The organism is Rhodococcus sp. ARC_M5, from assembly GCF_022810405.1.
Classification (GTDB): domain Bacteria; phylum Actinomycetota; class Actinomycetes; order Mycobacteriales; family Mycobacteriaceae; genus Rhodococcoides; species Rhodococcoides navarretei.
On sequence record NZ_JALGQE010000011.1, the window covers coordinates 1 to 57,671 of the forward strand.

41 protein-coding genes, 1 tRNA gene, 2 rRNA genes and 1 pseudogene (1 of these 45 running past the window's edge) are annotated in these 57,671 nt (G+C 64.7%); 35 read left to right on the forward strand and 10 right to left on the reverse strand.

The features are described 5' to 3' along the window. The 20 genes from MTX34_RS17245 to MTX34_RS17340 all read left to right on the forward strand — a co-directional run. A 23S ribosomal RNA gene (locus MTX34_RS17245) occupies nucleotides 1-101 on the forward strand; the annotation flags it as partial. 133 nt (nucleotides 102-234) lie between these two features. Beyond that, nucleotides 235-351 (forward strand): 5S ribosomal RNA (gene rrf, locus MTX34_RS17250). A 72-nt stretch (nucleotides 352-423) separates the two neighbouring features. Then, a complete protein-coding gene (locus MTX34_RS17255) occupies nucleotides 424-1,305 on the forward strand; it encodes a hypothetical protein (RefSeq protein ID WP_243610214.1) in 882 nt (293 codons plus the stop codon). Beyond that, nucleotides 1,302-2,291 (forward strand): HAD-IIA family hydrolase, encoded by a 990-nt coding sequence (locus MTX34_RS17260; RefSeq protein ID WP_243610215.1) that lies wholly within the window; start codon nucleotides 1,302-1,304, stop codon nucleotides 2,289-2,291. The genes MTX34_RS17255 and MTX34_RS17260 overlap by 4 nt, the downstream gene beginning before the upstream one ends. Nucleotides 2,292-2,368: 77 nt before the next feature. Continuing rightward, on the forward strand, nucleotides 2,369-2,611 hold the full coding sequence (locus MTX34_RS17265) for a hypothetical protein (protein ID WP_243610216.1): 243 nt from the start codon (nucleotides 2,369-2,371) through the stop codon (nucleotides 2,609-2,611). 1 nt (nucleotide 2,612) lies between these two features. Further along, nucleotides 2,613-3,434 (forward strand): TlyA family RNA methyltransferase, encoded by an 822-nt coding sequence (locus MTX34_RS17270; RefSeq protein ID WP_243610217.1) that lies wholly within the window; start codon nucleotides 2,613-2,615, stop codon nucleotides 3,432-3,434. Further along, nucleotides 3,431-4,396 (forward strand): NAD kinase, encoded by a 966-nt coding sequence (locus MTX34_RS17275; protein ID WP_243596089.1) that lies wholly within the window; start codon nucleotides 3,431-3,433, stop codon nucleotides 4,394-4,396. Before MTX34_RS17270 ends, MTX34_RS17275 begins: the two co-directional genes overlap by 4 nt. A gap of 2 nt (nucleotides 4,397-4,398) precedes the next feature. Then, nucleotides 4,399-6,168 carry a DNA repair protein RecN gene (gene recN, locus MTX34_RS17280; protein WP_243610218.1) on the forward strand — a complete coding sequence of 590 codons (1,770 nt, stop codon included), beginning with the start codon at nucleotides 4,399-4,401 and terminating at the stop codon, nucleotides 6,166-6,168. Nucleotides 6,169-6,252: 84 nt separating this feature from the next. Then, nucleotides 6,253-7,437 (forward strand): putative cytokinetic ring protein SteA, encoded by a 1,185-nt coding sequence (steA, locus tag MTX34_RS17285; RefSeq protein WP_121872378.1) that lies wholly within the window; start codon nucleotides 6,253-6,255, stop codon nucleotides 7,435-7,437. Continuing rightward, nucleotides 7,434-8,381: a copper transporter gene (locus tag MTX34_RS17290; protein WP_243610219.1), complete on the forward strand. Its 948-nt coding sequence runs from the start codon at nucleotides 7,434-7,436 to the stop codon at nucleotides 8,379-8,381. Before steA ends, MTX34_RS17290 begins: the two co-directional genes overlap by 4 nt. A 150-nt stretch (nucleotides 8,382-8,531) precedes the next feature. Beyond that, entirely contained in the window at nucleotides 8,532-10,265 is a 1,734-nt protein-coding gene (locus MTX34_RS17295) for a CTP synthase (RefSeq protein WP_243610220.1), read from the forward strand. Then, on the forward strand, nucleotides 10,262-10,894 hold the full coding sequence (locus tag MTX34_RS17300; protein WP_243610221.1) for an NUDIX hydrolase: 633 nt from the start codon (nucleotides 10,262-10,264) through the stop codon (nucleotides 10,892-10,894). The genes MTX34_RS17295 and MTX34_RS17300 overlap by 4 nt, the downstream gene beginning before the upstream one ends. A 5-nt stretch (nucleotides 10,895-10,899) precedes the next feature. After that, nucleotides 10,900-11,814: a site-specific tyrosine recombinase XerD gene (xerD, locus tag MTX34_RS17305; protein ID WP_243610222.1), complete on the forward strand. Its 915-nt coding sequence runs from the start codon at nucleotides 10,900-10,902 to the stop codon at nucleotides 11,812-11,814. Nucleotides 11,815-11,960: 146 nt separating this feature from the next. After that, on the forward strand, nucleotides 11,961-12,887 hold the full coding sequence (locus MTX34_RS17310; protein ID WP_279393439.1) for a ParA family protein: 927 nt from the start codon (nucleotides 11,961-11,963) through the stop codon (nucleotides 12,885-12,887). Beyond that, a complete protein-coding gene (locus MTX34_RS17315) occupies nucleotides 12,884-13,720 on the forward strand; it encodes a ScpA family protein (RefSeq protein ID WP_243610223.1) in 837 nt (278 codons plus the stop codon). The genes MTX34_RS17310 and MTX34_RS17315 overlap by 4 nt, the downstream gene beginning before the upstream one ends. Beyond that, entirely contained in the window at nucleotides 13,717-14,400 is a 684-nt protein-coding gene (scpB, locus tag MTX34_RS17320; protein ID WP_243596097.1) for an SMC-Scp complex subunit ScpB, read from the forward strand. Before MTX34_RS17315 ends, scpB begins: the two co-directional genes overlap by 4 nt. Nucleotides 14,401-14,412: 12 nt before the next feature. Beyond that, entirely contained in the window at nucleotides 14,413-15,609 is a 1,197-nt protein-coding gene (locus MTX34_RS17325) for a pseudouridine synthase (protein ID WP_243610224.1), read from the forward strand. Further along, complete coding sequence (gene cmk / locus MTX34_RS17330; protein ID WP_243596099.1) at nucleotides 15,609-16,292, forward strand: (d)CMP kinase; 684 nt, start codon at nucleotides 15,609-15,611, stop codon at nucleotides 16,290-16,292. The genes MTX34_RS17325 and cmk overlap by 1 nt, the downstream gene beginning before the upstream one ends. After that, the gene (der, locus tag MTX34_RS17335; RefSeq protein ID WP_243596100.1) at nucleotides 16,289-17,737 is read left to right on the forward strand and encodes a ribosome biogenesis GTPase Der; all 1,449 of its coding nucleotides are present in this window, start codon (nucleotides 16,289-16,291) and stop codon (nucleotides 17,735-17,737) included. The genes cmk and der overlap by 4 nt, the downstream gene beginning before the upstream one ends. An 85-nt stretch (nucleotides 17,738-17,822) precedes the next feature. Next, a tRNA-Pro gene (locus MTX34_RS17340) sits at nucleotides 17,823-17,896 on the forward strand. Between the two features lie 712 nt (nucleotides 17,897-18,608). Here the strand turns inward: MTX34_RS17340 and MTX34_RS17345 are convergent. Next, nucleotides 18,609-19,199: a TetR family transcriptional regulator gene (locus MTX34_RS17345; protein ID WP_243596101.1), complete on the reverse strand. Its 591-nt coding sequence runs from the start codon at nucleotides 19,197-19,199 to the stop codon at nucleotides 18,609-18,611. 91 nt (nucleotides 19,200-19,290) lie between these two features. Here MTX34_RS17345 and MTX34_RS17350 point away from each other — a divergent pair, with 91 nt between their 5' ends. The 7 genes and pseudogenes from MTX34_RS17350 to MTX34_RS17380 form a co-directional block, all read left to right on the forward strand. Beyond that, on the forward strand, nucleotides 19,291-20,118 hold the full coding sequence (locus tag MTX34_RS17350; protein WP_243610225.1) for a mycofactocin-coupled SDR family oxidoreductase: 828 nt from the start codon (nucleotides 19,291-19,293) through the stop codon (nucleotides 20,116-20,118). Beyond that, a complete protein-coding gene (locus MTX34_RS17355) occupies nucleotides 20,118-20,972 on the forward strand; it encodes a mycofactocin-coupled SDR family oxidoreductase (protein WP_243610226.1) in 855 nt (284 codons plus the stop codon). Before MTX34_RS17350 ends, MTX34_RS17355 begins: the two co-directional genes overlap by 1 nt. 199 nt (nucleotides 20,973-21,171) lie before the next feature. Beyond that, on the forward strand, nucleotides 21,172-21,993 hold the full coding sequence (locus MTX34_RS17360) for a mycofactocin-coupled SDR family oxidoreductase (RefSeq protein ID WP_243596104.1): 822 nt from the start codon (nucleotides 21,172-21,174) through the stop codon (nucleotides 21,991-21,993). A gap of 11 nt (nucleotides 21,994-22,004) precedes the next feature. Next, on the forward strand, nucleotides 22,005-22,838 hold the full coding sequence (locus tag MTX34_RS17365; RefSeq protein WP_243610227.1) for a mycofactocin-coupled SDR family oxidoreductase: 834 nt from the start codon (nucleotides 22,005-22,007) through the stop codon (nucleotides 22,836-22,838). After that, entirely contained in the window at nucleotides 22,835-23,770 is a 936-nt protein-coding gene (locus MTX34_RS17370; RefSeq protein WP_243610228.1) for a MoxR family ATPase, read from the forward strand. Before MTX34_RS17365 ends, MTX34_RS17370 begins: the two co-directional genes overlap by 4 nt. A gap of 69 nt (nucleotides 23,771-23,839) precedes the next feature. Beyond that, nucleotides 23,840-24,769 carry a VWA domain-containing protein gene (locus MTX34_RS17375; RefSeq protein ID WP_243610229.1) on the forward strand — a complete coding sequence of 310 codons (930 nt, stop codon included), beginning with the start codon at nucleotides 23,840-23,842 and terminating at the stop codon, nucleotides 24,767-24,769. 419 nt (nucleotides 24,770-25,188) lie between these two features. Beyond that, nucleotides 25,189-25,488 (forward strand): annotated as a pseudogene (locus tag MTX34_RS17380) (hydroxypyruvate isomerase); the annotation flags it as partial. Nucleotides 25,489-25,765: 277 nt separating this feature from the next. Here MTX34_RS17380 and catC read toward each other — a convergent pair. Genes catC through MTX34_RS17400 form a run of 4 tightly spaced genes read right to left on the reverse strand, consistent with a single transcriptional unit; the run spans nucleotide 25,766 to nucleotide 28,995 of the window. Continuing rightward, entirely contained in the window at nucleotides 25,766-26,050 is a 285-nt protein-coding gene (gene catC, locus MTX34_RS17385; protein ID WP_243610230.1) for a muconolactone Delta-isomerase, read from the reverse strand. A 5-nt stretch (nucleotides 26,051-26,055) separates the two neighbouring features. Beyond that, complete coding sequence (gene catA, locus MTX34_RS17390) at nucleotides 26,056-26,922, reverse strand: catechol 1,2-dioxygenase (RefSeq protein WP_243610231.1); 867 nt, start codon at nucleotides 26,920-26,922, stop codon at nucleotides 26,056-26,058. 43 nt (nucleotides 26,923-26,965) lie between these two features. Next, nucleotides 26,966-28,069, reverse strand: a complete 1,104-nt coding sequence (locus MTX34_RS17395) for a mandelate racemase/muconate lactonizing enzyme family protein (RefSeq protein ID WP_243610232.1) — start codon at nucleotides 28,067-28,069, stop codon at nucleotides 26,966-26,968. After that, the gene (locus MTX34_RS17400; protein ID WP_243610233.1) at nucleotides 28,066-28,995 is read right to left on the reverse strand and encodes a LysR family transcriptional regulator; all 930 of its coding nucleotides are present in this window, start codon (nucleotides 28,993-28,995) and stop codon (nucleotides 28,066-28,068) included. The genes MTX34_RS17395 and MTX34_RS17400 overlap by 4 nt, the downstream gene beginning before the upstream one ends. Before the next feature lie 207 nt (nucleotides 28,996-29,202). On the opposite strand from MTX34_RS17400, the gene benA reads away from it, so the two are divergent. The 6 genes from benA (at nucleotide 29,203) to MTX34_RS17430 (ending at nucleotide 39,384) form a co-directional block, all read left to right on the forward strand. Continuing rightward, nucleotides 29,203-30,588, forward strand: a complete 1,386-nt coding sequence (benA, locus tag MTX34_RS17405; RefSeq protein WP_243610234.1) for a benzoate 1,2-dioxygenase large subunit — start codon at nucleotides 29,203-29,205, stop codon at nucleotides 30,586-30,588. A 1-nt stretch (nucleotide 30,589) separates the two neighbouring features. Beyond that, complete coding sequence (gene benB / locus MTX34_RS17410) at nucleotides 30,590-31,129, forward strand: benzoate 1,2-dioxygenase small subunit (protein WP_094716955.1); 540 nt, start codon at nucleotides 30,590-30,592, stop codon at nucleotides 31,127-31,129. A gap of 31 nt (nucleotides 31,130-31,160) precedes the next feature. Next, a complete protein-coding gene (gene benC / locus MTX34_RS17415; RefSeq protein WP_243610235.1) occupies nucleotides 31,161-33,875 on the forward strand; it encodes a benzoate 1,2-dioxygenase electron transfer component BenC in 2,715 nt (904 codons plus the stop codon). 60 nt (nucleotides 33,876-33,935) lie between these two features. Further along, nucleotides 33,936-36,638, forward strand: coding sequence for a LuxR family transcriptional regulator (locus MTX34_RS17420; RefSeq protein ID WP_243596114.1), 2,703 nt, complete (start codon nucleotides 33,936-33,938; stop codon nucleotides 36,636-36,638). A 152-nt stretch (nucleotides 36,639-36,790) separates the two neighbouring features. Continuing rightward, nucleotides 36,791-38,140 (forward strand): aromatic acid/H+ symport family MFS transporter, encoded by a 1,350-nt coding sequence (locus tag MTX34_RS17425; protein ID WP_222089659.1) that lies wholly within the window; start codon nucleotides 36,791-36,793, stop codon nucleotides 38,138-38,140. After that, nucleotides 38,137-39,384, forward strand: a complete 1,248-nt coding sequence (locus tag MTX34_RS17430) for a benzoate/H(+) symporter BenE family transporter (RefSeq protein WP_243596115.1) — start codon at nucleotides 38,137-38,139, stop codon at nucleotides 39,382-39,384. The genes MTX34_RS17425 and MTX34_RS17430 overlap by 4 nt, the downstream gene beginning before the upstream one ends. Nucleotides 39,385-39,687: 303 nt before the next feature. On the opposite strand, the gene MTX34_RS17435 is transcribed toward MTX34_RS17430, so the two are convergent. After that, nucleotides 39,688-39,936: a hypothetical protein gene (locus MTX34_RS17435; protein WP_243596116.1), complete on the reverse strand. Its 249-nt coding sequence runs from the start codon at nucleotides 39,934-39,936 to the stop codon at nucleotides 39,688-39,690. A gap of 162 nt (nucleotides 39,937-40,098) precedes the next feature. On the opposite strand from MTX34_RS17435, the gene MTX34_RS17440 reads away from it, so the two are divergent. Next, complete coding sequence (locus MTX34_RS17440) at nucleotides 40,099-40,881, forward strand: class II aldolase/adducin family protein (protein WP_243596117.1); 783 nt, start codon at nucleotides 40,099-40,101, stop codon at nucleotides 40,879-40,881. Nucleotides 40,882-41,305: 424 nt separating this feature from the next. Next, nucleotides 41,306-42,325: an ABC transporter substrate-binding protein gene (locus MTX34_RS17445; RefSeq protein WP_243596118.1), complete on the forward strand. Its 1,020-nt coding sequence runs from the start codon at nucleotides 41,306-41,308 to the stop codon at nucleotides 42,323-42,325. A 63-nt stretch (nucleotides 42,326-42,388) separates the two neighbouring features. Here the strand turns inward: MTX34_RS17445 and MTX34_RS17450 are convergent, their stop codons facing one another. The 4 genes in view from MTX34_RS17450 to MTX34_RS17465 are tightly spaced (at most 25 nt apart) and all read right to left on the reverse strand, a layout consistent with a single transcriptional unit that may run on beyond the window. Further along, nucleotides 42,389-48,775, reverse strand: a complete 6,387-nt coding sequence (locus tag MTX34_RS17450; RefSeq protein ID WP_243610236.1) for a non-ribosomal peptide synthetase — start codon at nucleotides 48,773-48,775, stop codon at nucleotides 42,389-42,391. Continuing rightward, on the reverse strand, nucleotides 48,772-55,590 hold the full coding sequence (locus MTX34_RS17455; protein ID WP_243610237.1) for a non-ribosomal peptide synthetase: 6,819 nt from the start codon (nucleotides 55,588-55,590) through the stop codon (nucleotides 48,772-48,774). Before MTX34_RS17455 ends, MTX34_RS17450 begins: the two co-directional genes overlap by 4 nt. Before the next feature lie 25 nt (nucleotides 55,591-55,615). Then, nucleotides 55,616-57,376 carry an ABC transporter ATP-binding protein gene (locus MTX34_RS17460; protein ID WP_243596121.1) on the reverse strand — a complete coding sequence of 587 codons (1,761 nt, stop codon included), beginning with the start codon at nucleotides 57,374-57,376 and terminating at the stop codon, nucleotides 55,616-55,618. Next, on the reverse strand, nucleotides 57,373-57,671 hold the 3' portion of the coding sequence (locus MTX34_RS17465; protein ID WP_243596122.1) for an ABC transporter ATP-binding protein. The gene runs 1,402 nt beyond the window's last position; only the last 299 of its 1,701 coding nucleotides appear in the window; its start codon lies beyond the right edge, outside the window; the stop codon is at nucleotides 57,373-57,375. The genes MTX34_RS17460 and MTX34_RS17465 overlap by 4 nt, the downstream gene beginning before the upstream one ends.

Consider the following 57,671-nt stretch of genomic DNA (forward strand, 5'->3'; position numbering starts at 1 on the left):
GGGGGTAAGGCCCCCGGCAGACCACCGGGTTGATAGGCCAGAACTGGAAGTCGGGTAACCGATGCAGGTGACTGGTACTAATAGGCCGAGGACTTACCACAAAGAAGCTACGCGTCCACTGTGCAATGTCTGAAACAACACACGAGTTGATTCAGCAAGCACAATCGAATACACGAATCCGCCACCCACACGTGTGTGGGTGGCAGGTTCGCTCGTGACACTGTTTCGCAGAGTTACGGCGGCCATAGCGGAGGGGAAACGCCCGGTCCCATTCCGAACCCGGAAGCTAAGCCCTCCAGCGCCGATGGTACTGCACTCGACAGGGTGTGGGAGAGTAGGACACCGCCGAACACCCGTTGTAAAAAGGGGACCCACTTGGTGGGTCCCCTTTTTGCGTTTGTACCGAAATCCGAAAGGACGCCCGTGTCGGAAGACAACAACGATCGTCGCCCCTCCCGAGGGGACGGCGGCAACCGCCCGAGCGAGTCCCGAGACCGCAACCCCCGCGCTCAGGACCGCCGCGGAGACTCGCGTCGCTCGGACGGTCCTCCCCGCAGGCGTGGCGGTGAAGGTGGGTTCTCGGGCGATCGCCGCGGAAACAGCGCGTCGTCGGACCGTCGACCGCCGCGTCCCGATGAGCCGGATCTACCCGACGAGGTCGAAGCCGGACAGCTCGAACCCGCAGTACGTCGAGACCTGCTGAGCTTGGACAAGAACAACGCAACCGCCGTCGCACGTCACCTCGTGATGACCAGCAGGCTGCTCGACGACGATCCGCAGTTGGCGCTGCTGCACGCGCGCGCTGCTCGTCAGCGAGCCGGCCGCATCGCCGTAGTGCGCGAAACCGCAGGGATCGCTGCTTACCACGCCGGCGAGTGGGCCGAAGCATTGTCGGAGCTCCGCGCCGCTCGGCGGATGGCCGGCGGACCGGGTCTGATCGCTGTGATGGCCGACTGCGAGCGCGGACTCGGCCGACCCGAGCGCGCTATCGAACTCGGTCGCAGCGACGAAGCGCGTGAGTTGACCGGCGAGGAAGCGTCGGAGCTTCGGATCGTTGTGGCAGGTGCCCGAATGGATCTGAACCAGTACGACCAGGCCGTCGTCACTCTGCAGACCCCGGACCTCGACGCATCTCGCTCGGGAACCGCGGCTGCTCGCCTGTTCTACGTCTATGCAGATGCTCTCGTTGCGGCGGGTCGCGTCGACGAAGGTGTGAAGTGGTTCCTCAACGCTGCCGCAGCCGATGTCGATGGTGAGACCGACGCGGAAGAGCGAGTCGAGGAGCTGTCCGGAGGCAATCGGTGACGATGCTGCGTGATCTCCACGACGTTCTACTGCTCGACCTCGACGGCACCGTCTATGCCGGCAAGGACCCTATTCCCGGTGCAGTGGAAGCACTGTCGGGTGGTTCGGAGAAGCAGTACTTCGTCACCAACAATGCCAGCCGAGCCCCCGAGGACGTTGCCGAACATCTGCGTGTTCTCGGCTTCGACACCACGGCAGAGTTCGTCGTCACCAGTTCCGAGGCCGGTGCCCGTGTGTTGGCGGGCAAGCTGGACCCAGGTTCTCGCGTGCTGGTCGTCGGCACCGACGCGTTGGCGGACGAGATCACCAAGGTCGGTCTAGAACCGGTCAGGTCTGCCGACGACGACCCGGTCGCAGTGGTGCAGGGTCACTCGGTCGACACGGGCTGGAAGATGCTGGCCGAGGCCGTCCTCGCCATCCGTGCGGGTGCGCTGTGGGTGGCCACGAACATCGATGCCACCCTGCCGACCGAGAGAGGACTCGTTCTGGGGAACGGGTCGATGGTCGCAGCGGTTCGCAACGCCACCGAGATCGAGCCGATAGTGGCAGGCAAGCCCGCTGCCCCGATCATGCACGACGCCATCGAGCGCAGCGGAGCACGCTCAGCACTGGTCGTCGGAGACCGGCTCGACACCGACATCGCCGGCGCGAACGAAATTGGCCTGCCGTCGCTGCTGGTGTTGACCGGCGTCAGTACCGCTGCCGAGTTGTTGCGTGCTCCTCGGCATCTGCGGCCCACTCACATCGGCACCGATCTCGGAGTCCTGAACGAGGACGAGACGGCGTCGTGCGTCGGTAGCAAGACCGGCTGGACGGTCGGCATCGAGAACGAGGTGCTGTCGGTGCGGTACGGCGGCGACGGTGCGCCGAATTCGTTCGAGGGTGCGCTCGCGACACTGAACGTCGCCTGGTCCGGCTCGACCTTCTCGGACGTTCACTTCGAGGGGGATCGACTCGACGATCTGCGTTCGCTGCTCGGGTGCTGACACAGCATTCGACCGCGGCGTTCGGAGAGCGGCGGCGATCGGGCGTTCGTCGGACCCATCCGATAGCGTGAGAGGCGATGAGCGCGTCTATCCCACTACCAGGACAGCACCGGCCGAGCAGTGCCGGCGATGAATCGTCGGCAGATCCGGACACCGTTCGCACCGAAGTTTCCTCGCTGCTGAATCAGCTCACGATCGAGTCGACGGACCACGAGGGATCAGAGACTGTGGACGCCGACGCCCTCGCGCGCGACGCAAGTCTGCTGGACCGGGCGCACGAGGTACTCGTGCGTGCCCTGACCACCGTCGACAAGACCTGACGTGGCTCGTCGCGCACGTGTAGACGCCGAATTGGTTCGGCGTGGACTCGCCAGATCCCGTGAGCACGCTTCGGAGTTGATCGAAGCAGGCCGAGTGAAGATCGCCGGGACCGTGGCCTCCAAGCCCGCGACTGCGGTGGAACCGGGTACGCCTCTGCTGGTCGTGGAAGAGGACAACGAGGTCTCGTGGGCCTCACGCGGCGCACACAAGCTGCTCGGTGCACTCGACGCATTCGAGCCTCTCGGTTTGACGGTCGAGAACGCTCGTTGTCTGGACGCCGGTGCGTCCACCGGTGGGTTCACCGACGTTCTACTCAGTCGAGGCGTTCGTGAAGTCGTTGCTGTCGACGTGGGGTACGGGCAGCTGGTGTGGCGCCTGCAATCCGACGCCCGAGTGCACGTCGTCGACCGCACCAACGTCCGGTCGATCGACGCCGACACGATCGGTGGACCGGTCGACGTGATCGTTGCCGACCTGTCGTTCATCTCGTTGAAGCTCGTTCTTCCCGCATTCGTCGCATGTTCGAAGCCGGGCACCGACATGGTGTTGATGGTCAAGCCGCAGTTCGAGGTCGGCAAGGATCGAGTGGGTTCCGGCGGTGTGGTCCGAGATCCCGCGCTGCGAGCCGAAGCCGTCGAGGACGTGGCCAAGGCGGCCGTCGGTTTGAACCTCACGGTGCAGGCAGTGGCAGCAAGCCCACTGCCGGGGCCGTCGGGCAATGTCGAGTACTTTCTGTGGCTGAGGGCAGGTGCAGGCGAGGAATCGCCACGCGCCGACATCACGGAACTCGTCCGGCTCGCGATCGAGGAAGGACCACAGTGACTCCGTCCCATGCGGCACCGGAACTGGAGTCGACCCGAGAAATACTTCTCGTCGCCCATCCCGGTCGACCGGACATCGCCGAGACGGCCCGCCGCGTAGGCAAGGTGTTCGACGAAGCAGGTATCTGCCTTCGCGTGTTGGTGGACGAGGTCGAGCCATCGAAGATCGAGGCTTCCGATACGGAGGAACACGACCACGTGTTCGTTGCGGACATGAAGCTCAACGTCGTCGAGTTCGGCCCCGACGCGGCCGCAGGCTGCGAGATGGTCCTCGTCCTGGGCGGTGATGGCACCTTCCTGCGCGCAGCCGAGCTCGCTCGAGCAGCCTCCATTCCGGTGCTCGGCATCAACCTCGGACACGTCGGGTTCCTGGCCGAGGCGGAGGCCGACCATCTCGAAGATGCGCTGGCTCGCGTCATCGCCGGTGACTACCGCATCGAGCAACGCATGACGCTGGACATCGCGGTTCGCGTCGGAGATCAGGTGGTCGATCGCGGCTGGGCGTTGAACGAGGCGAGCATCGAGAACGGGTCCCGGCTCGGAGTGCTCGAGGTGGTTCTCGAAGTCGACGGTCGACCGGTGTCCGCCTTCGGGTGTGACGGCGTGCTGATCTCCACGCCGACGGGTTCGACGGCCTACGCGTTCTCGGCCGGTGGACCTGTGGTGTGGCCGGAACTCGAAGCGATACTGGTCATTCCGAGCAACGCACATGCTTTGTTCGCGCGCCCGCTCGTGACCAGTCCCGAGTCGATCGTTGCGGTCGAGATCGATGCCGGCGGACACGCGGGATTCGTGTTCTGCGACGGCAGGCGCACTTTGAGCCTGCCTGCCGGCGCTCGCGTCGAGGTGGTGCGGGGAGCGTCACCGATCAAATGGGTTCGACTCGATTCGGCACCGTTCGCCGATCGCATGGTCAAGAAATTCGAACTGCCCGTGACCGGGTGGCGGGGGAGAGCGAGGTAGGGATGCTCGAAGAGATTCGGATCGACAGCCTCGGAGTCATTTCCGGTGCCAGCGCACAGTTTCACGAGGGACTGACTGTCCTCACCGGCGAGACCGGTGCCGGTAAGACCATGGTGGTCACCAGTCTGCACCTGCTGTCGGGTGCCCGCGCCGACGCAGGCCGGGTTCGGCTCGGAGCGCAGCGCGCGGTGGTCGAGGGACGATTCAGTACCGACACCGCGTCGGAGCAGGTGATCGAGGACGTCGACAAGGTGCTCGAGTCCTCGGGAGGTCAACGCGACGAGGACAATTCGATCATCGCCGTACGTACCGTCAACTCCGACGGTCGTTCTCGTGCGCACCTCGGTGGGCGCAGTGTGCCCGCGTCGGTGCTGTCCAACTTCACCGACTCGTTGCTGACGGTGCACGGTCAGAACGATCAGCTGCGTCTGCTGCGTCCCGACCAGCAGCTCGGCGCACTGGACAGGTTTGCCGGCGACACAGTGGCGTCGCTGGTCTCGAAGTACCGCACCGCGCGCAAGACGTGGCTCGACGCGCGCAACGAGCTGATCGATCGCACCGAACGAAGCCGTGAGCTGGCACAGGAAGCGGACCGGCTGCAGTTCGGACTACAGGAGATCGACTCCTTGGCACCGGAGCCGGGCGAAGATCGCTCGGTGGCCGAGGACGTGCGCCGGCTGGGGGACCTCGATTCGTTGCGGGAGACCGCGGAAGGTGCTTCGGCGGCACTTGTCGGGAGCACCGAGGAGGCGTCGGACACGGCCTCGGCGTTGTATCTGCTGGGCGAGGCGCGCTCTCGCCTCGAACACGCCGAGGACGCCGCTCTGACCGAGCTGCTGCCGCGACTGAACGACGCGATGGCCATCGTCGGCGACATCGGGGCAGACCTCACCTCGTACCTGACGGATCTGCCGTCCGATCCGGGCGCGCTCGACTCGATCCTGAATCGACAGGCCGAGCTGAAGTCGCTGACGCGGAAGTACGCCGCCGATGTCGACGGTGTGATCGCCTGGGCGGAGGATGCCCGTGAGCGCCTCTCGCACATCGACACCTCGGCCGATGCTCTCGCCGAGCTGAGCTCCAAGGTCGACGCGGCTGCGGTCGACGTTGCGGCAGCTGCCGCCAAGCTCAGTGCGGCACGGGCGAAGGCGTCGGTGAAGCTCTCGAAGGCGGTCAGCGTCGAGCTGGCGGGCTTGGCGATGGGAAAAGCCAAGCTGCAGATCGATGTTCGCGCACTGCCTGCCGGGCCGTCGGACACGGCTCCGATCGTCGTCGACGGTGCCGAACTGCATGCGGGCAGCAATGGCGTCGACGAGGTCGAGTTTCGCCTGTCCGCGCACGACGGTGCCCAGGCTCTGCCGATCAGCAAGAGTGCGTCGGGCGGTGAGCTGTCGCGGGTGATGTTGGCGCTCGAAGTGGTGTTGGCGGGCTCGGACAAGGGCGCGACGATGGTCTTCGACGAGGTCGACGCCGGAGTGGGTGGCCGTGCGGCCGTCGAAGTCGGGCGTCGACTCGGCCGATTGGCTCGCACGCACCAGGTCATCGTGGTCACCCACTTGCCGCAGGTCGCAGCGTTTGCCGACACGCACCTGGTGGTCGACAAGACCGATGCGAAGAAGGGTGCGGCGAACAGTGGGGTTCGGACGCTGTCGTCGACGGAACGCGTCGTCGAGCTGGCGAGAATGCTCGCGGGTCTGGACGATACGGAGACCGGTCGCGCGCATGCCGAGGAGCTGTTGGCCACCGCAAACGCCGATCGAGCCGCGCTGTAACTTTTGGTGCTGATGTGATCAGTGTGGTAGTTGTTTCGGCGCGCCTCCATCGCCGGGCGTGTCGATCGGGTCATCATGGTCCTCATGAAGATGCCGGCACTGCTGTCACGTAGTCAGGATTCGCTGCCCGGAATCACTGGGATCGCGCGAGTCGATCGCAACACGGCCAAGCTCCTCAAACGGGTCGGCCCCGGTGACATCGTCGTGCTCGACGAGCTCGACCTGGACCGGCTGACCGCCGATGCGCTCGTCGAGGCAGGGGTGCTCGCGGTCGTCAACGCGTCGCCCTCGATCTCCGGGCGCTACCCGAACCTGGGTCCCGAGGCCATCGTCGCCAACGGGATCACCTTGATCGACTCGGCCGGCACCGAGATCTTCAAGAAGATCAAGGACGGCACCAAGATTCGCCTCAACGACGGTGGTGTCTACACCGGCGATCGGCGCCTCGCCAAGGGTGACGAGCAGAGCGAAGCCGAGATCTCGGACAAGATGATCGAGGCCAAAACGGGTCTGGTCGACCATCTGGAAGCGTTCTCGGGCAACACGATCGAGTTCATTCGAACCGAGAGTCCGCTGCTCATCGACGGCGTCGGCGTGCCGGACATCGACATCGACCTCAAGGGTCGCCATGTGGTGATCGTGGCCGACGGTCCCGGTCACGCCGAGGATCTGAAGAACCTCAAGCCGTTCATCAAGGAGTACTCGCCCGTCATCATCGGCGTCGGCGCAGGTGCCGATACCGCGATGAAGGCGGGTCATCGCCCTGATCTCATCGTCGGCGATCCCGAGGACGTCACGGCGCAGACGCTCAAATGCGGTGCCGAGGTGGTGCTTCCGGCGGATTCCGACGGACACGCGCAGGGCCTCGAACGCATTCAGGATCTGGGTATCGGTGCCATGACGTTCCCGGCCACCGGTGCCGCTGCCGATCTCGCACTGTTGTTGGCCGATCATCACGGGGCCTCGCTCATCGTGTCGGTCGGTAGTCCGGCCAGCCTGGACGAGTTCTTCGATCGCGGTCGACGCAACACGAACCCGGCCGCATTCATGACGCGTCTGAAGGTCGGTGCCAAGCTGGTCGACGCCAAAGCTGTGGCGACGCTGTACCGCAGCCGCGTGTCCGGCGGCGCGATCGCCCTGCTGATTCTGGCGGCGCTCGTTGCCGTGATCGTGGCGTTGGCCGTGTCCAACATCGGCGGTGAAGCGTTGGATTGGGCAATCGATCTGTGGAACCGGTTCGCTCTGTGGTTCCAGGGGTTGCTTTCGTGATTTCGCTTCGCCAACATGCCATTTCGCTGGCAGCGGTCTTCGTGGCACTGGCCATCGGCATAGTGCTCGGTTCGGGTCTGCTCTCGAGCGGACTGGTCTCTGGCCTCCGAGACGACAAGACCGGTCTCGAAACTCAGGTGGACGATCTGCAGGCGACCAACAATCAGCTCGGTGAGCAACTCAACTCGGCCGACGGCTTCGACGCCGCGGTGTCGGGCCGGGTGTTGCGAGATGCGTTGGTCGATCGCAGTGTTGTGGTCATCACCACCCCCGATGCCGACCCCGGGGATGTCGACGGAGTCACGCGGTCGATCGGAGCGTCGGGTGCCACCGTCACCGGCCGGGTGTCACTGACCGATTCGTTCGTCTCCGCTGCGAACGGTGACGATCTTCGTACGCGCCTGACCAACGTCATTCCGGCCGGCGTGCAGTTGCGCACCGGCGCGGTGGACCAGGGCAGCCTCGCCGGAGACCTACTCGGTTCGGTGCTGCTGCTCGATGCGGAGACCGCTCAGCCACAGTCGACTCCCGAGGAGCTCTCACTGGCGCTGGAGACGCTGCGTAGCGGTGGGTTCATCGCCTACGACAACGGTGCCGTCGCGCCCGCTCAATTGGCTGTGGTCGTCACCGGTTCCGGCACCTCGGACGTGGAGGACGGCAATCGCGGTGCCATCGTCGCGCGGTTCGCTGGTGCTCTCGACTCACGTGGCGCAGGCGCGGTACTGGCGGGCCGATCCGGCGCGGCGGAGGGCAACGGCTCCATCGCTGTCGTGCGGGCCGATTCGGCGCTGTCGTCCGCGCTCAGCACCGTCGACAACGTCGACCGTGAAGCAGGACGGATCACCACTGTTCTCGCCTTGGCGGAGCAGCTGGACGGGGCGTCGGGCCGCTACGGCACCGGGCCGAACGCGAACGCCGTGACCGTCGGAGCGCCGGCGAGCTGATCGCCGGCGGAACGAGCGTGTCGTTGGCGGTGAGGTAGGTACTGGTGTTACCGTGAAGTCCCGTGGGTAGCAGGCCCAATTTCCACGCTTCACCTCTCTTATCAGCCCCCTGATAGGAGCAAGCCCTGCAGACTCGTCACGGGAGCCTCATTGTCACGCCTTCAGTCGCGTTCCGACACCAAGCACATTTTCGTCAGTGGGGGCGTTGCGTCCTCACTCGGAAAAGGCCTGACGGCATCCAGCCTCGGCCAGCTACTGACCGCACGCGGACTGCGCGTGACCATGCAGAAGCTCGATCCCTACCTCAATGTCGATCCCGGCACGATGAACCCCTTCCAGCACGGTGAGGTCTTCGTTACCGAGGACGGCTCCGAGACCGACCTGGACGTCGGACATTACGAGCGGTTCCTCGACCGCGATCTGTCCGGGTTCGCCAATGTCACCACCGGCCAGGTCTACTCGACGGTCATCGCCAAGGAACGCCGCGGTGAGTACCTGGGCGACACCGTTCAGGTCATCCCGCACATCACCGACGAGATCAAGCGCCGCATTCTCGCGATGAACGGCCCGGACCTCCAGGGGCACCAGCCGGACGTCGTGATCACCGAAATCGGCGGCACCGTCGGAGATATCGAGTCGCAGCCGTTCCTCGAAGCAGCGCGTCAGGTGCGCCACGACGTCGGCCGCAACAACGTGTTCTTCCTGCACGTGTCGCTCGTTCCGTTCCTGGCTCCGTCCGGTGAACTCAAGACCAAGCCCACCCAGCACTCCGTCGCAGCACTGCGCAGCATCGGTATTCAGCCCGACGCGTTGATCCTGCGTTGCGATCGCGACGTGCCGCCCGGACTGAAGAACAAGATCGCGCTCATGTGCGACGTCGACGTCGACGGCTGCATCTCCACGCCCGACGCGCCGTCGATCTACGACATCCCCAAGGTGCTGCACAAGGAAGGCCTGGACGCGTACGTCGTCCGTCAGCTCGGTCTCCCGTTCCGCGATGTGGACTGGACCATCTGGGGTGGACTGCTCGAGCGTGTCCACCAGCCACGCGAAACCGTGCGCGTCGGCTTGGTCGGCAAGTACGTGGACCTGCCCGACGCCTACCTCTCGGTCACCGAGGCGCTGCGTGCCGGTGGATTCGCCCATCGCGCGAAGGTCGAGATCAAGTGGGTTCCATCCGACGAGTGCTCGACGCCTGCGGGGGCGCAGGCCGCATTGGGCGACGTCGACGCCGTGCTCATTCCCGGTGGTTTCGGTATCCGCGGCATCGAGGGCAAGCTCGGGGCCATCGAGTTCGCACGCACACGCAAGATTCCGTTGCTGGGTTTGTGCCTCGGACTGCAGTGTGTGGTCATCGAGGCGGCTCGTTCGGTCGGTCTGACCGATGCCAATTCCGCCGAGTTCGATCCGGACACCAAGGATCCGGTGATCTCCACCATGGCCGATCAGGAAGACGCCGTCGCCGGTGACGCCGATCTCGGTGGCACGATGCGCCTCGGTGCCTACCCGGCAACCCTGCAGAAGGGCTCGGTCGTCGCGGCGTCGTACGGCACCGAGAGCGTCTCGGAGCGGCATCGTCATCGTTACGAGGTCAACAACGACTACCGGGACCGAATTGCCAAGAGCGGCTTGGTGTTCAGCGGTACCTCTCCGGACGGCCACCTGGTCGAGTTCGTCGAGTTGCCTGCCTCGGTGCACCCGTTCTTCGTCGCCACTCAGGCGCATCCGGAGCTCAAGAGCCGGCCGACCCGTCCGCATCCGCTGTTCGCGTCGCTGATCAACGCCGCGCTCGAGTACAAGGCCGCGGAACGTCTGCCCGTCGACGTGCATGGAGATGCCGTGCAGACGGAGGAATCGGACGCCGCCGCCGAGACCGTCGGATGACCGAGTCCCGGCACGAGTTCACCACCCTCGACTCGTCGGTGCCGTACTCCGGTGCCATCCTCGCGCTCCGGCTCGATCAGGTCGCGATGCCGAACGGTCGTCAGGCCGAGCGTGAGGTGATCGAGCATCACGGTGCGGTCGGGATTCTGGCCGTCGACGATCAGGACCGAGTGGCGATGATCGAGCAGTACCGGCACCCCATCGGTCGACGCCTGTGGGAGTTGCCTGCCGGTCTGTTGGACGCGCCGGGGGAGCAGCCGGTGCTGGCAGCCCAGCGTGAGCTCGCCGAGGAAACCGGGCTCGCCGCCCAGACGTGGTCGGTTCTGGTCGATGTGCTCGCCTCGCCCGGGTTCACCGACGAGGCCGTGCGGATCTTCCTCGCTCAGGATCTGACCGAGGTCGATCGGCCCGAGGCCCACGACGAGGAAGCAGACATAAAGCTTTCCTACGTGCCACTGGACGAGGCCGTCCGTCGCGCGCTGTCGGGCGAGATCGTCAACGCATCCGCCGTGGCCGGCGTGCTCGCTTTCGCTGCGGCGCGCGCCACCGGTACCGAACTGCGCCCGGCCGATGCGCCGTGGGCGGATCTACCCACTGCGTTCGAGAATCGGAAGAGTTCACGAAAGTAGCCACCGTGATCGGGCAGCAGATCGGCACGTACCTCGACCATCTGGTGGTCGAGCGCGGTTCGGCACCGAACACGGTGTCGTCCTACCGTCGCGATCTGGTGCGGTACGAGCGCTTTCTGAGTGGTTACGGCATCACCGATCTGGCGAAGGTCGCCGAGAACGACATCACCGAGTTCGTGCTCTATCTCCGGCGCGGCGACGACGAATATCCTGCTCTCGCAGCGAGTTCGGCTGCTCGGACGTTGATCGCGGTGCGGGGTCTGCACCGATTCGCGCTGGCCGAGGGCATGGTCGACCGCAACGTCGCGAGTGAGGTCAAGCCGCCCCAACCGGCGAAGCGACTACCGAAGTCGCTCCCCGTCGACCAGGTCGTGGCGTTGCTCGAATCGGCGTCGGTCGCGGGCTCCGACGCGCCACGAGGGCTGCGAGATCGAGCCTTGCTGGAACTGCTGTATTCCACCGGAGCTCGCATTTCCGAGGCCGTCGGGCTGGACGTCGACGACATCGACACCGAGGCCCGCTCGGTGCTACTGCGCGGCAAAGGCGGTAAGCATCGCATCGTCCCGGTCGGACGACCCGCGATCGAGGCCGTCGACGCCTACCTGGTGCGTGGGCGGCCGGGGCTGGTCTCGCGCTCGAACCCTGCGCTGTTCCTCAACGTCCGGGGCGGCAGGTTGTCTCGGCAGAGCGCGTGGCAGGTGTTGCAGGATTCCGCACAAAGGGCGGGAATCACCGCAGGGGTCTCACCGCACGTCCTTCGACATTCCTTCGCGACTCATCTGCTCGACGGTGGTGCCGACGTCCGCGTCGTGCAGGAGTTGTTGGGGCATGCATCGGTGACGACGACGCAGATCTACACCCTCGTGACCGTCAACACGCTGCGCGAAGTGTGGGCCGGCGCGCACCCGCGGGCGAGATAGCACGAGGCCGGCGGTCGTGTGTCAGCGTGTCCGATGACATTGCCGGCGCACCAAGCGGTAGCGTTTGCCAGATCTACTCGAAGACGAACGGGACAGGGGAGCGCTGGAACGTGTCGACACCGCAGCCGCCAGCGGCGGAGTCAGCTTTGGATCATCCACATCTCGACGGCGCCCTGTTCCAGACGCGTCAACCGGAATCCAGTCGGGAGACACGCGACATCATTCCTGCTCCGAACGAGCTCGGGCCCACGGGTCGTATGACCCGGCCGGTCCCGGATCCGCAGCCGTTGTCCAGTCACGGCCCGGCCAAGATCATTGCAATGTGCAACCAGAAGGGTGGCGTCGGCAAGACGACATCGACCATCAATCTCGGTGCCTCGCTGGCCGGCTACGGCCGCCGCGTACTGCTCGTGGACCTCGACCCGCAGGGCGCACTGTCCGCGGGATTGGGCGTCGCACATCACGAGCTCGATCTGACGGTCTACAACCTCCTCGTCGAAGCGAAGGTCTCGGCCGACGACGTGTTGATGCGCACCCGCGTCGAGAATCTCGATCTGCTGCCCAGCAACATCGATCTCTCCGCGGCCGAGATTCAGTTGGTCACCGAGGTCGGCCGGGAGCAGACGCTCGGGCGGGTGCTGCATCCGATTCTCGATCGTTACGACTACGTCCTCATCGATTGCCAGCCGTCCCTCGGTCTGTTGACGGTCAACGCGCTCACGTGTGCCGACGAGGTGCTGATCCCGATGGAGTGCGAATACTTCAGCCTCCGCGGGCTGGCGTTGCTCAACGACACCGTCGAGAAGGTGCGCGATCGTCTCAACCCACGTCTGAAGCTGGCCGGCATCGTGGTGACGATGTTCGACGCCCGCACGCTGCACTCGCGTGAGGTGATGACGCGAGTGGTCGAGGTGTTCGGCGACGTCGTCTACGACACGGTGATCACTCGTACCGTCCGATTCCCGGAAACCAGTGTCGCCGGAGAACCGATCACTACCTGGGCTCCCAAATCCGGCGGCGCACAGGCGTACCGCGCCCTTGCGCGCGAGGTGATCTACCGGTCGGGTCCGTGACCGTCGACGCTGCCGACGACGCCCCGATCGAGGTTCCCGCCGACGCGGATCCGTCGAAATTCAGGGTGCGGTTGCTCAACTTCGAGGGCCCGTTCGATCTGCTGCTGTCGCTGATCAGTCAGCACCGCATGGACGTCACCGAAGTGGCGTTGCACACCGTCACCGACGATTTCATCTCGTTCACCAAATCGCTCGGTGCCGATGTCGGTCTCGATCAGACGACTGAGTTCCTCGTCGTCGCCGCCACACTGCTCGATCTCAAGGCGGCACGGTTGCTGCCCTCGGGTGATGTGGAGGACGCCGAGGATCTGGCTCTGCTCGAAGTACGGGATCTACTGTTCGCGCGGTTGCTGCAGTACCGCGCGTACAAGCAGGTTGCTCTGCTGTTCGGTGAGCTGGAAGCTGCTGCGTTGCGGCGTTATCCGCGATCGGTGTCGGTGGAGGACAGGTACGCAGACCTGATTCCCGAGGTGCTGCTCGGCGTCGACCCGGCCACGTTCGCTGACATCGCCGCAGCGGCCTTCAGACCCAAGCCGATTCCCCAGGTGGGACTCGATCACATCCATCAGCACGCGGTCTCGATTCCCGAGCAGGCGGCGTGGTTGCTGGAGAATCTGCAGGGCCGAGGCCTGAACGAGTGGGCGTCGTTCTCGGAGTTGGTGCAGGACTGCGAGGTGCAGGTGGAAATAATCGCTCGATTCCTGGCGTTGCTGGAGCTGTTCCGGCAACAGGTGATCGCATTCGAGCAGCCCGAGCCGCTCGGCGATCTTCGAGTGAGTTGGACCGGTAAGGACGAAGGACCCATCGTGGTCACGGAAGAGGACTACGCATGAGTGCCGATCCCGAACTCGAGCTCGAGGACGTCGAGGATTCCGAGGAGCTCGACGACACCACTCTCGCGTCGGCGCTGGAAGCTGTGTTGCTGATCGTCGACACTCCCGCCTCGGACGAGCAGCTCGCCTCGGCCGTGGGTGCATCGGTGGCCCGCGTGCGCGCGGCCTTGACGGCGATGGCCGCTGCACTGACCGAACGAACCAGCGGAATCGACCTTCGGTACGCCGGTGACGGATGGCGTTTCTACACCCGAACCGCCTATGCGCCGTACGTCGAACGGCTGCTTCTGGACGGCGCTCGGTCCAAGCTCACACGCGCGGCATTGGAAACCCTGGCCGTGATCGCATATCGTCAACCGTTGACCCGCGCGCGAGTCAGCGCCGTGCGAGGAGTCAATGTCGATGGAGTGATGCGTACGTTGCTCGCCCGTGGACTGATCTCCGAAGCAGGAACCGACCCGGAGACGACCGGCACGATGTACTGCACCACCGAGTTGTTCCTCGAACGGCTCGGGCTCGCATCGCTCGGTGATCTACCCGAGCTGGCACCGCTGTTACCGGGTGTGGACCTGATCGACGAGATCAGTGACAGCATGGACACCGACCCGAGAACGACCCGCTCCACCAAGAACCGCGGATCGAAACCCGATCCGGCAGCCGAGCTCGACTCGGACGACTGATAGGTAAGACAAGTGAACAAGCCCGCTCGCCGTGATGGCACACCGGACCGTAACAAGAGACAAGACCCACGCAAGAAGCCGACCGCAGGTAGGTCGGACACTCCGCGTGACGCGCGCCGCGGAGATCGCACCCGCGACGCTGCACCCCGTGACGGGGCTCCCCGTACCGGAGCACCTCGCGCTGGAGCCCCGCGCACCGGGGGACCTCGCGCAGGCGCACCCCGTACCGGAGCTCCTCGCACAGGAGCCCGACCTGCCCCTCGCCGTGGCGTCGAGCAGGACGACTCGTTCGACCACAAGCCTGCCGAGACCGGCGTCAACGACCGCAGCAACGACGCTGTTCCTCGTAAGAAGCCCTCGCGTCCCAAGCCGCCGAAGCCGCAGAAGAAGCAGGTTCCGTCGACCACGATCAGCAACGCCAAGCCGGCGAAGCATCAGCACACCGATTCCTCACCGCGCAAGCACGTGCCTGCCGGCGAAGGCGTCCGGTTGCAGAAGGTGCTCGCACAGGCCGGCGTCGCGTCGCGTCGCGCAGCCGAGGAACTTATTGCCGACGGCCGCGTCGAGGTCGACGGACGCATCGTCACCGAACAGGGCATCCGCATCGATCCGAACATTGCTGTGGTCCGGGTCGACGGCACCCGCGTGGTCGTGAAGGAAGAACTGGTTCATCTCGCGATGAACAAGCCGCGTGGATGGCAGTGCACCATGTCCGACGATCTGGGACGCCCGTGCGTCGGCGACATCGTGTCCGAGCGGGTTCAGGCGGGGCAGCGACTGTTCCATGTCGGCCGCCTCGACGCCGACACCGAAGGGCTGTTGCTGTTCACCAACGACGGTGATCTTGCCCACCGCCTGATGCATCCGTCGTTCGAGGTGTCGAAGACCTACCTCGCGACGTTGTCGGGCACCATTCCCCGCACGCTCGGCAAGCAGCTGCGTGAGGGCGTCACCCTCGACGACGGCCCGGTGAAGGTCGACGGTTTCCAGCTGCTCGACATCTCCGACGGCAAGTCGCTCGTCAAGGTGACCCTGCACGAGGGCCGCAAGCACATCGTGCGTCGGTTGTTCGACAAGGTCGGCTTCCCGGTCGGACGACTCGTACGTACCGATGTCGGCAACATCGTGCTCGGCGATCAGCGTCCAGGGACACTGCGTGTTCTCGGTCGCGGCGAGATCGGCAAGCTCTACGAATCCGTAGGCCTGTGATGAGTGCGCTCGTCGTGGCGATGGACGGGCCTTCGGGCACCGGGAAGTCGTCGGTATCGCGCCGGCTCGCGTCGGCATTGGAAGCAAGCTACCTCGATACCGGTGCGATGTACCGCGTCGCGACGGTGTGGGTGCTGCGTTCGGGCGTCGAGCCCACCGATGCGGAAGCAGTCGCGAAAGCTGTTGCTGCGCTTCCCCTCGAGATCGGCAAGGACCCGCTGTCCGAAACCGTTCTGCTCGACGGTGAGGACGTCAGCGGCGAAATCCGCGGCGATGCGGTCACCAAGGCGGTCTCGGCCGTCTCTGCTGTGCCTGCGGTGCGCGAGTTGTTGGTGCAGCTGCAGCGCGACCTTGCGAGCTCCTCGACGCGAATCGTGGTGGAGGGCCGCGACATCGGCACCGTCGTTCTTCCCGACGCCGACGTGAAGGTCTTCCTGACTGCCTCACCGGAGGCGCGGGCAGAGCGTCGCAACAAGCAGAACATCGAACAGGGTCGCGGCGACGACTACGAATCCGTGCTCGCGGATGTGCAACGCCGCGATCATGCAGATTCGACGAGAGCAGTGTCACCGCTTCGTCCCGCCGAGGATTCGGTGATCGTCGATACCAGCGAGCTGGATCTCGACGGCGTGATCGAGCGTTTGCTGCTCGTGGTGAACGACAGAAGTGGAGCAGTCCAGTGAGTGAAGAATTCTTCTCCGGCGCAGCGGAAACCGCGGGCGACGGAACATGGAGCGACGAGGGCGAGTGGGAATACGTCGACCTCAACGAGGGCGAAGACGGCGAAGACGCCGTAGCCGTACCGACTCTCGCCGTGGTGGGCCGACCGAACGTCGGCAAGTCGACGCTCGTCAACCGCATCATCGGACGGCGTGAAGCAGTGGTCGAGGACGTTCCCGGCGTCACGCGCGACCGCGTGTCGTACGAGGCGAACTGGAGTGGTCGACGCTTCCTGGTTCAGGACACCGGCGGTTGGGAACCCGACGCCAAGGGTCTGCAGGCATCCGTTGCGCGCCAAGCCGAGTTGGCCATGCACACCGCCGACGCGATCCTGTTGGTCGTCGACGCACGTGTCGGTTCGACGACGACGGACGAGGCAGTGGCGCGAGTGCTGCGCCGGTCGAAGACGCCGGTTCTGTTGGTGGCCAACAAGGTCGACGACGGCCGGACCGAGTCCGAGGTCGCCGCACTGTGGTCGCTGGGGCTGGGGGAGCCGCTGTCGGTGTCGGCCACGCACGGCCGCGGTACCGGTGATCTGCTGGACCGTGTGCTCGAGGCGTTGCCCGAGACCCCGCGTGAGGGAATCCCCGGTGGGGGACCCAGGCGCGTCGCTCTGGTCGGTAAGCCGAACGTGGGCAAGTCCTCGTTGATCAACAAGCTCTCGGGTGACGAGCGCTCGGTGGTGCACGATGTTGCCGGCACCACTGTCGACCCCGTCGACTCGTTGGTGGAATTGGGCGGCAAGACATGGCGATTCGTCGACACCGCCGGACTGCGCAAGCGCGTCAGCCATGCCAGTGGTGCCGAGTTCTACGCGTCACTGCGGACGAAGTCTGCTATCGAGGCCGCCGAGGTCGCGATTCTGCTTCTCGATGCCTCCGAGGTGATCTCGGAGCAGGACATGCGTGTGCTCAGTATGGTCGCCGATGCCGGCCGCGCATTGGTGCTGGCGTTCAACAAGTGGGATCTGGTGGACGACGATCGTCGTCAGCAGCTCGAGAAGGAGATCGACCGCGATCTCGCTCGGGTGCCGTGGGCGCAGCGCGTGAACATCTCGGCGCAGACGGGTCGTGCGGTGCAGAAGCTGGTGCCCGCTTTGGAGACGGCTCTGGAGTCCTGGGACAAGCGTGTACCGACCGGCAGGTTGAACACGTGGCTCAAGGAAGTCGTGGCGGCCACTCCGCCGCCGATGCGTGGTGGACGTCTGCCGCGCATCATGTTCGCGACGCAGGCCAGCACACGGCCGCCGACGTTCGTGCTGTTCACCACCGGCTTCCTCGAGGCCGGCTACCGCCGATTCATCGAGCGGCGTCTGCGTGAAGAGTTCAACTTCGACGGCAGCCCCGTACGCGTCTCGGTGCGTATTCGCGAGAAGCGGGAACGGCCGGGCAAGGGCAACAACCGCTGAAGTAGTCCGACCCCGCCCCTGAGCAGGCGATTTCCTCTCAGGGGTAGGGCTGGGGTAATCTCAGCAAGCGCCTTTCGGGGCGCGGCGGGCTGTGGCGCAGCTTGGTAGCGCACTTGACTGGGGGTCAAGTGGTCGCAGGTTCAAATCCTGTCAGCCCGACATAGATCGATGTACGTCAAAAGCGGTTCCGGAGCGGTCCGGGACCGCTTTTGTCGTTCGAAGAATTGGCTCGCTGCCGCTCAGTGTCACTACTCGTTCCTTGGTTGCTTTTCGGTGTCCACAGACGTCCGCCTCGACCGCCCTGACTGAGCCGAGGGTTCGGGCGCTTCGACCGCGTGAATCTCGAATCCCGGATCAACACCTTGTGGGAACCGCTCGAGCCCTGACGGCGGTCGGCCACGTGCGTTCGCGCCGAGCGTCCTGGGTCCTTATGCCGGGTGATTCAGTTGACCTAGCAAGGGCCGGTGTCCACCTTGTAAATTGCAATTTCCGCACCGTCTGGCGTGAAACGCCAGTTCAGCATGGTTTCTCTCGTCATCCCTGACGGTCACCTGCGCTAGGCAGCAGATATGGACTACCCGACCAGCCCGAGCAACCTCGGCAACCGCTTCCAAGGGCACTACGGGGTTCGTATCGTCGGCTGTGGAGCCCTACACGCGGCGTACGTCGCCAACGCCTATGCCGGCGTGATTGAATTTGCGATCGAACATCCCCCGGTGACAACCGAATTCGCACTGGATGTCGTTGTCGCGTCCCTGCCGCTGTGGATGCTGGAGGCCCCACTCGATCGTCGACGTAGTTCGCGCGCGTCGCCCCCCCGGGTGTCGGAAGTCGTCCGCCCGATTCCGAGATGTTTCATCGCGGTAGCGCGTCAGCGCGTCGGAAGGCCGGGCAGTAGCATCGAGAATGTCGATTCGAGTGCCTGTGGAAGGTCGCGCCCTGGTCCGCCGATCCAGTATTCGTGCGCCGTCAACATCGCCGCGAGCACGGCATGTCCGACGGCGATCGGGAACAGGTCCGTCTTGGAAGAGCCGCTCCGAATAGCGGCGAATTCGGCCGCCGCATCCTTCCACTCGGCAAATCGAAACGACGCATGCGTTTGGACGGACGGTACTTTCAGCACCAATTGTGCCCGCTGGTAGGCCCATTGGTGCTGCTCCGACGGGTAGGTCAACGCCGCGACAATGGACCGCGTCAACACCTGTTCATAGGGAGCAGAGCCGTCGTCGGCCGCCAAGTTCTCGCGTAGCCGGGCAAGTTCAGAGGGCGATTCCACCCACAGCACGTCTGCCTTGGTCGGGAAGTATCGAAAGAACGTGCGTCTGCTGACTCCGACTGCGGACGCGATGTCCTCGACGCTCGTTTCGTCGAAACCCTTCTCGAGGAACAGTTGTTGTGCCGCAGCGGCCAGTTCGTGCGGACTGGTCGCCGACGGACGCCCTCCGCTGTCACCGTGTGCCATTCGATCATCCTCGCATCTCGAAACGCGTACCTTCTGACACTGTGTGACATAAGCTGAGATCCACATCACACGTTCATGTCAGGAGCGCAGCATGGGTTCACTCGAGGGCAAAGTCGCCTTCATCACCGGAGCTGCGAGGGGGCAGGGCCGCAGCCACGCGATAGCGCTTGCAAAGGAAGGCGCGGACATCATTGCCGTCGACGTCTCGACCCAGGTCGACACCGTTCCGTACCGCACTGCAACCGCCGATGACCTGGCCGAAACCGTTCGGCTGGTCGAGGCACTCGATCGTCGCATCATCGCCTCCGAGGCCGACGTTCGCGACCTGGCCGCACTGACCACAGCAGTCGACTCCGGTGCCGCTGAACTCGGTCGCGTCGACATCGTCATCGCGAATGCCGGCATCAACACGATGTCGCCGGCTCTCGAGATGGAGGAAGTCATGTGGCAGACGATGATCGACATCAACCTCACCGGCGTCTGGAAGACCGTCCGTGCCGCGGCACCGCATATCGTCTCGGGCGGCCGCGGCGGATCCGTCGTTATCACCTCGTCCTTGGCGTCGATGGTCGCGAACGAAAACATCGCCCACTACACCGCCGCGAAGGCCGGCCTGGTGGGTTTGATGCAGGTACTTGCCAAGGAGTTGGGGCCACAGAGTATCCGCGTCAACACGATCCATCCGACGACCGTGGCCACCCCGATGATCCTCAACGACGCAACATTTCGCCTGTTTCGCCCCGACTTGGCCGAACCGACCCGAGCCGACTTCGAGGAAGCCGCACTGACGCTCAACACGCTCCCCGTTCCCATGATCGAGTCCGAGGACATCTCCAATGCTGTCCTCTACCTCGTCTCGGACGCCGGGCGATACATCACCGGAACCACACATGTGGTCGATGCAGGAGGACGACTCTGATGGGACTTCTCGACGGCAAGACAGTTCTGATCACCGGCGGCGCGCGTGGACAGGGTCGTGCTCACGCGCTGGTCTCGGCCCGCGAGGGTGCCGATGTCATTCTGGTCGATATCGCTGATCAGATTGCGACGGTTCCGTACGCGATGGCGAAGGAGAGCGACTTGGCCGAGACGGTGAAGCAGGTCGAAGCCTTGGACCGGCGGGCACTGAGTGTCGTTGCCGACGTTCGGGATCAGAGCCAGATGGACGCGGCGGTGGCGTCGGGGATCGCGGAGTTCGGCAAGATCGACGTACTCATCGCGAATGCCGGAATCTGGACCCAGGGCCCGTTCTGGGAACTTTCCGAGCAGTCGTGGGACGACATGATCGGCGTCAACCTCACCGGCGTCTGGAAGTCGGCGAAAGCTGTTGCCCCGCATATGATCGAGCGTCAGGCCGGTTCCATCGTCATCACCTCGTCCGTGAACGGACTCGAACCCGGTCAGAATTATGCGCACTACGTGTCGGCGAAGCACGGCGTCATCGGGTTGATGAAGAACATTGCGCTGGAACTGGCACCCCACGGAATTCGATGCAACTCGATCAACCCGGGCGCGATCAAGACCCCCATGACCGACCATCAGGGTGCCTGGGACATGTTCGCCGGTCACGAGGGCGGGACCGAAGAGGACATGATGGCGGGTGGTTACAGCTTCCATGCGTTGAAGGGGCGCACGTTCATGCCGCCCGAGGTGATCGCGAACACCGCTCTATATCTCAACTCGGACCTCGCCGCCGCCGTGACCGGTGTGACGATTCCAGTCGACGCCGGTCATATGATCTTGCCCGGTTTCAACCACGCGCCTGTCGAATAAGAGTGATTCACAAGGATATTGCGGGTGTTCGGCCGGGGCAGAGCCGAGGATTCGACCATTTCGGTCACTTCTGCACTCGCTGTCGGATACGTTCGAGGTATGTCCTCCGCAACGGACATCCTGCCGTGAACGTACCCGGCCAGTTGCCGAACCGTTCTGTGCCCGAGATGTTTTCGACGATGAACAAGGAAGTTCGATCATGGGAAAGCTCGACGGAAAAGTAGCCTTCATCACCGGTGCCGCACGCGGCCAGGGGCGTAGTCACGCTCTGAGGCTGGCGCAGGACGGTGCCGACATCATTGCGATAGATATCTGCCGACAGATCGAGACGGTCGCGTATCCGATGAGCACATCCGAGGATCTGGCGCAGACCGTGAAGGAGGTGGAAGCGCTCGATCGCCGCATAGTGGCCAGAGAAGCCGACGTTCGCGATTACGACGCACTCAAAGCCGTTGTCGACGGTGCCGTCGCCGAACTCGGGCCGATCGACATCATCCTGGCGAATGCCGGTATAGCTCCGCAGGGCGCGAAAGCAGTGAGCGAGGCGACAACGTTCCGCGACGTTGTCGAGGTCAACCTGTTCGGGGTGTGGAACACGGTGCAGGTCGGCGTGCCGAGCATGATCGAGAAAGGGCAGGGAGGTGCGATCGTCCTGACGAGCTCGACCCAAGGACTGTCGGGCGCGGGCGGCAACGGCACCGGCGCAGGCGACGGCTACGCCGCCAGTAAGCACGCGGTCGTCGGGCTCATGCGCACCTTTGCGAACTGGCTGGCCCAGTACTCGATTCGCGTGAACACCGTGCATCCGACGGGCGTGAACACGCCGATGGTGATCAACGACGTGATGCAGACGTGGCTGACGGAGAACGCAGACGCTGCCTCGATGATCGGAAACCTGATGCCAGTCCCCATGCTCGAAGCACTCGACATCAGCAACGCGATCGCCTGGCTGGTTTCGGACGACGCCCGGTACGTCACCGGAGTCACCTTGCCGGTCGACGCGGGCTTCCTGGCGAAGTAGGCCGATCGATCATGGGAAAGCTCGACGGAAAAGTAGCCTTCATCACCGGTGCCGCGCGAAGTCAGGGCCGCAGCCACGCGCTGCGGCTCGCACAGGAAGGTGCCGACATCATCGCCGTCGATCTGTGCGATGTGGTCGACACCATCGAAATGTATCCGCCCGCAACGGAAGCCGACCTTGCCGAGACGGTGAGGCAGGTCGAGGCGCTCGACCGCCGCATCGTCGCCACCAAGGCCGACGTTCGGGACTCCGCAGCATTGCGCAGGGCCGTCGACGGCGGCGTCGCCGAACTCGGTCGCCTCGACATCGTCCTCGGCAACGCCGGCGTCTTCGAGATCGCACCGGCTCTCGATATCACCGACGATGCCTGGCAGAACATGATCGACGTCAATCTGACGGGTGTGTGGAACACATGCCGTGCCGCGCTACCGCATCTCATCTCCGGCGGTCGCGGCGGTTCGATCGTATTGACCAGTTCGACGGCAGGTCTCAAAGGAACGCCCAACACGGTGCACTACACCGCCACCAAGCACGGGGTCGTCGGCATCATGCGCGCGCTGGCGAACGAGTTCGGGCAGTACAGCATTCGCGTGAACACCGTCCATCCGACCGGCGTCGATACGGTTATGATTCAGAACCAAAAAACCTGGGGGCTGTTTCTTCCGGACGATCCGAATCCGACTCGCGAGAAGGCAGAAGCAATCTTCGCGACGACGAATGTCCTACCGATTCCGTGGGTGGAAGCGATCGACATATCCAACGCGATCGCCTTCCTCGTCTCGGACGACGCCCGCTACATCACCGGCGCGACACTTCCCGTGGATGCGGGGTACACGATCAAATGAGCGCAACATTGTCGATCGGTGAGGTACGGCAGCGAATCGCGGCGCGCGTCGTCGGTCGTGATCGTGAACTCGACCTGCTTCTGGCGGCAGTCGCGGCCGGTCGAGACCTCCTCATCGAGGGCCCGCCCGGCACCAGCAAAAGCACTCTGCTCGGCGCGATAACGGCCGAATGGAATATCCCGCTGCTCTTCGTCGAGGGCAACGCCGATCTGACGCCTGCGCGAATTGTCGGACATCACAACCCCGCTCGCGTACTGCGCGAGGATTACAGTGAGGACAACTTCGTGCCGGGCCCGCTGATCGAGGCGATGCGGACTGGCGGATTTCTCTACATCGAAGAGTTCAACCGCGCACCCGAAGACACCCTCAACACGCTGCTCACCGCGATGGCGGAACGACGTATCGCGATCCCCCGAGTGGGGACGGTCCACGCACTCCCGACGTTCCGCGTCGTAGCGTCGATGAACCCGTACGACAACGTCGGCACAACTCGTCTTTCCACGAGCGTCCACGACCGGCTGTGTCGCCTTGCCATCGGGTACCAGGATGCCGAGGCCGAACGCGGAATTGTTGCTCTCCGAACAGAATCGGACTCGTTCCGCCTCGTCGCAGACGCGGTGGCGATAACGCGGATGACCCGGGAACATGAGGACATCATCCAGGGCAGCAGCGTACGCGGGGCGATCGATCTCACGCTCGTCGCCCAGCAGCTCGCTGATCTACGGGAGGTGACGATTCCCGTGGACTCCGATGTCGATCCGCCCCGCAACTTGCCCGAGGACTATCAGCAGTCGATGCTCGATGCGATGTACGTGGCACTGTCCGGGCGCATCCACGTCGACGAGACATCGGACGCCACACCGGAAATGATCCTGTTCACCATCTGGCAGGATTACTTCGTTCTCCGCCCCGCCGCGGCCGCCCCCGGTTGAAGAGCCGTCGACGCCGACTCGCCGGTAGGCAAGCCCGGAACGCGCATCACCTCGCGGACGCTGAAACCGTTGCGACGCAGGCCAAAACAGCTGACCACGCCACCGTCGCTGTTTCGTCCCGGTGGTGGCAACGGGGCGGTCTTGACAGCACAGGGCCGCAGCAGGCCGGGTAAGGCGTCAGGCGAAAACAACCCGTCTGCCCCGGGAATCACCGAGGAGTCGGCCGAAACGATTCCGTTGAAGGACGCTACCGACGAGGAGTCTGCCGCCGACGCAGCGACACGAGCCCGCGCGCGCACGATCGCTGCCCGCCTGTCGGTTCGACGTCCGCGCCTCGACATTCGCGCGCGACGCGGCGTCGGCGAACTGACGTCGCTGCGCTACCGCGGCGGCAGCGACGAGGTCGATCTCGACCACACGCTCGACGTGTTGGCAGCCAATCCGATACCCGAGGACGACGACATCGTCGTCCGAGAACGCCTGCACACCAAGCGTTCCATCGTGCTGGTCGTCGATATTTCTGGGTCGATGAAAGGCGAACGGGTACGGACGGCGGCTGCAACCGTCGGCGCGCTTGCCGGCGAGATGACCCGGGACAACCTGGCCGTCGTCGCATTTTGGTCCGATGCGGCCGTACTCACCCGTTTCGGAGACCCGAAAACACCGCTCGGAATTCTCGACACCGTTCTCCGCATCCCGGCACAGGGGCTGACCAACGTCCAGTTCGCACTGGAAACCGCGGTCGGCTTGTTACGCACCGTCTCCGTCCCCGACTCGCGGGTACTACTCCTGTCTGATTGCGTGCACAACGCCGGCCCCGATCCGCGCCTCACCGCGTCCAGGATTCCGCGCCTCGACGTTCTCCTGGACACGTCTGGAGAGAACGACGTCGACCTCGGTCGCGATCTCGCGCGAATCGGACACGGTCGAATTCGAACGATCGACACCTACCGCGCCGTCGGACCCGCACTGAGCGCACTGCTGGGCGAGCGTCGCTGACACTGGACTCCAATCGGATTGGAACACCACCGAGGGCAACGGCTCGGAAATTCGGAACGAGTGATCGAGGCTGATATCAAACGTTCGACGCATACCTGCGTCCTTCATTGGCTCGTCGCACGCAAGCCAGGCGGGCAGATGTTCGACCACGATGACATCGCTCGTTGGGATTGTGTGCGAGGCCTGTGCCACGGGTCGGAGCATTCTCGCCGAACGGATCTTCATGCAACGAATCTCGAACTCTCGATGACCCTTCAGAACCATGTGCCGTCGGATAACGGTGCAATGCGGATTGCATTATCCGGCCCGGCTGGTCGAAGACATCAATTCAGCAACGTTCTGACGCTGCACGAATGTCTGTGAACTCCGGTAGGTTTTCGACCGCGCAGTACGCCCACCGAAGGGTCCGTCGCGGACATCTCGACGGCCGTGGCTGCCGGCCTCGTAGGTCCGGGGTGGTGCGCCCGGCGGAGGTCGTGACGCCGACGATGTGGCCGACCGCAGTACAGACGCTGCGCTCGATCGCGGCACTGGGTGAACAAGCGGGACGTGTGTTCACGCTGGAGAATCTCAATGCCGCCGTCGACCATCCGGGGACGCCTTTCGCCAAGGCCGCGGACACTCTCGCGTTGATGCGGGCTGTCGACAGCCCATTCCTGAAGATGAACCTCGATCTTCGTCACGCCAAGATCGGCGAAGGGAATCTCATCGCACTACTTTAGGAATCGTTGCCATACATCGGACGATAACGCCTGCTCAGCGCTATGTGGTGGGTCCGGGTGGGGCCATCGAGAGTTAGTCGATCTAGCTGGGGGTCAAGTGGTCGCAGGTTCAAATCCTGTCAGCCCGACAGATTGCATTTGGAAGGCGGCTCCGAAGAAATTCGGAGCCGCCTTTTTCGTTCGAGTGCGGCGAGAACACATACCTCTTCCCGCTGTGTCGGAATCGCTGGAACAGAGGGTCCGGCGAGGTCCTGACTCGGCGTCCGGGGTCGTCTCACACCGCAGAAATGTCCGACGGGTGCTGGGCCAGCGGGCTCACATCGATCCTCATGTACGGAAACAGCGGCAGATTCCAGAGAATCTCGTGGAGCCGCTCGTTGTCGCGCACGTCGAAGATGCTGAGGTTGGAGTACTGGCCGACGATGCGCCAGATACTCACCCATTCACCGTCGCGCTGCAGCTGCTGCGAGTACGCCTTCTCTCTGGCGAGAGTGTCGGTTCGTACGTCCGCATCGAGGTCCTGCGGCAGCGCGACGTCCATTTTCACTGCAAAGAGCATGTGTATCAGGCCTTGTCGAGTACGAAGTTGTACGTCACTTCTTGGCCGCCGTCGACCTCACGAGGATCGAGGATGAGTTCGGGCTTGACGGCGTTGGCCACGTCGTCGTCGTTGTGCGCGTCGCCGGGGAAGTAGAGCTGCGTGGTGATCTGCTGATGTCCGGCAGCCGCAACCTTGAGGTGCAGGTGTGCTGGACGCCACGGGTGCCAGCCGGCCGCGGAGATGAGGTTGCCGCAGGCACCGTCCGTCGGGATCTGGTACGGCGCAGGCTTCATCGTGTGAATCCAGAACTGGCCCTGATCGTCCGCGGTGACCGTGCCGCGGAGGTTCCACTCGGGGATGCCAGGGGCGAACTGCGAGTAGAAGCCGTCCGAGTCGGCGTGCCAGATTTCGATGACCGCGTGCGGCAGCGGGCTGCCGTCGACGCTCGTGATCTGACCTTGGAACAACAGCGGTGTGCCCTGCTCGCCGTCGCGGGTGGGCAGGATTGCTGCGGATCCGAGCTCGGGCGCGTTAGGGACGTAGTACGGGCCCTCGATGGTGCCCTTGCTGCCCTCGCGGGTTTCACCGGCAACTTCTTCGACGACGTGTTCTACCCAGACGTCGAGGAACAGTGGCCACTCGCCGGTCTGACCGACGTTGATCAGCCATGCCTTGAGTGCGTTGTACTCGTCGTAGGTGACCTTGTGCTCACGGATGGTGTCGTGGACTGCCGAAATGACCTGACGAGCAAGCGCACTGACGCGCTCGGGCGGGGTGTTCGCGGCTGCCTGCTTGTCGGACGTGAAACGCTCGGTGGCGTTCGCGCCCGACGCGGCCGCGGTGGCCACTTCGGTGGCCGAGTCTGTCGAGGGGGCGTGGTCGATGCTCATGGAGAACTCCTTGGGTGAAAGTTGTGCTCTTCGGGGCTGAAGATCAGTGGTCGGTTCGGTACTTCGCGAGTTTGTCGGGATCGATACGGACGCCGAGGCCGGAGCCGGGCAGTACGTGCAGTTCGCCGTCGCGGATGACGAGGCTCTCGGTCAGGAGGTCGTCGCTCATGTCGAGGAAGTTCGAGAGTTCCCCGGCGCGGCGTGAAGTGAGGTCGAAGGCAGCACCGAAGGCGACGGTGCAGGCCGTGCCGAGTTGGCCGTCGATCTGGTTCCCCATCACCACGTCTACGCCGAGTCCCTCGCACAGATGGTGGATCCGCTGGGACGTCGTGAATCCGGTGCGCGCAGTCTTGATGCTCACCGCGGTTGCGGAACCACCGAGAATCTCTCGGGTGACCTCGGCCGGGGTGGTCGCGGATTCGTCTGCCACGAAGGGGATGTCGAGTTGTTGGACGAGCCAGCGGCGACCGAGTACGTCGTCGGCGGGGCACAATTCCTCGGCCAGCGTCAGCCCCAGGTCGGCCATGTCCTTCATGGCACGTGCAGACTCTGCTGCGGTCCACCCGCGGTTGCCGTCGACGTAGAGTTCGGCGCTGTCGCCCAGTCCTTCTCTGAGAGCGCGTACGACGGCGGTGTCCAGATCGACGGGACGACGGCCGACCTTGACCTTGAAGACCTCGATTCCGTACGTCTCGCGCATTCTGGTCGCTTCGTCCACCATTGCTGCGGGCGAATCGAATCCGAGCATGTGGCTCACCCTCATGCGGTCGGTGTAGCCGCCGAGAAGTTCGGTGACCGGTAGGTCCAGAGTCTGCCCGAGGGCATCCCAGATCGCCATGTCCACTGCCGACTTTGCCACCGGATTACCGACTGTACGAGCAAGTTTCGCGTTGACCATCTCACGGGACGTGAGCGGAAGGCCGATGACGGCCGGCGCGAACAGCGTCTCGATCACCGCCACCACCCCGCGCTGCGTCTCCCCGTAGGTGAACGGACGCGGTGGAGCGTCGGCGACACCGACGATGCCGTCGTCGGTATGTACCCGAACGAGTACGTGCTCGGCCGCGCTGACCTCGCCGCTGGCGAACTTCAGCGGCTTTCGGTACGGGATCGAGTAGGGGATCGCATCGACTGCGACGATCTTCATGACATGTCCTTCAGCTGAGCAGACGGAACGGATGGTTCGAGCCGAGGGAGCACTCCTGCGTCCTCGAGGGCACCGACGAGCGCATCGACGAGCGCCGACGGCCGATCTCGGCACCAGGCCAACGCCAGATCGATAGTGCTCGCGCCGGCGATATCGCGGAACACGACGCCGGTCAACTGCAGGGCGCGGACGGATTCGGGAACCAACGCAACGCCCAACCCGGCCGCGACGAGCGCGAGCAGCACCGAGGTGTCCGGGGCCTCGTGTTCGCGCCTCGGGCTGAAGCCCGCGGCGCGACAGCTCGTCACCACAGCTTCGTTAACCACCGAATGCGTGTCGGCGTACATGACGAAGTCCTCGTACGCGAGGTCGGCGACGTCGAGCGCCGGTTCGGTGGAGAATCGGTGATCGACGGGCAGTGCGAGCACCAACGATTCGGTGGTGATCTTCCGCAGCACGAGATCGTCGCCCGCGACAGGTGGCCGCAGAACCGCAACGGCCAGATGTTCCGAGCGAAGACCGTCCACCTGCGCGGGGGTGAGCAGGTCACCGTGAATTTCCAGGGCGATACCGGGGAGTCTCTGCTTGATCGCACGCGCTATCGGAGGCAGTTGATCGAAGGCCGCAGTACCGGTGAAGCCGATGCGTACCAACCCGTATCGGCCATCGGCGATCCTGCGCACTCCTCGCGCGCTTTGCTCCAGATTGTCCAGGTTGCGAAGTGTCTCTCGATAGAAGAACTCGCCTGCCGGAGTCAGGCTCACCTGACGGGTCGTTCTGGCCAGCAGTGTCACACCCAGCTCGGCCTCCAACTGGCGAACCGATTGAGACAACGCCGGCTGAGCCAGATGCAGCCGCGCAGCGGCTTGGCCGAAGTGCCGAGTCTCGGCCACGGCCACGAAGTGGTACAGGTGCCGAAGTTCCATGACCGAACCTTTCTGTGCGTGGTGGGGTGACCCTGACCACAGTAGGGCTGCAATCCATCGTTGACAAAGACCTATTTTGCGCTGATTGATAAGTGACAGCGATCAATGGTCACCCAGGTTGGGCCTAGGCAAAGCCCTGGTGTGACGACAGCCACTCCCTGACACAGTCGCTTGTAATCGAACTCGAAGCGCCTGGAGGAACCCGATATGACCGACATGCTGGATCACGTACAGAACACGATCGACGGAGCGGTGATCGACGACGTCGCTGCCGGCATCTACCGCGCCAATCGGAGCATCTTCACCGACGAGGAGGTCTTCGAGCTCGAGATGAAGCACATCTTCGAGGGCAACTGGATATACCTCGCCCACGAGAGTCAGCTCCCGAACAACGGCGACTACTTCACGGTGCACATGGGGCGACAGCCCGTTGTCATCACCCGGGACAAGGACGGCGAGCTGCACTGCCTCATCAACGCCTGCGCGCACCGCGGTGCGATGCTGTGCCGACGCAAAACCGACAACCGCACCACGCTCACCTGTCCGTTCCACGGTTGGACGTTCCGCAACGACGGCACGTTGCTCAAGGTCAAGGACCCCGACGGTGCCGGCTACCCCGACACATTCGACGTCGACGGATCGCACAACCTCACCAAGGTCCCCCGTTTCGAGAGCTACCGCGGCTTCCTCTTCGCGAGCCTGAACGACGACGTCTCGACCCTCGCCGAGCATCTCGGTGACACGACGAAGGTCATCGATATGCTCGTCGACCAGTCTCCCGACGGACTCGAAGTTCTGCGCGGATCCTCGTCGTACACCTTCGACGGAAACTGGAAAGTGCAGGCGGAGAACGGGGCCGACGGCTATCACGTCAGTGCCGTGCACTGGAACTACGCCGCGACCACCTCGCGCCGAAACAACGGCGAATCCAAGAACACCACCAAGGCGCTCGACGCCGGCGGCTGGGGCAAGTCGGGCGGCGGCTACTGGTCGTACCCCAACGGCCATCTCTGCCTGTGGACCTGGGCGGCAAACCCCCAGGACCGCCCGCTGTGGGACCAGATGGACGCACTGAAGGAGAAGTTCGGCGACGCCAAGGGCGAATTCATGGTGAAGGGTTCACGCAACCTGTGCCTGTACCCGAACGTCTACCTGATGGATCAGTTCAGCACGCAGATCCGGCACTTCCGGCCGATCGCGCCGAACAAGACCGAGGTCACCATCTACTGCATCGCACCCAAGGGTGAGAGCAAAGAGGCTCGGGCACATCGGATCCGGCAGTACGAGGACTTCTTCAACGCTTCCGGCATGGCGACACCCGATGACCTGGAAGAGTTCCGCTCGTGCCAGCTGACGTTCCAGGCAACCAATGCGCCGTGGAACGACATGAGCCGCGGCGCGGAGCACTGGCTCACCGGCCCCGACCCGGTCGCCGAGGCACTGGATATGCCCGGTGTCATATCTGCAGGCGTCAAGAACGAAGACGAGGGCCTGTTCCCCGTCCAACACGGCTACTGGCGCAAGACCCTGCTCGCTGCCCTCGACAAGCAGCGCGCAGCCGACTCCGCACCCGTTGCAGCACAGGGGGTCTGACATGACTGCCACCGTCGACAACACCGACGCCGCACAGGCTGCCTCGTCGCGCCTGATCACCCAGACGTCCATCGAGCAGTTCCTCTACCGCGAAGCGCGCTACCTCGACGATCGCGAGTTCGAGAAGTGGCTCACGTGCTACGCGGACGACGTCGAATACTGGATGCCCTGCTGGGACGACAACGACTTGCTCACCGAGGATCCCCAGACCGACATCTCGCTGATCTACTACGAGAACAAAGGTGGGCTGGAAGACCGCGTGTTCCGCATCCGGACCGAACGGTCCAGTGCCACATCGATACCGGAGCCTAGAACCAGTCACAACATCAGCAACGTCGAGGTGATCGAGCGTCGGGGAGATATCGTCGACGTGCGATTCAATTGGCACACGATGTACTTCCGCTACAAGACCATCGATCCGTACTACGGAACCTCGTTCTACACGATCGACTTCTCCGGCGACTCGCCACTCATCCGGCGCAAGACCGTGGTGCTGAAGAACGACTACATCCACCACGTCGTCGACATCTATCACTTCTGATCGACCGGCCGTAATCCCGAGGAGTTCCATCGTGAGTCATTCCGTCGCACTGTCCTTCGAGGACGGCGTCACCCGCTTCATCACCTGCGAGGATGAACAGACCGTCGCCGACGCCGCCTACCGATCGCGGATCAACATTCCTCTCGACTGCCGGGACGGTGCCTGCGGCACCTGCAAGGCGCTGTGCGAATCCGGTGAGTACGACGGCGGTACCTACCTCGACGACGCGCTCTCGCAGTCGGAATCGGACGAGGGCTACTGTCTGCCCTGCAGCATGAAGCCCACTTCCGATCTGGTGCTGCAGATTGCCAGCACCTCGGCGGTGGCCAAAACCCAAGCGGCGACGCATGACACGGTCGTGGCCGCCGTGGAGAAACTCTCTCCCACGACGGTCAGGCTCGCTGTCGAGGCACCGGCAGCTGGCACGCTCGCCTTCCTCCCCGGTCAGTACGTCAACATCACCGTCCCCGGCTCAGAGGAAACCCGGTCCTACTCCTTCAGTTGCGTCTCCGGATCGGAGGAGTTGGAGTTTCTGGTCAAGCTCACCCCGGGCGGACTGATGTCCACCTACCTGAGCGACACCGCGGCCGTGGGCGACAAGATCTCGTTCACCGGCCCACACGGCAGTTTCTTTCTGCGCGAGGCTCAGCGACCTGCGCTGCTGTTGGCCGGCGGCACCGGATTGGCTCCCATCCTGTCGATTCTGCGTACGATGGCGGCCGAATCGAGCTCTCGTTCCGTGCATCTCGTGTACGGCGCCAGCACCGACGACGATGTCGTCCAGCTGGACGAGCTCGCTGGCTTGGCCTCGACATTGGATGGATTCACGTGGGATCACTGTGTTTCGGACCCCTCTACCACCGCTGCCAACAAAGGATACGTCACTGCTCTGTTGACCGAAGCGCATCTCAACAGCGGCGATGTCGCGGTGTACCTGTGTGGGCCGCCTCCCATGGTGGAGGCCGTCCGAACGCACTTCACCGAGGCAGGCATCGAACCGACCGGCTTCTACTACGAGAAGTTCGCGCCGTCCTCGGCAGCTGCGAAGGAGAGTCTCGACGACGACACCGATTCTGCAACAGCGGTTCTGGCGAACGACGACCGGACATCGACCATCGACGCGGCAGTCGGCACAGCCGATGCCGACGTCATACCTGCGGCATCGGCCGACCTCGAACCCGCTGTCGATGGCAGGAGCATCTTCGGACGAGCCGTGTTCGGCAGTCGGGTGGCGGAGCCTCTGCGCTCGCACGGCACCGGCATGTCGGCAACAGAGGAGGCAGACACCCTGCGCGAGATCGCCGGTCAGCGCATCGCCGTGGCCGGGTCCACTGCCGGTCGGGTCGGATTGGACGAGAGCGCCGATCTGCTGCAGACACCGGAGGCACACTCCGTTGCAGCGCAGCGCATCTGGCCTTCACGGGATATCGAGCCGCTCGTCGCACGCAGTCCCGAACCTGCCCCGGCTTCGAGTTCGGGGTACGAGATCGGCGAGGAGCATCCCTCGGTACACGAGTCGGACGCAGTGTTCGAGGCCAGGCGCGCTCTCGAACTCGGTGCCCTCGAACTCGTGATCGGCCGACTGTCCTCGCAGCAGATCTCCGGATACCGGCTGTTGGCCGAGACCACCACTCGCTACGTCGACGGCGATCGGTTCGTCGATGCCGCCGCGTACACCGAGACCAACGCTGCTTTTCACGACTACCTCTTCACACAAACAGGCAACGAGCATCTGCTGCAGGCCTATCGGGCTCTCGGCGTCAAGGCTGCCATGGAGGACGTGTTGCGCAACGCGACCTGGTGCGATCCGCTCTGCGCTCAGGACCACTTGGACATCGTCGACGCGTTCGAGGCCGGGGATCGCGAGCGCGCACGGACATTGATCGCCGATCACGCCGACCGTTCGAAGGCGACGATGAAACGCGCCATGCACGAATCCCGGACGAACAAGAGACCCAAGTTCGTCAGCCCAGGTCGATTCGCAGGCAAGGTCGTGCTGATCACCGGCGCGGCCCAGGGCATCGGGGAATTCGTGGCCCGACGGATCGGAGCCGAAGGCGGAGCACTGATTCTGGCCGACCGGTCCGAGTTGGTCGAATCTCTCACCGAGGAATTTCGGCAAGACGATGTCGAGGCCACGCCAGTGATCGCCGACCTAGAAACCTGGAAGGGTGCTTCGTCGGTGGTGGACGCTGCACTCACCGCGTACGGACGCGTCGATGTGTCCATTCACGTCGTCGGCGGCACCATCTGGGCCAAACCGTTCGCCGAGTACCCGCCGGAGCAGATCGAGAAGGAAATCTCCCGGTCGCTGTTCCCGACCCTGTGGTCCTGCCGCGCGGTGATCCCGCACATGATCGAACGCGGTGCCGGCACCATCGTCAACGTCTCCTCGGTCGCCACCCGCGGCATCCACCGGGTCCCCTACGCAGCCGCGAAAGGGGGCGTCAACGCCATCACGGCGACTCTGGCTCTCGAGGCGGCTCCGCACGGTGTTCGAGTGGTCGCCACGGCCCCCGGTGGTACCGACGCACCGCCGCGACGCGTCGCTCGTGGGCCCGCGCCGTCGACGGAACAGGAAAAGGATTGGTACCAGGCGATTGTCGACCAGACTGTGGAGTCGTCACTGCTCAAGCGCTACGGAACTCTCGACGAGCAAGCCGCAGCGATCTGCTTCCTCGCCTCCGACGAGGCGTCGTACATCACCGGCACCGTGCTCCCGGTGGCCGGCGGCGACCCGGGCTGAGTCATGACCGTGTTGGTTCGATCGCCGGACGCACTCGCGCACCACGGATACGGTGACGTCATGTCCCCTTCACCGTTGATCGGCCGCGGTGAACTGCTGGACGTCCTGATTCGGGCGGTCGAAGCCTCGGCGACGACGTCGGCTTTCGTAGTGCTGACCGGCCCGGCAGGCATCGGAGCATCGTCGATTCTGCGTGAAGTCGAACGGACGGTCGGCAGCGAGGGGGAGCACACGGTCGTGCGCCGTGCAGCTTCGGTGCCGTGGGAAACACAGGTGCCGTTCGGCCTCGTCATGCAACTCGTCCCGGGAGTCCGGATCGATGGGACGAACCCGGTCGAGTGGGGACACCGCATCGCCGACGCTTTGTCGACGGACGGCGTGACGATCCTGCTGATCGACGACGCGCACGACTGTGACCCGGACTCGCTCCGTGCCCTCGCCTCCGCCGTTCGGCACCATCGATCCGCGAGACTCGCGGTCGTATGTACTCGAAAGCCTTTGCCCGACGGCTGTGTCGAGTCGCACCGGGTTCTCGATCGCGCTGCCGACCTGTCCGTGGCGGTACCGTCGCTGACGGTGTCGGCCGTAGCCGAACTCGCAGCACTTCAGGGGATCATCCTGTCACCGTCCTCGGCTGCTCACCTGACACGTCACACCGGCGGACGTCCTCGGCACGCCGTTGCGCTGCTGGACGAGGTGCCGCGCGAGACATGGAAGGGCGTTCGCCCCGACCTACCTGCGCCCGCCTTCGTGGAAGCAGACGTTCGGACCGCTCTCGCTCTCTGCACCGACGATGCTCGGCGTCTGGTCTCGGCTGCCACCGTTCTCGAAGACGGCCGACCGCTGACCACGGTGTGCGAGGTCGCCGGCATCGACGATCCCTGGCCTGCTGTCGATCTCGCCGAACAATGTGCCCTGGTGACCGTCCGACGCAGCTCCGCGGCGACCATCCTCGAGGTTCACGATCCAACGATCCGCGCCGCGGTGCTCGCGACGATGGGCAGGGTCGAGCGCGCGCAGGTGCATCGAGCCGCTGCAGCAGCCGAGGCCGATCCGGCCGATCAGCTGGCGCACCTGGTCCACGCGTCGCCACTGCCCGATCCACTGGTCTCGGACCGCTTGGACGCACTCGCAGCGACACGTGCAGGAATCGGCGAATGGGCCACGGCGGCAAGGCTGTACCTTCTGTCGAGTCGATCGACCCAGGAACCGCATGCGCGCGAGGATCGGCTCGTTCGCGCGGTGGACGCCCTCATCGGCGCCGGTGACATGCGGACGGCGTCGGACTACATCGCCGAGATCGAAAGTCTCCGCGAAACCCCCACGCGCAATGCCGTACTCGGCTATCTGGCCATCCTGCGCGGGCGCCCCAACGAGGCCGAAGCTCGACTCACCCGGGCATGGCAACTGGTACGGACGCGGCACGACCCCGAGGTGGCCGCTGTGATCTGTCATCGGCAGGTACTGCACAATTTGGCGCGCTGCGACGGCGCCAACCTCGTGCTGTGGGCCGATCGCGCAGTCGAACTCGTCGGAGCCGACCACGCAACCGCGGTGGAGGCGCAGTCCATTCGAGGCCTCGGTCTGGCGGGCACGGGGCGTGTCGCGGAAGCGCTGAGCAGCTACCGAGACCTGTGGGGTCACGCCAGTACCGGGGCCGTCGGACAACGGGTGCAGATGGGTGCGGGCTGGCTCCACTTCGCAACGGACCACATCGATCTCGCACGCTCGGAACTCGAAGCCGCAGCACCCACCGACTTCCTCGGCGGTTCGACGCGAATCTCGTTGTGGGCTCACGGTTGGCTGGCGCGCATCTATTTCGTCACCGGCGAGTGGGATGCGGCGCTTCGGTTGGTGGGAGCTGGTTCCGACCTGGCCGACCGTTCCGGTGCCGCATTGATCGTTCCGCTGCTCCAGTGGACCGCGACTCAGATCCACGCGCTCCGCGGAGACTGGGTGGCCGCCGCAACCAGCGCACACCGCGGTGATTCCGGCGCACGTGACTACGAAATCATGAGGGTGCCATCGGCTCTCGGTCGTGCGGCCATCGCTGAGGCTCGAGCCGACTATGCCGGGGTTCTGCGCGCCCTTGCCCCGTTGACCGAGCAGTGGGCTCAGTTCGACGTATCCGAACCCGGTTTCTGGGCGTGGCCCGATGTGTACGCCAATGCGTTGATTGTCGAGGGCCGACTCGACGAGGCGCACGAATTTCTGATTCCACACGAGGCCAGAGTGCGTGATCGTGGTCATCGCTCCGCACACGCCCGCCTTGCCTGTGCTCGTGGCCGACTGCACGGCGCAATGGGTGATCTCGATTCTGCCCGAGCATCATTCGAGGACGCCTTGGCCTCGTTGGCACCGCTGCCCCTGATGTACGACCGCGCCCGAGTCAACTATGCCTATGGGCAGACCCTGCGCAGAGCCGGGAAACGACGCGAGGCCGATGCCGTGGTCAGCGCGGCACGCGAGGGCTATCTGGCATTGGGTGCCACCACGTACGTACGACGGTGCGACCGTGAACTCAAAGCCGGTGGCGTACACGCCGTTCTGAAGGACAGAGCTCACGATGCATTGACCCCCCAGGAGGACGCCGTCTCGAGCCTGGTCGCCACCGGAATGACGAATCGCGAGGTCGCCGCCGAATTGTTCCTGTCGGTCAAGACTGTTCAGTTCCATCTCACCCGCGTGTACGCCAAGATGGGCATCCGTTCCAGGGCCGAATTGGCCGCTGCCCGTCCGACCGACGAATCCTCGACAACATGATTGGAGCACAACAAGTTTCGCAATGTCGAGGTAAGCACTAGGCAAAGCCCTGGTGTGACATGGCGCACAGATTGGGACAGTTATCCCACCCGCTCGGCCATCAGCGCCGATTCAGCTTCCATGCGGTACTCCCTGACCGAAAAGGACACCCGATGACTGCACCGGACTCCACCGCCAACACCAGTTGGGCAAGCGAACGACACCGCCGAAGCGTGCTGTGGATCGTCGCACTGTCGACGGCGGCAATCGTTTTCGACGGCTACGACCTCGTCGTCTACGGCACCGTACTACCGACCCTGCTCGCCGATTCCGCCCAACTCGGAGCACTGGATCCGGAGACTGCAGGCGCGCTCGGTTCCTACGCTCTGATCGGAGTCATGGTCGGCGCGTTGACGGCCGGAGCCTTCGGAGATCGGATCGGCCGTCGCAGAACGATGTTGACGTGCATCGTCTGGTTCTCGCTCGGAATGGGGGCGACCGCACTCGCACAGAACATCACCATGTTCGGCATACTTCGGTTCCTGACGGGCATCGGAGTCGGCGGACTCGTCGCCACCGTCGGTGCCATGATCGCCGAATTCGCACCACCCGGACGGCGAAACCTGTTCAACGCCATCGTCTACAGCGGCATTCCGGCCGGCGGTGTGCTGGCGTCCCTGGCCGCGATCACCCTGCAGGATTCGATCGGCTGGCGCGGCCTGTTCTGGATCGGCGCACTCCCGCTGTTCGTGCTGTTGCCGCTGGCGCTGCTTCGGATGCCGGAGTCACCGCGGTGGCTGTTGGCGCACGGACGCATCGCCGATGCACAGGAGATCTGCGCTCGGACCGGCATTCCGATGCCCGAGGCCGAGCCCGTTGTCGCCGGCGATCGCGTCGGATTCGCAGCACTCGCCCGCAAGCCGCTGCTTCGCCCGACGGCTCTCCTCGGACTGATGAGCTTCTCCGGCCTACTGCTGACCTACGGCCTCAACACCTGGCTGCCGCAGATCATGTCCGAGGCGGGTTACAACGCCAAGGGCTCACTGTCATTCCTGTTGGTGCTCAATGGCGGTGCCATCATCGGCGGGCTGATCGCATCCCGTGTCGCCGACCGCACCGGACCCCAACGCGTCATCGCGGTCACCTTCTGCCTTGCGGCACTGTCGTTGGTTCTGCTGACCCTGAACTTCCCCCTCGGCGTCCTGCTCGTCGCCGTGGCCGGTGCCGGCATCGGTGCCATCGGTACTCAGGTGTTGATCTACGGATTCGTCTCGAACTACTATCCCACCACCGCCCGCGCGGCAGGTGTTGCGTGGTGCGCCGGATTCGGCCGGCTCGGCGGCATCCTCGGGCCGCTGCTCGGCGGAATTCTGCTCGGGGCCGGCATCGCGTCGTCCACCGCGTTCTATATCTTTGCCGTCGTGGCGCTGCTCGGCGCTCTCGTCACCACCGCGGTTCCGGCCGTGCGGGCCCTGCGCCGATCCGATCCAGTACCCAGCGAGGCAGTGAAAGTGGCTGAATGACCAATACTTTCGAGCGTCTCACCTCGAGCGAGCTTCCGGAGCGTCGCCCGCCGAGTCTGCGTGCTTTGCGCGCCGACTTCGGCGGGCAGTACGTGGGCGCGGGGGCCACCGGTGTGCTCTTCAGCGCGACCGGTCCCGTTGCGGTGATCATGGGCGCTTCGGCAGCCGGCTCACTCACCGCCGCGCAGACTGCGTCGTGGGTATTCGGAGTGTTCGTACTCAACGGCATCCTGACCGTCGTAGCAAGCTGGGTGTACCGGATGCCGCTCAGCTTTTTCTGGACCATTCCGGGCACCGTTCTGGTCGGTCAATCATTGGCCTCGCTGACCTGGCCGGAAGTCGTGGGGGCCTACCTCGCCACCGGAGTCCTCGTCATCGTTCTCGGAGCCACCGGGGTGGTCACGAAACTGATGGCATTCCTGCCGCACAGCGTCGTGATGGCGATGGTGGCCGGCGCGTTCCTGTCGTTCGGAACCGGGCTGGTGCAGTCTGTTTCGGCCGACGTACTCGTCGCCGGCACCATGGTCGTGGCGTGGTTGGCGTTGACCCGCTCCGAGACGTGGTCGAAACGGGTGCCTCCTGTCCTGGCGGCTCTGGTTGCCGGTCTCGGTGCTCTCGCGGTCACCGGCGGATTCACCCGAGTGAGCGGTCCTGCGGCAGACCTACCCTTGATCGGCTTACCGGAACTCGTCGCGCCGGCGTTCAGTGGTGCAGCAATGGCGCAGTTGGTGATACCGCTCGCCATCACCGTGGTCGCGGTTCAGAACGGTCAGGGTGCTGCAGTATTGAACGCTGCGGGCCATCGGCCCCCGATGACCGTCGTTACCATCGCCTGCGGGATCTGGTCGCTTCTCGTGGCGCCGCTCGGTGCGGTGTCGACGTGTCTTGCCGGCCCGACCAATGCCTTGCTCGTTGCTGTGGGTGACCGATCGCGGCAGTACACCGCCGGAATGACCTGCGGCGCATTGGCCATCGTCGTGGGTGTACTCGCGCCGCTGCTGGTGCGCGGTCTTGCCGTGGTACCCGCAACGTTTATCGCCGCTCTCGCAGGTCTGGCCATGCTCGAGGCACTGCGCGGTGCGTTCACTGCCGCGTTCTCGGACTCGACCGGCCGGCCGGTGCTCGCGCCCCTGATCACCTTGCTGGTCACCATTTCCGGTATCGATGTCGCAGGACTCGGCGCGCCGTTCTGGGGGCTGGTCGCAGGTGTTGCCGTGACTTACCTGCTCGATCGCCGTCAGTAGGGGATTGCACTGCGATCGTCGTCGTTCGATCGCTCTGGACTCCGAGCACGACAGACTGCATGGGTAGAACGGTCAGTGTCGATGATTCCTCTGGATCTCGATGGGTGTGAGCTTGCCGAGATGTCGAGAATGTCGAGCACGAGAAGCCTTTGCTGTCGGTGCCCTGTGCGACTCTGCACGGCATGGCGATCTGCATGGCGTGCGATCTGGAAATGCTCGATTCGGTGGGTTGCACTTGGCGGCCCAGCCGGATACCCAACGGGAGAAGAAAGTGTCACGACTGCGGCACCCCGCCGGGGGCCGCTACACCACCCGGGGTGCGACGGCGAGCGCTGCCGGTGTGGCCAGATGCTCTCGTGCGGCAGCGGGTGCGCGGTGGATGAGTGCGAACGTGAAGACGGCCACGACTACGTCGACGCCCGCTGCAGGTGGTGCAACGAACCGTTCGGACAACTCCGCGTGGTGGACGGTCGATGACACTGCGACCGAGAAGCTACGAGTAGTCGCGAATGCCACCACTTCAGCGACAGCAAGAAGCACATCGATTTGCATATGGGCTTTCGTGATTCGAGGTGCGACTCGCGGGTGTAGAACTGAAGCAGGACCGAGCAGTGATGTCCAGCTGCCAGGTCTGTCATGCGGATCGTCCGCTACGCGTAGACCCATGCCCCGAGGTCGTGCGCGGAAACGACACCTGCGACTCGAGGGAGCACGATGTCCGAATTGGCACAGACCCGCCCAGGAATCGACGTACCCGCTCCGCCGGTTTTCGAGTCGGTCGACGACGAACGGCAGCACCGAAAGCAACGACTGGCGGCCGCTTTCCGGCTCTTCAGTCAGTGCGGCTTCGACGAAGGCGTGGCGGGGCATATCACCGCTCGGGACCCAGAGAAGACAGACCACTTCTGGGTCAACCCCTTCGGTATGCATTTCAGCATGATCAAATCGAGCGATCTGATCCTGGTCGATCACGAGGGTCAGATCGTCGAAGGCAATCGTCCGGTCAACCGTGCCGCTTTCGTCATCCACTCCCAGGTGCACGCGGCTCGACCGGACGTGGTTGCGGCCGCTCACGCACATTCGTTGTACGGCAAGGCGCTGTCGAGTTTGCGGATGGGGCTGGCACCTCTGACTCAGGACGCCTGCGCGTTCTACGACGACCACGCCGTGTTCGACGACTACACGGGTGTCGTTGCAGAGTTGGAGGAGGGCAGGAGAATTGGTGCGGCGCTCGGTCAGCGCAAGGCGATTGTGCTGTCGAACCACGGTCTGCTGACGGTCGGTCGGACCGTGGACTCCGCGGCATGGTGGTTCATCACAATGGAGCGGTCCAGTCAGGCGCAGCTCATCGCCATGGCGGCGGGTGAACCGAAACCGTTGGATGACGTGACGGCGAAGCTGACGTACAACCAGGTGGGTCTCGAGTACGCGGGGTGGTTCCAGTTCCAGCCGATGTACGACCGAATCGTTGCGCAGCACCCGGAGCTGTTGGACTGAACGGCGTCTCCGTCCGAGCAGCCGAAACCCCGCTCAGTGGAGCGGCACCCGGCATCCGAGAATGGTTCGAATTCGATCGGCGGTTTTCTGTCTACGCTTTGCCATCGGGTGTTGAAGACACCGCCGAACATCGCCTGTCGGGACGCAACGCGAGTTCGTCTCGCAGCGCCGCAATGTGGGAGGTCAGCTCCGCCACTTGTTGCTGGTTCGCGTCGTCCTGTTCGGCGACCTTGGTGCAACCTCTGAAGCCCTGGATCCCGTCTGCACCGGAAGCGTCATCCGTCGGGGCCCCGGCCGATTGACCGGACCGGCTGAGGCGAACCAACTACACCGAACCCTCGTCGGGTTGACTAGTCTCCAACATAGGCAACGTTTGCCTAACTTCGACGATGGGGAAAGTATGCGGATCTTCAGAATCTCACCGATGCGAGCGCCCGCCTCTCGGCACACAGTGGCCACGGCTTTCGCAGTGCTCTCGTTGGTGGGTGTCACAGCATTGAGCGGATGCTCCTCGTCCGACGATGGGCCGGCGGAGTCGAACGGTGCCACCTCGGAGTCCGGTTTCAGCTTCGTGGACGGCCGCGGAGAAACCGTCGAACTCGACGCGGTCCCGTCACGCATCGTGGCCAGTGAACAGGCCGCGGCAGCGTTGATCCCGCTGGGCATCAAGCCGGTCGGTATCTGGGGAGGGAGCTCCTTCGAGTCGTCGATTCCGCTTCGTGGCCTCGATCTCGATGGCATCGAAAGCGTGGGACAGGCCTACGGCGACATCGACGTCGAACAGGTCGCAGCCCTCAGGCCCGATGTCATCATCACCGGCTGGTACGCCGGGGACGCCTACGGTGGCCTCGGTCTGGAAAGCTCCGATCTGGCCGAGAACCTCGAGCAGGTTGCACCGTTCCTCGCGGTCTCCGCGCAGAAGCCGTCGTCCGAGACGCTGCAGGATTACGAGAGCTTGGCCACCGAACTCGGCGCCGACGTCGATACCGACGCAACCCAGGCCGACCGCGAAGCCTACGACTCCGCAGTCGCGGACCTGAAGGAAGCAATCGCTGCCAAGCCGGGTTTGACCGCGATGGCAATCTCCCCATCGGACCAGTACTACGTCGCGATAAACGCCGAGTTCCCCGAACTGCGCGATTACCAGAACTGGGGTCTGAATCTTCTCGAGTCCGACGTCCCGCGCGCCGCCGACTCGGGATCCTTCACGCCGGTGAACTGGGAGAATGCCGGTGAATACCAGCCGAATCTCATTCTGCTGGACACGCGTTCGTACTCGACCCCGCTGGCCGAACTGGAGGCCGACCGGCCGACCTGGGCGCTGGTGAACGCTGCGAAGGCCGGCAACATTGCCGACTGGACGACCGACGCGACCAACAACTACGCGAGCTACACCGCGCAGATCATCGACCTGACCGCGGCAATCGACAAGACGACCGTCTAGATCCACCGAGCCCGATCGAAACCGGCCCTCTACCTCCACCTCGGCCCTCGAGGTGGAGGTATTTCATCGGATGCGGCTCCAGATGTAGTCCGCCACTCGTTCGCCGAACACCGACCAGTTGTGAGCCTGACCGAGCTGTGCATGCTCGAGGTCGACAGAGTGGGCATCGAGGGTCCCGGTGATTCTGTCCTGCCACTGACGGTCCCGACGACGCTGCATCTCGACGGGCGTTCCACGAGACGCTCCGATCAACAGGGCGTCGCCTGCGTGGCGGCCGACCGTCGGCGGTATCGACAGCGCAAGGTGACGGCCGAGGGTGCGCGCCAACCGGCCCTGCACCTCGGAGGAAAAGCTCGACAGCAACGGATCCGTCTGCATATGGCGACGGAAATTGTTCTGTGCTTCCTCGATGCCGTTCTGCGACAACATCTCACGTTCGGCGGTGTCCGCCTCCGCGACGTCGGCGTAGGAATCCAGCAGTACCAGCGAGGCCACTACGGCGCCCTGTTCGTGCAGACGCGCAGCGATCGCATGTGCGAGTTGCCCTCCGAAAGACCACCCGAGCAGGTGATACGGACCGTGCGGTCGAACGGCTCGGATCCGCGCCACATGGTCGTCCACCAGTGCCTCGATCGAAGTCAACTCGATCGCTTCGTCGCCGCTCTGCAACGCCGGGTCCTGAATGGCATACACCGATATCGACGGATCGAGGTACCGCAAGGCCCCGATGTAGGACCAACTGAGACCGCCGGCAGGCTGCAGACAGAACACCGCGGGATCGCCTGCGCGGCGCAGCACCACCAACGGCGCAAGCATGCTGTCTCCGCCGCCGTCGATCACCGCCCGGGCCAGACCCGCGACTGTCGGGTGGGCGTAGATTTCGCGCACGCCGAGTTCGAGATCCACTGTGCGCAGTCGGGATGCCAAACGGACGGCGGCCAAGGAATGCCCACCCAATGCGAAGAAGTCGTCGTCCCTGCCCATCTCGCTCACGCCCAGTACATCCTCGACTGCGTCGGCGATCAAGGATTCGACATCGCCGCGTGGACGGTCGACCGACTCGATGTTCTCCGACGGCGGCGGCAGCGCTCCGGCGTCGAGTTTCCCGTTGACCGTCAGTGGCAGGCTGTCGACCACCTGGACCGATGCTGGGACCATGTAATTCGGAATCAGTTCCCGCAGTCCGTCTTTCACCGAGGACGCGGTGATGTCCGACGGTAATGCGTCGTCGAGAAGGATGTATGCAGCCAGTTCCGCAGTACCGGCCCGCTCGAACACGGTCACCGCAGCGCGCACGATGCCGGGTAGCCGCAGGAGCGCCTCCTGTATTTCCCCGGTCTCGACGCGATGTCCTCTGATCTTCACCTGGTTGTCCGCGCGGCCGTGATAGGTGATCAACCCGTCGGGGTCGCGCGATACCAGATCGCCGGTTCGATACATACGGGAACCGTTGTCGGTGAACGGGTTTGCCACGAATCGTTCCGCGGTCAACGCAGGTCGTCCGTCGTATCCGCGCGCGAGGCCCGCACCCGAGAGATAGAGCTCGCCGATGACTCCGGGTGCCGATTGCCGTAATGCGGTGTCGAGCACGTGCGCGGTCGTGTTCAGAATGGGACGTCCCAGCGTCGGAGTCGACCGGTCCTGTACGTCGGCACCGAGCGCGTTGATGGTGTACTCGGTCGGCCCGTAGAGGTTGTACCCACCGGTCCCTGGTGTTTCTCGCAGGTTCGACCACAGGCGGTCTCCCACCGCTTCGCCGCCGAGCGACACGAACACCAGGCCCGGGGCATCGTCGTCGTTCGGCGTCGTTGCCCGGCAACGCGGACGGGCCAGGAGACCGGCGTCGACCAGATGCTCGCCGTACGTCGGTGTGACGTCGAAGGCATCGATCTTCTGCGCGTCGAAGTAGTCGAGGAGAACTACCGGATCACGCCGCGTCTGCTCGTCGATGACGTGCACGCTGTGCCCCTCCAACAGCCAGAACAACTGCTCCCACGACGCGTCGAACGAGAAGGACGTGGTGTGTGCGATCGCCAACTGCCGATTCCCGGCCCGAGCGACGACGGGCTCGAAGATTTCGGTGCGATGGTTGACGAACATGTTCGTCAAGCCGCCGTAGGGGACCGCAACGCCTTTGGGGCGCCCGGTCGATCCCGACGTGTAGATGATGTAGGCAAGCTGGTCGAGTCGCCGCGGGACATCGCCGGGTGCCGGCAGTCCGTTTCCTACACCGTCGTTGTCGAGTTCGATCACGGCTGCCGACTGTTCTGCCGCGATGCTCTGCAGCCGTACGGCCAGCGAGCTCGTCGTCAGCACGACGTGCGGACGCGATTCGCGCACGATGTACTCGATGCGGTCGGCAGGCATCTCCGTATCGACCGGGACGTAGGCCGCGCCTGCGGCGAAGACACCGAACAGTGCTTCGACCATGAGCTCGGTGCGGGGGAGGAAGAGCATGACCCTCGATTCCCCGGCGACGCCATGCGATCGCAACAACGCAGCGAGGTTCAGCGCACGCGCATGAAGATCGGCAAAGCTCCACCGGACGTCGCCTGCCACCAACGCCACGTCGTTCGGTCGATCTGCAGCGCGTGCAGCGAACAGATCCCACACGGTGTGCTCGGGTACAGCCGAGTCCAGAGTGCCCGAGTGTTGCTGCGTCCACGCGAGCTCGTGCGGGGTGAGCAGAGCGATCCTCGCCGCTGCCTCGTCCGGCCCTGCCGTCAACGCAGCCAGCGCAGCCCGGTAGGTGTCGGCGATGGCTGCTGCCCGTGCATCGTCGAGGGCGTCCCGTCGATGCATCATTCGCACCCGGGCACCGGATTCCACCGGTGCGACCACCACCGTCATCGCGTAATGCGTTGCATCACTGAGCTTCTGGTCGACCACCCGAAGTGCACCATCGGGACCCAAGCGCTCGTCGGGCGGCACGACCGGAATGTTCTGGAAGACGAACAACGTATCGAACAGTCCACGATGCCCAGCGCACTGCTCGAGATCGGACAGCGCAAGATACGGATGGGTCAGCAGCGGTCGTCGTTCGTCCTGGATGCGGGCCAGATGGTCACGAACAGCGAGAGCGGGATCGATCCGCACCCGCAGCGGAACCGTGTTGAACAGCAGGCCCAGTAGCTCGTCGATGCCGGGGATCTCGGCCGGTCGACCGGACACCACGGTTCCGAACACCACGTCGTCCTGGCCGGTGAACTTCTGCAGTGTCAGTGCCCACGCCAGTTCGTACACGATGCTCGTCGTGACGCCGGTCTGCGCAGCGAGTTCCTTCACCTGGCGGGTCAGTGAGCGATCGAGATGAAAGACGGTGTCCGCCGACCGGGCCGGGTCGACCGATGCTGCCATGTTCCGAGGAGCGAGCAGTGTGGGCCCGGGCGTACCGGCGAGCTGGCGTCGCCACATCTGCAGGCCCGCATCACGATCGCGAGTTCTGAGCCACATCATGTAGTCGTCGTACGACGCACGGTGGGTTGTGTCGACGTGGCCAGGCCGGGTGTACTCGTCGAGAATGGCCCGCAGGAATCTCCAGATCGACCACCCGTCGAGAACGAGGTGCTCGATGGTGAACACCAGTGCACTCTGGCCCCCGGGGAGCAGCGCCACTCCCAGTCGAACGAGCGGCGGCTGCACAGGGTCGAATCCCTGTGCAGCCTGCCGTCTTTCGAATTTTGTCAGCTCAACCTGGGCCGAATCGGCGTCGAAATGTCGCAGATCCGTCGTCGTCCAGGGCATCCTGGCCGTCCTCGGTACTGCGGCAACGGTGCGGTCGCCGAGCTGGACATACCCCGCACCGACCTGCGGGTGTGCAGCGAGTACGGCGTCGGCGGCACTCCGCAACAGATCCGTGTCGAGTGAGCCGGAGAGCCGCATCACCGTCTGCGACACGTAGATGCCCTCGCCCTGTCCACCCAGCTGCTGATGGAAGAGCAGCCCGTCCTGCAACGACGTCGTCGGGTAGATCGCTCGGAGCGGGCCGAGGAGCGACTCCACGTATCGACGCTCCCGCGTGTCGAGTCCGGCCATGTCGGTACTGCGGTCGATACCGTCTGCGAAGACGTTGTCCACCACGCGATTGACTCCGGACCCCACCGCGTTCACCCTGGTCGCGATCGCCGTCGCCAGGCGTGCGGCGTCGGGGACGGCGAGGCCGGACACAGAACATGCGCACGACCACGAACCGGTGTCCGCTCGAAGGAACCTGACGTCGACCCCGGGCTCGGCGACACTCTGCATTTTCCCGTCGACACTCGAAACATGGATGCGGACCTGCAGATCCGCATCCGGTAGGTCGTCGAACACACCAGGGGTGTGGTCGCTGAGGTGCGCGGCGACCCCGAAGGATGCGGCGTGCTCGGGGTCGGCGTCTGCGCCGAGCAGGGTGCCGGCATCGATGACGACAGGGAGACCACGACGCAGTGATCCCACTGTCCTGTAGCCCTGTTCGGTGCCTCGGTCTCGGTCGGACTCCTCGACCCACACCACCATCGACGCGAGTCCCACGACGTCCGCCATCACCTCGCGCAACGACTCGAGGACGGCTGTCCGGATCTCGACGGTGCCCGGAAGTCCGCTCGTCGACAGTGCTGCGACACTCTCGGCACAACCGTTCGCGGGCGATGCCTGCATCGGCGCGAGGGACGCCGCGTTGTCTCGCCTGTCGAGCACGTCCACAGCCGCGTCCACGATGTCGAGCCACGACTCGGCGTGATCGACGATCGAGAGGTCCTCTGCCAGATCCTGATCGAGCGAGGCCCACCGCGCCGACGGAGCCACCAACACACCCACCACAGAACGATCACTCGTCAACGCAGCGAGGATGGACGGCCACGATTCTTCGTCGACCGCCGCGTGGGCCATCTCGACTCGCAGAGCATTCTCGCCGATCCAACCGGCTCGGAGCGCGGCGTCGGCCGACGCCGCGAATGTGGTTCCTTCCGTGGCAATTCGAGACATCTCGAGGATCTCTGTCACCGACATCGAAGTGCTTCGAGGCGTCCCACCGTCGGTCTCGAGACCGGTGCAGAGCGCGTCGTGCCGAAGACAGAGACCGATGAGAGACGCTCGCGCACGGCGGGCCTGCGACTGCGACAGGGCGAGCGTGCGTGACCACCTGCCGGGGCGCGGTCGTACGCGTAGTGGACTGTGCTGCGGAGCTGGGGCATTCGGTCTGGTGACCAGTTCCGAGATATGCCGGGTCGGATCGGCGACCGCCTGAGCCGCGATCAGCGTCATGTCGTCGAGAAGCGTCTGAACGGTTCTGTTGTCGAACAGCTCTCGGCGGTAGACGATGTCGAGGCCGAGTCGCCCTGATTCGCCTCGTGGACCGATTGCTGCGATCAGATCGAACTTGGCCGACGCGTCGTCCGGGGGGCGGAGGACTCCGTCGACGCGCCCCAGCGACACCGGCTGCGGCCGCGTGTCCACCTCGGCAATCATCACCTGGAACAGCGGATGCACACCCGGAGTTCTCGTGGGGCGGAGCCAGTCGACGACCTCGTGGAACGGGGTGGCGCGATTGTCGACGCAGTCGAGCGTCGAACTTCGTGTCCGCGCGGTCAACTCGGCCACGGTGGGATCGCCGGTGAGATCGGTCGGCAGAACGACGGTATTGACGTAGAGCCCCACCGCGTCCGTCACCGCGTCCGGAGGCCGGGTATCGACAGCGGTGCCCATCGGGATCCGATCGCCGCCGCCGTGGGCACGCAGCGCGAGAGCAGTGACGATCTGGAGAAAGATCAGGCGGCTGATGCGATGCGTGGAGCAGAACTGCTCGATGTCGTCGGCGAGGAACGTGGGCAGTACCGTCTCGATGAGCTGCCCCGAGGTCGACGGTACTTCGCTACGAGCGTGGTCGAGCGGAAGATCGACGGGCTCGACGTACGGAGCGAGTGTCGTCGTCCAGAACGGCTGCGTTGCAGTGACATCGGCGACGCCTTCCTCCTCCGCGTACTGCGCATAGTCCACCGCCGGTGCTGCCCAGTCCGGTGCCTCGCCCCGTGCACGCGCGTCGTACGCGATCCTGAGATCGTTCAACAGGATCGGCACCGAACCGCCGTCGGCGGCGATGTGGTGCACCGTCAGGACCAGTCGCGAGCTGTCGTACAGATCTGCGGCGAAGGGGATCTCGGCACCGAGGTCGAACGTGCGTGGACGGTAGGGCTCACCCCGACGGTCCGCTACCTCGACCGCGGCATCGGGCTGCAGGTGGCGCACCACCCGGCCGGCGTCGTTCGAATACACACTGCGCAGCGAGGCATGGCGTGTCGCCACATCCGCGAGGGCATCGGCGAGGACGTCCAGATCCGGATCCGACGTCAGATCGAGGTGGACCGGCATCGTGTAGGCATGGCGGTCCGTTTCCATCTGGTCGAGGAACAGCATCCGCTCCTGTGCGCTCGATGCCGGCCCGGTACGTGCGGACGCGTGGGTGTGAGTCATCGGTGTGCTCCTGATGCGAGAGTTCCGAGAAAGTGATCCGCCACTGTGGACGCGGTGAGGTCCTCCGAGAGAGCGAGGTGGTGAACGGACAGCTCCGCGGACCATCCGGCGCTGTCGTCTCGTGCTACGTGGATGCGAACCAAGGGGCCGGTGTCGACGTCGATCGTGGGCAGGACGTCCGCAGCTCTCTCTACCCCTGCCACGTGCACGACGGTCTCGAGGTTCACCGCGTCGAGATGTATCTCGAAGGCCTTCCACAATCTACGGCGTGACCGGTCGATGCGGGTGCGCAATGCCGGGAAAGTCTCCATCAACGCTGTTGTCGCCCTGCGGACTTCCGCATCGAGGTCGGTCGCAGCCAGATCGTCGGGGGAGGGGATGTGGGCCCGCACCGTATCGATGCGGTCGTCGATGTCCAGTCCCGATTTCACCGCGGCCCTGGCCAGGTCAGGCAGGGGAACAGGGATGTCTGCGCGCGAAATATTCTCGCGTGCAGTCGTTGTCGTCTCCTCATCGCGGAGGGAGGCCTCGGCGAGCGCTGCGACCGTGCGCAGATCGAAGATCTGCATCTCGGTGATCCGCCTGCCGCGTCTGCGTGCGAGGGTGACGGTGCGTATGGCACTGATGCTGTCGCCGCCGATTCGAAAGAAATCGTCGTCGATTCCGATGGCGGCGGCCTTGAGTCCGAGCGCTTCGGCGATGGCCCCACGAATTGCGACCTCGCCGTCGCTCGTCGGTACCCGATCCTTCGACGCGGAGTCACGAAAGTCGATGGAAGGAAGGCCTTTACGGTCGAGTTTCCCGCTCGACGTCAGAGGGATCTCGTCCAGGATCGCTGTACGGGCCGGAACCCATGACGCGGGAAGGATCCGTGTGACCGTGGCGCGAACATCGCTTTCGAGCAGAGTTCTTCCGGATTCCGGGACGACGTATCCGACGAGTCGTGGACCGGCCGGCGTGACCTGTACGGCGGCGGCACCCGACCGGACACCGGGATGGGTGAGCAGAGCTGCCTCCACCTCGGCCAGTTCGATGCGTTGGCCCGCCAGCTTGATCTGGCCGTCGGTGCGGCCGAGATACTCGATACTGCCGTCGCGTCGTTGCCGCGCGCGGTCGCCGGAGTGGTAGAGACGAGCCCCGGGAACGTCGGCACGGGGGTCGGCCACGAATCTGCTCGCGGTCAGTGCGGAGTTGTGTCGGTAACCGCGGGCCAGTTGTGCTCCACCGAGATAGAGGTCTCCTTCGGCGCCGGGCAATACCTCGGTGAGAGTGTGATCGAGTATGCGGCAGTGGGTGTTCCACACCGGCATGCCGATCGCCACGGCGAGGCCTGCGACCGGGCCGTGCGCCGAGACGTTCTCGGCGGTCACGTCGATGGCGGCTTCGGTTGGCCCGTACAGATTCAGCAGGGTGGCCCGCGGAAAGACAGTGGCCACCGACTGTGCGTGTTGCGATAACAACGGCTCGCCGCTGCAGACGATCAGCCGCAGCGCTCTGGCGTCGAGGACTGGGTTCACAGGTTCGGACGTTGCTGCGGTGAGGAATTCACCGAGCATCGAGGGGACGAAGTGGACGATGCTCACGTCGTGAGTCGAGATGAGATGCGCCAGACGCCGTGGATCTCGGTGGCCACCTTCTTCCACCACGACGACCGACGTTCCGGTGACGAACGGGAGAAAGATCTCCCAGCCAGAGACGTCGAACGACGCAGGGGTCTTCTGCAGGAACACATCGGCAGCAGTGATCTCGTGATGCTCAGCGGCCCAGAGCAAGCGGTTCACGATGGCCGAATGGGAGACAGCGACGCCCTTCGGTCGTCCGGTCGACCCGGACGTGTAGAGGACGTACGCCGGGTGGTCGCCGTGCAGCGGGCGTCGACGCTCGGCGTCCACCACAGGATGGGTCGGTAGCGCAGCCAGCAGAGTCGCAATCGATGGGTCGGCGAGGTCGATCAACGGCACATCCGAGGTCGGAAGACGTGCTGCGACATCGGCGGTGGTGAGGATCGTGGCGGCCCCGGAGTTGTCGAGCAGGTACCGAATCCGTGCTTCGGGAAGTTCGGGATCGAGGGGCACGTAGGCGGCTCCCGAGAAGGTCACGGCGAGAAGCGAGACGATCAGTTCGGGTGACCGATCGAGTGCGATGGCCACGACGTCCTCGGGTCCGTGACCGGAGTCGATGATCAGCCGTGCCAGTGCAGCTGCTTCGCCCAGGACGGAGCCGAGCTCGCGGCGACGATAGTCGAAGATCAGCGCGGCACCGTCCACCGGGGATGTGCGGGTGATGATCCTGTCGAGAGTCAGGTCCGGTTCGATGTCCCGTCGAGCACCGTCGAGTCGGGACAGTGTGGCGTGGTCCTGGGCGTCGAGCAGATCCAGTGCGTCGACCGGCAGGTCCAGCGAGGCAGGCATGCGTCGCAACACCGTTTCGATTCGCCGCATCAGTGTGTCGGCGGCGTCATCGTCGACAACATCGGTTGCGTACTCGACGATGAGTCCGATCGCCGAATCATTCTCTTGCAGAGTGATACTGACGTCGTATTTCGCCGTCCCGGTGTCGACGGGCAGCCGTTCGGTCTGCACGTCGCCGAGAGTCAACGACCCCCCGCCGTCGCGGTGCGGTTGATGGATCACCATCACCCGAACCGGTGGCTGCTCTCGCAGCGCAGGCAGTGCAGCCACGACCTCCTCGTACGGTGCCGTCGAGTGGGCGAGCGCGTGCAACGTCTGGTCGCGGGTACGCGCGAAGAGCTCCCGCAGTGTGGGGTTTCCCCGTAGGTCCGCGCGGAGCAGAACGGTGTTCAGGTGGAAACCCACCTCGTCGTCGGGGTCACCGTCGGTATCGTCGCGGCCCGTCTTCGGGGACCGGATCGACATCGGCGACGCCGTCAGGAAGTGCTCACCCGATCCACACGCGCGGAGTGCGATCGAGGTGGCCACCTGAGTGGCCATGTACATGCTCGCCCCGCACGTACGCGCCGCCGCCCGTACCGTCGCGGCGACGTCGTCGGCGACCACTCGTCGGATCGTCCGTCCCGGCCGTGCGCCGGAGTGACGGGCGGCGCGCCAGCCCGGCACGTCCAGGACCGGCGGTAGCGGCGTCAGATGTGAGCGCCACGAGACGATCTCGGCATCGTGATCCTCTGCGACCACCGACGGATGGAGCGTTGCCGCGCCGAGGTCCACGGGTATCCGGCCGGCATGGCGCGCTGCGTAGGCGCGTGAGAGGGTCCGAAGCAAGGCCGGCTCGGACCATTCGTCCGTGGCGATGTGATGCACGGCGAGAACGAGCGTTGCGCAATCCTTCTCGTCGTCGTGAGTGAACACGTGGGCGCGCAGTGCAATCGACTCCGACGGATCGAATCGTTCCTGCAGCGACTGTTGGATCGCCTGCGGCACACCGGACGACGACACCACGTGAGGCCGCAGGGTGGGTACCGCACGTTCGTCGTACGGGTCGAACGTCTCGACCGTCAGTGCTCCGTCGTTCTCGACGTACAACGACCGCAGTGAACGATGACGTGCGGTGACATCGGCGAGCGCCTGCTCGAGGGCGGGTCGGTCGAGGAGACCGGTGACGCGGAACGCCAGCGGCACGGTGTACGTGCCACCATGACCACTGAGTCTGTCTGCCAACCACATTCGACGCTCGCCTGCGTTCATCGGCCGGGTGCGCTCATCGGTCTGCACTGCGCTGGCGTCGTTGTGCTCTTCGTCGGTGCACGGCGGCGTGTCCGCTGCGTCGATGTAGGCGGACAGTGCCGCGACCGTCGGGTGATCGAACACTGCCCGCACCGATATCTGCATGTTCAGATCCCGGTTGATCCGAGTGACCAGACGCATTGCGGCCAACGAGTCTCCGCCGAGGGTGAAGAAGTCGCTGTCCGGGCCCATGGAGTCCACCAGTTCTTGCGGGCCGGAATCGCGGGCGAGCAGGGCCGCGATGTGACCGGCCAACCGCAGCTGCTCATCGGTCAGCGGGCCCGAGAGTGCACCGATGACGTCCGGAGCGGGCAGGGCACGGCGATCGACTTTACCGTTGACGGTGGTGGGGAAAGCATCGAGCACCATCAGGTGCGCGGGAATCATGTGCTGGGGGAGTACCGTCGCCAGATACGCGCGAACACTACGAGAAAGGTTGTCCGAGTTCGTGTTCGCAACGTCCGTCGGGACCACGTAACCGCAGAGAATCGATGATGTCGCTGCGTGCACGAGTACGACGGCAGCGCGAACCTGGGGATGTGTGGCTGCGGCCGCTTCGATCTCCTCCAGTTCGACGCGCATGCCGCGGATCTTGACCTGGTTGTCCGCTCGGCCGAGAAAATCGAGTGTTCCGCCGTCCGTCCAGCGAGCACGGTCACCAGTTCGGTAGGCACGTCCGCCGACCTCGGCGGCGAAGGGGTCCGCGACGAATCTCGCTGCAGACATGCCCGACGCACCGACGTAGCCGCGTCCGAGCAGGTCACCCGCCGCGTAGAGCTCGCCTCCCATCCCCAGGGGGAGCGGCCGGAGGCGGTCGTCGAGCACGTACAACCGGCAACCCGGATTCGGCCGCCCGATCGAGGTGGATATTCGATCGGATCCGCTGCCGTCGTACACCACATGGGAGACCCCGATGGTCGCCTCGGCCGGACCGTACCCGTGATAGAGGGTCCCGTTCATGCGAGCCCGGAACCGGGAGAACAGTTCCGGGGTGAGCACTTCACCGCCACACCAGACATGACGTACCCCCGCCATTGCGTCGGTCCCGGCGCTGGTCTCGAGGAGCACGTCGAGCATGGAGGCGACGAGATACACGAACGTCACTCGTTCACGGGATATCAACTCCAACAATCGCTGCGGGTCCCGGTCTTCGCCGGGGCCCGCGACGACCACGGTTCCTCCCGAGCAGAGCGGGAGCAGGAGCTCGTTGATCGAAATATCGAATGCGAGTGGAGCTTTGAAGAGACTGGCATCTCCCGGGCCCACTTTCAGAATGTGCTCGATCTGCCATCTCATCCGGCTCGCGATGGCCTCGTGCCGGATCATCGCCCCTTTCGGCCGCCCCGTCGAACCCGAGGTGAAGATGACGTATGCCAGACCGGCTCCGTGACGGAGCACCCCCGACGGCGGGGTGGAAGGTCGACTCTCGTGCTCCCATCGATCGAGAGCCACTGCTACCGACAGCACTTCCGTGTCCTCGTTCGACTCCGAGCTACCCGGTCCTCGCAGTGCCACAACGATGTTCGCATCGCGGACCACCGCACGTCTGCGGGCCTGCGGCCACTGCGGGTCGAACGGGACGAACGCCGCCCCTGCGGCGAGGACGGCCATGACGGAGACGACCATCTCGGCGGACCGAGTCATGTCGATCGCCACGCGTGCTTCCGGTCCGACTCCCGCCGCCACCAGCGAGTGCGCGAGTTGACTCGAGCGGTGCCGCAACTCGGAGTAGGTCAGTCGGGTCGGGCCCGCTACGACGGCGGTGGCGTCGCCCGTCCGAACTGCCCAGGATTCGAACATCTCCACGACGTCCTGGTCGGCGTGGCAGTGGCCGGTCTCGTTGACGTCGGTGACGAGCATCTGCAGGTGTTGCGGAGAGGCGAGGGGCAGCGAGTCGATCGGAGCCTCCGGGGCGGTCGTCGCGGCGTCCAGAAAGACCGCCAACGCGTGCGCATGGGCCCGGATCTCTGTGCCGGCGCTCGCACCTCGTACCTCCATCGCCAGCCACGAGTCCTGGGGGTTCGCACGGTCGACAGTGCCTTCCACCACGAATTCGAGGTCCGTCACCGGACCGAGCCAGCACTGGCGCAGTCGCGCTCGATCGCCGCCGAAGGTCGTGTCGCGTTCTGCAACAAGCACATTGATGCCCGGTGCCACCAGTGAGGAGTCCCCTCGGCGCAGTCGAAGCAGCTCGGTCACCATGTCGGGTGCGACCGCGGTGTGCGGTCGCATCTGCGTCAGGGTCCGCTCAACGTCGGCAAGCACGTCGACGACAGTCCTGGTGCTCTTGTGCTCGAGCACGAACGGTACGACGCTGGACGTCATCGCGATCGGAGACCCTGCCGGGGCATGACCGCCGATGGCCAGTCCGATGGATTGCGGCCCTGGAGGTCTGGTCGTTGCGGCGTACGCGCTGAGCAGACCCACGAGAGCACGACGCGGCGATGTATGTGCGCGATCGGCCAATGCGAGGACACGCTCGACGATGTTCTCCGGGAGGTCGATCGCCGCGTGGGATACCGACAGTCCGGTGTGCTCGAGCAGGCCCTGATCGTCGGGCAGGCTCGCGATCACCGCATCCCAGTAGTCTCGGGTCCCGCGCGGCGACGCGGTGTCGGTTCGAGAACGGGCCGATCGGTCCCTGCGATCGTCGTTGTAGGCGTCGGCGACGCGTTCGGTGAGCGCAGCCACCGACTGCCCGTCGATCGCCACGTGATGGTAGGCCTGAATCCACCACAGTCGCCCGTCGTCCGCGGCGGCGACGATGTGATGATGCATCGGGCCCGTGTCCGGCGACCCGATCCTCGACCGCGCATCGGCCACCAGCGCAGCGAGCTGCGCGTCCGATCCGGTCGTCGTACGGGTTTCGATGCGCCCGGGCACTGCGGCGACGATGTCGAGATCGCCGTCCGATGACTGTGTGAGCGCCTGATCGAGATGCGGTAGCGCGGCAAGGGTGGCGCGGACCGCACGGTGGAGACGCGCGGAGTCGGTCGTCGTGGGAAGTTCGAGCCGCCACGCCAGCGCGTAGGTGCCCTCGCCGTCGTCGATCTGGGCGGCGGTCCAGACTGCTCTCTGCGCGGGGGTGATTCGAGGTGCGTCGAGCATGGTCATCCGGGTCTCCTCGTCGTGGGTGCGTCTACTCGGCATCTGCTGTGCCTGCCCAGGCCGACCAGAGACGCGCATACCGGCCGTCTGCTGTCACGAGGTCGGAGTGGGTGCCGGATTCCACGACACGACCGTGCTCGAGCACCACGATCGTGTCGGCGGATGCGGCCTGCGTCAGTCGGTGTGCCACGATCACCGTGGTCCTGCCTTCGGTCGCTGCCGCTGCGGCCTCTTCGAGCATGCGAGCTCCACTGCTGCCCGCCTCCGCGGTGGCTTCGTCCAGAATCGCCACGGGAGGATCGGACAACACCAGTCTTGCCAGTGCGAGCTGCTGCCCCTGGGACGCGCTGAGCGGGTGACCGTTCTCCCCGATGCGGGTGTCGAGACCGTCCGGCAGAGCCCGGACCCAGTCGGCGGCGCGGACCCGCCCGAGGGCATCCCACAGATCGGTATCGTCCGCATCGGCGTTCGCCAACCGCAGATCGTCGGCGAGAGGACCGGCGCTGACGTGGACGTCCTGCGACAGGATCGCGACATGTCGCCGGAGACGATCGGGTCCCAGGTCTCGTAACGGCATGCCGCCCAACGTGACCGAGCCGCTGTCCGGTTCGAGGGAACCGGCCGCGAGAAGCGCGGCCGTCGTCTTTCCGGCACCGGTCGAACCGACCACCGCCAGCGTCTGTCCCGCTGGAACGGTGATCGTGACTCCGTGCAGAACATCACCGCCGGTGGCGTACGCGAAGGTCACGTCGGACAGCTCCACTGTGGCATCGCGCGGCTGGGCATCGGTGCCTTCCGATCGCGTCGACGCCATGTCCGCCACGCCGACCAGACGGTTGAGACTGGCACCGGCGGACTGGATGTCGTCGAACAGGAACAGCACCGTGCCGAGCGGATTGAACAGGCGGTGGAACATCAGCGTTGCGGCGGTGACCGCGCCGAGAGATACCGAATCGCCTCGCACCAAGAAGAATCCGGTGCACAAGATGATGGTCAGGCCCACCAGTTCGGCGCGGTTCTCCTTACCGACGAAACGGGTCAGCAGCGTGAACGTCGCGATCGAGAAGTCTCTGGCTCGTTCGGACTCCGTCTCCACCGTCGCGATGGCGTCGTCCTCGCGCCTGTACGCACGCACCGTCCGAGCACCTTGGATGTTGCTGATCAGTGCCTGTGAGCGATCACCCATCGCGGCCCGTTCGGCGGCATAGAGAGGACCGCTGCGCGGTAGATACCAGCGAAGTGCAATGACGTACAACGGCAATGCCAAACAACCGGCAATGCCGAGACGCCAGTCGATGCCGTACATCGTGACCACCGACACTGCAATCAGCAGCGCCGCGTTCACGACGGCGGGCAGGACCCCGGTGACGGCGCGAGTCACTTGGGAGACGTCATCGCTGATCCGCGAGAGCACATCTCCGCGACCTGCCCGTTCCACCGTTCGGGTGGGAAGGGTGAGAACCCGACCGACCACGTGTTCGCGAAGATCCGCAACCACGCCCTCGCCCAGTTTCGCCACGAGGTAGGCCATCAGTCCGGCGAACACCCCGTTGACGATCGCAGCGATCATCACCAGAACCACCACCATCACGATCCGGCCGGCCGGCGCGCCCGCGACCACCTCGTCGACGAGGCGACCGAGAATCACAATCGGGGCCAGAGCCGATACGGCAGAGACGATGCCGACAAGGGGAGTGACCGTGACGAGTCCGGGCCGGGTCGCGAGTTGCCCTCGCAGCCACGACCACGATCGTCCGGCCTGTGCGATGGGCAGACGGGTGTCCTCGGTCATCGCAGCACAGCCTCGGCGTAGTCGTCGGCCCGTTCGAGAAGAACGGAATGGGGCGCGTCCGCCGCAATTCGGCCGTCGCGTAGCACCACGACCCGATGGGCGACGGACAACAATGCGGGACTGCTGGTCACGATGATCGTCGTCTTCGGGGTCTGCACGGCGGGCCCGTGACGAAGCGTCGCGATGCCCCGAGCGACGGCGTGTTCGGTCACCGAGTCCACCGCCGTCGTCGGCTCGTGCAACACCAGCACGGCAGACTCCGCGAACAGGGCCCGAGCCAGAGCGATTCGTTGTC

Bases quoted from the DNA above. Each gene is read 5' to 3' on its own strand.
- MTX34_RS17265 (WP_243610216.1), top strand. From the start codon at position 2,369: ATGAGCGCGTCTATCCCACTACCAGGACAGCACCGGCCGAGCAGTGCC.
- recN (WP_243610218.1), top strand. From the start codon at position 4,399: ATGCTCGAAGAGATTCGGATCGACAGCCTCGGAGTCATTTCCGGTGCC.
- steA (WP_121872378.1), top strand. From the start codon at position 6,253: ATGAAGATGCCGGCACTGCTGTCACGTAGTCAGGATTCGCTGCCCGGA.
- MTX34_RS17300 (WP_243610221.1), top strand. From the start codon at position 10,262: ATGACCGAGTCCCGGCACGAGTTCACCACCCTCGACTCGTCGGTGCCG.
- scpB (WP_243596097.1), top strand. From the start codon at position 13,717: ATGAGTGCCGATCCCGAACTCGAGCTCGAGGACGTCGAGGATTCCGAG.
- cmk (WP_243596099.1), top strand. From the start codon at position 15,609: ATGAGTGCGCTCGTCGTGGCGATGGACGGGCCTTCGGGCACCGGGAAG.
- MTX34_RS17345 (WP_243596101.1), bottom strand. From the start codon at position 19,199: ATGGCACACGGTGACAGCGGAGGGCGTCCGTCGGCGACCAGTCCGCAC.
- MTX34_RS17350 (WP_243610225.1), top strand. From the start codon at position 19,291: ATGGGTTCACTCGAGGGCAAAGTCGCCTTCATCACCGGAGCTGCGAGG.
- MTX34_RS17355 (WP_243610226.1), top strand. From the start codon at position 20,118: ATGGGACTTCTCGACGGCAAGACAGTTCTGATCACCGGCGGCGCGCGT.
- MTX34_RS17360 (WP_243596104.1), top strand. From the start codon at position 21,172: ATGGGAAAGCTCGACGGAAAAGTAGCCTTCATCACCGGTGCCGCACGC.
- MTX34_RS17365 (WP_243610227.1), top strand. From the start codon at position 22,005: ATGGGAAAGCTCGACGGAAAAGTAGCCTTCATCACCGGTGCCGCGCGA.
- MTX34_RS17370 (WP_243610228.1), top strand. From the start codon at position 22,835: ATGAGCGCAACATTGTCGATCGGTGAGGTACGGCAGCGAATCGCGGCG.
- catC (WP_243610230.1), bottom strand. From the start codon at position 26,050: ATGCTCTTTGCAGTGAAAATGGACGTCGCGCTGCCGCAGGACCTCGAT.
- catA (WP_243610231.1), bottom strand. From the start codon at position 26,922: ATGAGCATCGACCACGCCCCCTCGACAGACTCGGCCACCGAAGTGGCC.
- MTX34_RS17395 (WP_243610232.1), bottom strand. From the start codon at position 28,069: ATGAAGATCGTCGCAGTCGATGCGATCCCCTACTCGATCCCGTACCGA.
- MTX34_RS17400 (WP_243610233.1), bottom strand. From the start codon at position 28,995: ATGGAACTTCGGCACCTGTACCACTTCGTGGCCGTGGCCGAGACTCGG.
- benA (WP_243610234.1), top strand. From the start codon at position 29,203: ATGACCGACATGCTGGATCACGTACAGAACACGATCGACGGAGCGGTG.
- benB (WP_094716955.1), top strand. From the start codon at position 30,590: ATGACTGCCACCGTCGACAACACCGACGCCGCACAGGCTGCCTCGTCG.
- MTX34_RS17420 (WP_243596114.1), top strand. From the start codon at position 33,936: ATGTCCCCTTCACCGTTGATCGGCCGCGGTGAACTGCTGGACGTCCTG.
- MTX34_RS17425 (WP_222089659.1), top strand. From the start codon at position 36,791: ATGACTGCACCGGACTCCACCGCCAACACCAGTTGGGCAAGCGAACGA.
- MTX34_RS17430 (WP_243596115.1), top strand. From the start codon at position 38,137: ATGACCAATACTTTCGAGCGTCTCACCTCGAGCGAGCTTCCGGAGCGT.
- MTX34_RS17435 (WP_243596116.1), bottom strand. From the start codon at position 39,936: ATGCAAATCGATGTGCTTCTTGCTGTCGCTGAAGTGGTGGCATTCGCG.
- MTX34_RS17440 (WP_243596117.1), top strand. From the start codon at position 40,099: ATGTCCGAATTGGCACAGACCCGCCCAGGAATCGACGTACCCGCTCCG.
- MTX34_RS17445 (WP_243596118.1), top strand. From the start codon at position 41,306: ATGCGAGCGCCCGCCTCTCGGCACACAGTGGCCACGGCTTTCGCAGTG.
- MTX34_RS17450 (WP_243610236.1), bottom strand. From the start codon at position 48,775: ATGACTCACACCCACGCGTCCGCACGTACCGGGCCGGCATCGAGCGCA.
- MTX34_RS17455 (WP_243610237.1), bottom strand. From the start codon at position 55,590: ATGACCATGCTCGACGCACCTCGAATCACCCCCGCGCAGAGAGCAGTC.
- MTX34_RS17460 (WP_243596121.1), bottom strand. From the start codon at position 57,376: ATGACCGAGGACACCCGTCTGCCCATCGCACAGGCCGGACGATCGTGG.